The organism is Megalodesulfovibrio gigas DSM 1382 = ATCC 19364 (genome assembly GCF_000468495.1).
Classification (GTDB): domain Bacteria; phylum Desulfobacterota; class Desulfovibrionia; order Desulfovibrionales; family Desulfovibrionaceae; genus Megalodesulfovibrio; species Megalodesulfovibrio gigas.
In genome coordinates this window covers 2577562-2635232 of record NC_022444.1, presented here as the reverse complement: position 1 = coordinate 2635232, position 57671 = coordinate 2577562, and the positions used below count along the sequence as shown (strand labels likewise).

The window sequence follows — 57671 nt, the reverse complement described above, 5'->3', positions numbered from 1 at the left end:
GGCAAACTTCTCAAAGACTCCATCAAGTAGGAGCTCCATCATGATGCAGCACGGTGAATCCATCCACAGCATGCTTCCCTGGGACATTCCTTGGTGGGCCCCCGACCATGTCGTATTTTTCGGGGTCCTTTATATTGTGCTCGGCATTGTCGGCACTGGCGTGGGCATCGTGGTGCTCAAGTCCATCTGGGATACCTGGTTCTGCAAAAAGGCGCAGCATCACTAGGCCGCCTTGCACACATTTCAGAAGCGCCGGCAGCTTGATTCCGAGTTCGCCGGCGCTGCTTTTCTTGCCGGGCAGGCACGATTCTGCTTGCCAACATGTTGTTTCATTGCTATAAAGCCGCTCTTACCACATGAGGGGCGAACACATCATCGCCCTGCAAGGGAGGTGATGACCTTTGCCCGGCGTGTATCTCGACGAATCCGACCATTTTGATATTGCCCTGCGTCGCTTCAAGAAGCAGGTGGAAAAGGCTGGCGTGCTTTCCGAGCTCAAGAAGCGGCAGCATTACGAAAAGCCCAGCGTCATGCGCAAGAAGAAGAAGGCGGCTGCCCGCAAGCGGCTGCTCAAGAAGATGCGCAAGATGAACGCATCCTAAGCGGCAAACGCAGTATTGGCCGGGTGGGGCGCGTGTGCGCTTCGCCCGGCTTGTTGCCCGTCGTGTCGCCTGCTCACTGTCCAGCCCAACGCGATGCAGCACGGCCCGGTTCCACCGGCGCCGTCGGTCAAGAAGGCGATTTTTCATGAGCCTCACCCAACGCATCGAACAGGAATATCTGGCCGCCTACAAGGCCAAGCAGGAAATTGTGCTGCTGACGCTGCGCGCGGTCAAGACTGCCTGCAAGCTCAAACAGGTGGACCTCAAGCGTCCGCTTGAGGATGCAGACGTGCTGGCCGTGTTGCAGAAAGAGGCCAAGCAGCGCCAGGAATCCATCGAACTGTTCACCGCCGCCAATCGGGCCGATCTGGCCGACAAGGAAGCGGCGGAACTGGCCGTACTCAAGACGTTTCTTCCCGAGGCTATGTCCGAAGAGGCGCTCCGGGCCGTGGTGGACGAAACCATCGCGCGTCTGGGGGTTGCCTCTGTTCAGGACATGAGCAAGGTTATGCAGGCCATCATGGCCGAGCACAAGGGCAAGGTGGACGGCAAGGCGCTTTCCGCCCTGGTCAAGGCCCGTCTCCAACCCTGATCAAGGCGGATTGCTCATGAACGGCCGCGCCGCCACGCTGCTCGAGCTGCCCAAGCTGCTTGAGCGGCTCTCGCATTTTGCTGCTTCCGAAGCCGGGCGCGAGGCGTGTCTTGCCCTGGCCCCCCTGCCGGACGTGGAGGCTGTGGCCCGCGCCGCCGCCATCCACGAAGAGATGCGCGACTTCGCCGGCCAGGCCGGGGTGCGTCCTGCGGAGTTTCCGCCCCTGGACGGCCTCTTCCACTGGCTGGAGGGCGGCCGTGGCGGGGCGGATGTGCTGGATCTGGATGCGCTTTCCTCCCTGCGCGATGTGCTGCACCTGGGCCGGCTGTTTCTGGACGCCATCGCCCCGACGGGATCCCGCTGCTCCTGGCCCCTGCTGGCCGAGGAAGCCGCTGCCCTGGATTGGCCGGGCAAGACCTTCGCCGCGCTGACGCGTTGTCTCAATGCCGAAGGCCTGCTCAAGGATGAAGCCTCGCCCGAGCTTTTTTCCGTGCGGGTGGAGCTGCGCAAGCTGCATCAGCAATGCACCCTCAAGGCCAAGCAGTTCATCCTGGAGCACAAGCTTTCGCCCTGGTTGCAGGACGACTACATCACCATCTCGTCCGATCGCTATGTCCTGCCCCTGAAGACCAGCTTCAAGAACCGGCTGCCGGGCATCATCCACGATTATTCCCAGACCGGCGAGACGTGCTATTTTGAGCCCATGTTCCTGGTGGAGCGCAACAACGCCGTGCAGGAGCTCAAGCGCGAGGAGCGCGAGGCCGAGCGGCAGGTGATGCGCTTTTTGACCGGACTGGTGCGCGACGAGCTGCCCGGCTGCAAGGCGGCCGCGGCCTTTCTGGTGCAGATGGACGTCCGCCATGCCGTGCTGGAGCTGGCCTCCCGCCTGGACGCCACGCCCCTGGAGACCGGCCCGGGCCTGCCCCTGGCCCTGCGGCGGGTGCGGCATCCGTTGCTGGTGCTGGAAGATGGCGCGCGCGCCAAGACGGAATCCCGTGCTGGCAAGACGCCCCGGTCCGGCGTGGTGCCGTTGGATGTGGTGCTGGAGAAGGAGCAGCGCATCCTGGTCATCAGCGGCGGCAATGCCGGCGGCAAGACCGTGTGCCTGAAGACGCTGGGCCTGGCCGCGCTCATGGCCCGCTGCGGGCTGCCCGTGCCGGCGGATGCCGGGTCCACCGTGCCCTGGTTCGACGAAGTGTTCGTGTTTCTTGGCGACGAGCAGAGCCTGGAAGATCACGTCTCCACGTTCACGGCCCAGATTACCCGGCTGCGCGACATCTGGGACCGCATCGACGCCAACACCCTGGTGCTTTTGGACGAATTTGGCGCTGGCACAGACCCTGCCCAGGGCAGCGCCCTGGCCCAGGCTGTGCTGGAAGAGCTGGTGGCGCGGCAGGCCTGGGGGGCGGCAGCCACGCACTTTCCGGCCCTCAAGGCCTTTGCCCTGGCGGCCGAGGGCGTGCGCGCGGCCTCGGTGCTGTTCGATCCCGCCACCAAAAAGCCGTTGTACCGCCTTGGCCTGGATCAGGTGGGCGCGTCGCAGGCCCTGGATGTGGCCCGGGAGCATGGCCTGCCGGAAGTCATCCTCAAACGGGCGGAGCAGCATCTGTTGCTGGACGGCGAGGATGCCCAGTCCCTCATCGACCGGTTGAACCAGCTGGCCGTGGAGCGTGCCCGGGAGCTGGACACCCTGCGCCGGGACCGCAAGGAATTGCGGGACAAGGAACGCCAGCAGCGGGAAAAGCTCGCCCGGGAACAGGAAGCGCTGTTTGCCGAGCTGAAAAAGCAGTCCCAGGCCATCATGCGCCAGTGGCAGGAAGGCAAGGTCGCCCACAAGCAGGCCATGCGCGAACTGGCCGAGACCCGCAAGCAGATCGTCCAGCAGGGCAAGACTCCCCTGGCGGCCCAGCCAGTGGCCGAGGCCTCGCAGGCCCTTGCCGCGGCAGATCTGGAAAAGGGCCAGCGGGTCCGCTACCTGCCCTGGAACAAGGTGGGTGTGGTGGAGGATGTGGACCTCAAACGCGGGGCGGTAAAGCTGGACTTGTCCGGCGTGTCCCTGTGGGTGGCTCCGGCCGAATTGCGGCTGGCCGAAACTCCGCCCTCGCCTGCGGCAGGACGGGGTGCGGCGGCCCGGCAGGAGCCGGCATCCGCGCCTCCCAAGCAGGCCAGGCAGGACGCCATCGGCAGTTTGCGGCTGGATGTGCGCGGTCGCCGGGCTGAGGAAGCCCTGCGCGAGCTGGAAGAGGGTGTGGATCAAGCCATGCTGAGAAATTACAGCCAATTGGAGATTGTGCACGGCCGCGGCACCGGTGCCTTGCGGCGTGAGGTGCATGCCTGGTTGCGCCAGTCGCCTGCTGTGGCGGAATTCGCCGTGGCCAACGAAGAGCAGGGCGGAGACGGCGTCACCCTGGCGGTGCTCAAGTAACCTATGGGATTTTCCACTGGCAACGATGCCGTGGCCCGCGTAAAGGCCCGGTTGAACATCGTGGACGTGGTGCAACGCTACGTGCCCCTCAAGCGCATGGGCCACCGCTGGGTGGCGCCGTGCCCGTTTCACCATGAGACCAAGCCGTCCTTTTCCGTCAACGAGGAAGAAGGATTCTTCTACTGCTTCGGCTGTCAGGAAAAGGGCGATGTGATTTCCTTCTACTCCAAGATCAATGGTCTGGAGTTCAAGGAGGCCCTGACCCAGCTGGCTCGCGAGGCCGGGGTGGAGCTGGACGAATTCCGGCGCGATCCCGGCGCGGAGCAGGCGGCCAAGGAGGATCGGGATCGCGCGCGTCGCGTGGTCACCATGCATCGTCTGGCGGCTGAGCACTTTGTGGCCAACCTGCACGCAGAGGAAGGCGCCGGCTGTCGCCAGTATCTCCAGGGCCGCGGTCTGTCCGAAGAAACCGTCGCCGCCTTCGGGCTGGGCTACAGTCTGCCCGGCTGGCACGGCCTGCGTACGGCATTGGCCAAGGTCGGCATTGGCGAGGACGAGGGTGTGGAGGCCGGCCTGCTCAAACGCAGCGAGCAGGGCAGGGTGTACGACCTGTTTCGCGGCCGGTTGATGTTCCCCATCCAGGATGCCGGCGGCAAGGTGGTGGCCTTCGGTGCCCGGCTCATCGATGGCACGGACGGCCCCAAGTATATCAATTCCACGGATACGCCCATCTATAAAAAGGGGGAGCACCTGTTCGGCCTGGCCCAGGCGCGGCGGGTGATCCACCAGTTCAAAAAAGCGCTGCTCACGGAAGGCTATCTGGACGTCATCACCCTGCACCAGCACGGCTACGCCAACGCCGTGGGGGTGCTGGGCACGGCGCTCACGCCGGAGCAGGTGACGCGGCTGGCCAGCTATGCATCCCACGTGGAATTGCTGTTTGATGGCGATGCCCCCGGCCGCAAGGCGGCCCTGCGCTCGGCGCGCATGCTGCTGCTCAAGGGCCTGGGGTGCAGCGTCACCCTGCTGCCCCAGGGCGAGGATGCAGACAGCCTGCTCAAGGCCGGCGGCACGGCCGCCCTGGAAGCCGTGCGCCAGCAGGCCCATGCGGGGCTGGATTTCTGCCTGACGGCGGTGCGGGAGACCGAATCGCCCAAGGAAATCGTGGCCTGGGCCAAAGAGTTTCTGGAAGCACTGGACGACCCCGCCCAGCATGCCTATTACCTGCCCAGGATTCTTGAAGGCCTGGGCCTGGAGGAGCGTGCCTTCCGCAAGGCCCTGGGTGAGTTCTCCACACAGCAGGAGCGCGAGGACGCCCCGCAACACACAAAGCGCAAGGGCGCATGGAACAAACGCTGGGACCGCGCACGCGGAGACAGGCGTGAGGAAAGCATTTTCACGCCGCCGGACAAAACGCCATCTATCTGCACTTCCAAGGAGGAGCAGCTGATGCGTTTTGCCTTGTGTTTTCCGGACGCCGTGCCGGAATTGCAGCAGGAGGGCGCGGCGGTGTTGCTTACATCGCCATGGGCCGTGTCCCTCTGGAATACGTTGTGCGAGCTGTGCGGACAGCAGACGCCGGAATGTCCCCTGCAGGCCGATGCCCTGCTGGACAAACTGGAGCCGCAGCAGCGCGCCCGCTTTGCCGAAGCCATGGTGCAGTACGATGGGTACTGCATCAGCAGAGAAACAAATCTTGAAGAACTGAAACGGCAGATTGCCTTGCACAAGAATACCGAATCCATCGCGCAGCTCAAAATGCAGCTGGGCTGCAGCACCAGTGACGATTCCTTCGCCGCCCTGCGCAAGATCCAGGAAATCAGAGAACGGGAGCTCTCCGGGAGGAATGATGGCTAACAATCTCAAAGATATCCAGCAGATCAAGACCCTCATCGCCAAGGGCAAGGTCAATGGCTTTCTCACCTTCGAGGAAGTCAGCAAGGCCTTGCCGTCGGAGATCAACAATCCCGAACAGATTGAAGAAATCATCGGCATCTTTGACCAGCTGGACATCGCAATCGTCGATTCAGAGAAAGACGGCAAAAAGATGGACCTGGCCCCCCAGGAATCCGACGACGAAGCCGGCCAGCTTTCTTTGACCGAAGATGAAGACGGTGCGGATTACTCCTCCCGTTCCACAGACCCCGTGCGCATGTACCTGCGGGAAATGGGCGCCGTGCCCCTGCTGGACCGCGAAGGCGAAGTACACATTGCCAAGAAAATTGAGAACGGCGAGCTGGAAGTCCTCTTTGCCCTGGTTGAAGTGCCCGTGGCCATTGAGGAAATTATCACCGTGGGCGAGGACCTGAAGCTCAACCGCATGAAGCTGAAGGACGTGGTCAAGACCATCGAGGAAGACGACCCCAGCGAAGACGAGATGAACCAGCGCACGCGGGTCATCATGCTGCTGGAGGAAATCAAGACGTGCTTCAAGAAGAAGAGAAAGATTTACAGCAAGCTGGATGAATGCGCCCGCACGGATCGCCGTGTGACGGCCGTGCAGAAGGAAATCGTCTGCTACAAGGAAGAAGTGGTCACCCGGCTCAGGGACATCAAGCTGGAAAAAACCCTCATCGACCGCATCATCGAGACCGTGGGCGACTATGTGCGGCAGATGCACAACTGCCAGCGCGATCTTTCCGCATACATCCTGTCCGTGGGCAAGACGCAGGTGGAAATCCAGGAACTGTTCCGGAAGCTGGACGCGCGGGAAATCAACCCCGTGGCGGCAGCGGATGAACTGGGCATGACCGTGGAGGAGATCTTCTCCTTCAAGGAAATGATATCCGGGAAGATCGAAATCCTGCATCGCCTGCAGTCCAAGTGCTGCCACAACGTGCAGGATCTGGAAGAAGTGCTGTGGCGCATCCGCAAGGGGTCCCTCATTGCCCAACGGGCCAAGCAGGAGCTCATCCGCGCCAACCTGCGGCTGGTGGTCTCCATTGCCAAAAAATACACCAATCGCGGCCTGCAGTTCCTGGATCTCATCCAGGAAGGCAACATCGGCCTCATGAAAGCGGTGGACAAGTTCGAGTACCAGCGCGGGTACAAGTTCTCCACGTATGCCACGTGGTGGATTCGTCAGGCCATCACCCGGGCCATTGCGGACCAGGCGCGCACCATCCGCATTCCCGTGCACATGATCGAGACCATCAACAAGCTCATCCGCACCTCGCGCTATCTCGTCCAGGAGCTGGGCCGCGACCCGACCCCGGAAGAAATCGCCGAACGCATGGATTATCCGCTGGAAAAGGTGAAGAAGGTCCTCAAAATCGCCAAGGAGCCCATTTCCCTGGAAACCCCCATCGGCGACGAAGAGGATTCCAGCCTGGGCGACTTCATCGAGGACAAGAAAGCCGTGGCCCCGGCGGAAGAGGTGGTCAACACCAAGCTGGGCGAGCAGATTGCCAGTGTGCTGGCCGACCTGACCCCCCGCGAGGAGCAGGTGCTGCGCAAGCGCTTCGGCATCGGCGAAAAGAGCGACCACACCCTGGAAGAGGTGGGCAAGCTTTTCAACGTCACCCGCGAGCGCATCCGGCAGATTGAGGCCAAGGCCCTGCGCAAGCTGCGGCATCCCGTGCGCAGCCAGGTGCTGCGTTCGTATTACGAGAATTGAGGCCCCGCGCCGGCGTCCAGAAATAGGCGGCTACGGCCGCCTATTTCCATGCTGACATGTCCCCCGCGATTGGTGTACAGAACCAGCAAGGGATTCGGTTGCATGATGAACCGGGGGGGGACTGTGCCATGGGCCATGTGTTCAATATGACCTTCAGCAAACGGCTGCATTGCAATGGCTGTTGAATTGCCTGTTCGAAACCATTGCGATTTTTCCTGTACGGATCGCATGTGCCGCACGCTGGACAAGGCCGGAGTGCCGACGGACCAGAAATGGCGTACGCTCATCCTGTACATGCGCAGCCTGCGTGAATACACCACCCTGACGGATTCCCAGAAGTCCGCCATCCAGAATCTGGTACTGGAAGCCTTGCGCAAGAAGGAATTCACCGATGCGGAGTTCCAGCGCATCATCCAGCGCAAGCAGGACATCCTGGGCGAACCCTGCAACGACCGCCTCAAGATGGCCCTGGCGGAAACCATGGCCCTGGTGGAGGAATTCAGCGCCCTGGTGACCACGCGCAAGGATGATGTGCTGGAGTTGGGGCAGCGCACGGTGGAGGCCCTGGAAAGCGGGGCCGATCCTCTGGAGCTGGTGGGCAAGATCAAGGCGTCCTTCAAGGCTGTGGTGGACGCCATGGAAGGGGATGTGTGCCACCTGCGCGAGATGAGCTATACCGACGCCCTGACCGGCATCGGGAATCGCCGCGCCTTTGATGAATGCATGGAAGAGGTTGTGCGCCTGTGGCAGGAACAGACCGTCCCGAGCTGCCTGGTCATGTTCGACATCGACCACTTCAAGGATTTCAACGATACCTACGGCCACCGCATCGGCGATCATGCCCTGACCGTGGTGGGGCGCATCCTCATGACGTATGGCGAGAAGATCGCTCCCTTATTGGCTGGTCCGTGCCGCGCCTTTCGCTATGGCGGTGAGGAATTTGCCATGATCTTCCAGAACGCCAGCCAGGAGCAGGTGCTGATGCACGCAGATGCCCTGCGCAGCGCCGTCAAGAAGCATCCCCTCATCATCCGCGATCCCGCCGGGGGCGTGGTGGATTCCAGCAGGCACATCACTGTAAGCGCCGGAGTGGCCAGCTTGCAACCATACTGGAAGTCCCCCCTTGTGGCGCATCTGATCGACGCCGCAGACGGTGCCCTGTACCGGGCCAAGCAGGCCGGCCGGGACAGGGTGGTGGTCTACACCCCGCCGCCCGAGGACCCGTCCGGAACCCCGCTTTCCTGACCTCTTTCCGGCCGTTCTTTGGTTGACGCCTCCCCCGGACTTGCCGTACGGGTGTGCGTGGCAGGCGGCATTGTCAGGCGCCGCTGCTTCAGGAGGCCGTGGTTTGCATGGATGAGTTCGAACGCCCCGGTGCGCAGGCTGTGCCATCCCATGCCGGCCCGGATCCACAACAAGACACCCCCCTGTGCCGCGCCGAATGGTCCACCCCTGCCGCGGTGGATTTTCTGGCCCGCCTGAGCCACGAGCTGCGCACCCCCCTGCATGGCATCCTGGGCATGACGGATGTGGCCATCCGTACCCTGAACGAAGTCGCCCTGTCCGGCCCCTCCCTGGCCCAACCCGCTCCCTGCCGGCATGTGGAAGTGCAGCCGCTCTTGCACATGGTGCGGCAATCCGCCATCTCCATGCTTAATATCGTGAATGATTTGCTGGACATCTCCAAGGTGGAATCCGGCGAGCTGGCCCTTGAGGAACGCCCCTTCGACCTGGCTCCCATGGTGCGCGAGGCCCTGGCTCCCCTGAGGGAAGACGCCAAAAACAAGGGGCTGGCGTTTCATCTGGAGCTGGATCCGCAGGCCCCGGCCCGCGTGCTGGGGGATCCCACCCGCCTGCGCCAAGTGCTGCGAAATCTGACGGAAAATGCCATCAAATTCACCAGGAGCGGCAGCGTTGCCGTGCGGCTGCGCAGTGGACAGCCCAAGTGGCAGGCAGAAGGCCTGCCCCGGGTGCAGCTCACCTGCACCGTCTCGGATACGGGGCTGGGCATTCCCGAGGAAAAGTTGCCGCGCGTGTTCGACAGTTTCTATCAAGTGGACGGTTCCCTGAGCCGCGAATTCGAAGGCACCGGCCTGGGGCTGGCCATCTCCCGCCATCTGGTAAAGATGATGGGCGGGGACATCTGGGCCCGCAGCCAGCCGGGGCAGGGCAGCGCGTTCACCTTTTCCGTCTGGATGCATCTGCCGGAGTCCGAGGGCTCCAGGGATGTGTCAGCCGATGCCCCGCACGCCCCGGCCGGCGAGGCCCGTTCCGACGCGACAGCCAACACGGCGGGCCGCGCATGTGGCCAGGGCCGCGGCCTGGACGGCTCGCCGGATCGCATGACCTTGCCGCCCCTGCGCATTCTGCTTGCGGAAGACAATCTGGTGAATCAGGCCTTTGCCCAGCTCATCCTCAAGCGTGAAGGCCACGCCGTGACCACGGCCTCCAACGGGCATGAGGCCCTGGAGTTGCTGGCCAAGGCGCGCTACGATCTGGTGCTTATGGACGTGCGCATGCCCGAGCTCGACGGCGTGGAAACCACCCGCCGCATCCGCGCCCGGGAGCATGGCGTCCTGGATCCGGACGTGCCCATCATCGCTATGACCGCCCACAGCCAGCGCGGCGACCGCGAACGCTTTCTGGAAGCCGGCATGGATGACTACATCTCCAAGCCCATGGCCTGGGATTCCGTCATCGAGATCATCGGGGCAGTGCTGCGGAAGCGAAGGGAAGTGCCGTACGACGAGGAAAAGAGTCCTCGGCGGGAACCCTTTCTGTAACGGCGTTCCCCTGCCCCCCCAAAGACTGTTGCTATGATTGCAACGTGCTCTTCCCTTCCAACACTTTGATGGTGACCTTGAATCACAATAAAAGTCTTTGGAAAGGGGGTTCGGNCTCTAGAAAGGTTTTCCCCCGAGAACTCTTTTCAAAAGTAACATGCTTTAAGAGCACTGTGCTCTGCTACTCCTCGCCGCTGTGGCGCTGGAGTTCGTCCTTGTAGAGCTTGTATGTCACGGAATCCACCAGCGCCTGCCAGCTGGCTTCGATCACGTCGTGGGACACGCCCACGGTGACCCAGCGGGAGGAGGCGTCTGCGGATTCGATGAGCACGCGCACCCCGCAGGCCGAGCCGGCGTTGGGCTTGTCGCCTTCCACACCCAGGTCGCCCCCGGAGAGCACGCGCACCTTGAAGTCGATGAGCCGCATTTCATCCAGCCGCGGGTAGAACGGCTTGAGCGCCTTGCGCAGGGCCTTGTCCAGGGCGTTGATGGGGCCATCGCCCTCAGAGGCCGTGTGCTCGCGCACGCCTTCCACTTCCAGCAGCACCGTGGCGGTGCTCACCGGTTCCTGGCCGGGGCCGTCCTTGTGGTCCAGCACGTGGAACTTCACCAGGGTGAAGAAGTCCCGCACACCGCGCCGGGCCAGCTTTTTCAGCAGCAACAGCTCCACCGAGGCTTCCGCCGCGGCAAAGTCGTAGCCAATGGCAGACTTGGCCTTCAGCTCGTTGAGCAGGCCCTTGACCACGGGTTCGTCCTTGTCCAGGTGGAAGCCGTAGCGCCGGGCCAGATTGACGATGTTGCTGCGGCCGGCCAGCTCCGTGAGCAGAATGCGCTGGCGGTTGCCCACCTGTGCGGGGTTGATGTGTTCATAGAGCCGGGACATGCGGTTCACGGCCGAGACGTGGACGCCGCCCTTGTGCGCAAAGGCGGACTTGCCCACAAAGGGCTGGCGGGTGAACAGCGGCACGTTGACCACCTCGGCCACATAGCTGGCCAGATGCGTCAGCCGCTCCAGGGCATCCGGGGCCAGGCACTCATATTCCCCGGGATGCTTGAGGCGCAGGGAAGGGGCAATGGAGCAGAGGTTGGCGTTGCCGCAGCGCTCGCCATAGCCGTTGATGGTGCCCTGCACATGGCTGGCCCCGCGGCGCACGGCCTCCAGGCTGTTGGCCACGGCCAGTTCGCAGTCGTTGTGGCAGTGGATGCCGATGGCTGCCTCGGGCACGGCCTGGCAGACGGCCTCCACCATGGCGCCGATTTCCTGGGGCATGGTGCCGCCGTTGGTGTCGCAGAGCACCAGCACGCGGGCCCCGGCCTGATGGGCGGTTTTGAGGCAGGCGAGGGCGTATTCGGCATTCGCCTTCATGCCGTCGAAGAAGTGCTCGGCATCAAAGAGCACTTCGGGCATGTGCTGGCGCAGGTGGGCCACGGACCCGCGGATGATTTCCAGATTGCGTTCCGGCGCCACGCGCAGGGCCTCGGCCACATGCAGATCCCAGGTCTTGCCGAAGATGGTGGCTGCCTCGGCTCTGGAATCGATGAGCGCCTGCAGCTGGGCATCCTTCTCCGGGGTGGACGCCGGATGATGCGTGGAGCCGAAGGCGGCCACCCGGGCATGACGCAGCTGATAGCGCTGAATTTCCTTGAAGAAAGCCTGATCCACCGTGTTGGAGGCCGGCCAGCCGCCCTCGATGTAGTCCATGCCGAGTTCATCCAGCTTGAGGGCAATCTTGAGCTTGTCCTCGATGTTCAGTTGGATGTCTTCGGCCTGGGAGCCGTCCCGTAGGGTGGTATCGTAGAATTCAATACGTCTCATGAACACACGGCCCCGTGTTTCTCCAGGCCAAAGGCGTCGTGCAGGGTGCGCACGGCAAGTTCGGTGTATTTGTCGTCGATGAGGCAGGTAATCTTGATTTCGGACGTGGAAATCAGGTGGATATTGATGTTCTCCGCCGCCAGGGACTTGAACATGGTGGAGGCCACGCCGGAGTGGTTGCGCATGCCCACGCCGATGACGGACACCTTGCTCACCTGGGTGTTGAAGGTGACCTCGCGAGCCTGGAGGTCCTTGTTCAGCTCGGCGATGAGCTCCTGGGTGCGCTCAAGGTCGCCGCGGGAGATGGTGAAGGTCATGTCCGTGCGACCGTCTTCGCTGGTGTTCTGGACGATCATGTCCACCAGTACGCCGGCCTCGGCCAGTGGCCCGAAGATGGCGGCCGCCACGCCCGGACGATCCTGCACATCGCGCAGGGTACAGCGGGCCTGGTTTTTGTCATAGGCGATCCCTGCAACGAGCACCGCTTCCATTTCCGGAACCTCCTTGGTCACCCAGGTGCCCGGCGCATCGGAAAACGTGGAGCGCACATGCACCGGAACATTGTATTTTTTGGCAAATTCCACGGAACGAATCTGCAGCACCTTGGCGCCCATGCTGGCCATTTCCAGCATTTCGTCATAGGCGATGCGGGGCATTTTGCGTGCCTTGTCGCACATATTGGGGTCTGTGGTGAACACGCCTTCCACATCGGTGTAGATTTCGCAGCCTTCGGCATTCAGAGCGGCGGCCAGGGCCACAGCCGAAGTATCGGACCCGCCGCGTCCCAGGGTGGTGATGCGGCCGTTGGGGTCCAGGCCCTGAAAGCCGGCAGCCACCAGCACGTCGTATTCGTCAAGCATGGCGCGCAGCTTTTCGCAGTCGATGCTGCTGATGCGGGCCGAGCCGAAGTCGGAATCGGTGTGCATGGTCATCTGAAACCCGAGCAGGGAGCGGGCCTTGATGCCAGCATCCTTGAGCAGCATGGCAAACAGCGCCACGGACACCTGCTCCCCGGTGGAAAGAAGCACGTCCTGCTCGCAGGCCGGGGGCCTGGAGGAGAACTGCCGGGCCAGATCCAAGAGGCGGTTGGTTTCGCCGGACATGGCCGAAAGCACCACCACCACCTTGTGACCCTGCGCCAGGGCAGCCTGCACTTTCTGCTGCACCTGGCGCATACGGTCCAGCCCTGCCACGGAAGTGCCGCCGAATTTTTGCACGAGAATGGACATGGGGCGATCCTGGAATAGCGTCTTGCGTTGGGGGTTGTCAGGCACCAGGGTGCCAGGGGGCCAGGGCCGATGCAACGGAGAGGGGCAGCGCGCACCCCAGGGCATTCACGGTGAAGCGTCGTCCCTGGGCAACGTCAATCCACTGAAAATGCAGCGCCGGGTCCGGCCAGGCCGTGCGGGGCAGCCGTTCGATCCACTCGATCACCGCCAGGGCTCCCGGTCCGGCTTCGTCCACGAGATCGGGGATAACGGCGGCGGCCGCCTCCGGTTCCAGGCGGTAGCAGTCGATGTGCGCCACGGGCGGCCGGGTGGGGTAGCAGTTCATGAGCGTGAAGCTCGGACTGGCCACCTGCGCCAGCTCCCCGCCGGGCATGCCGTGCACCAGACCGCGCGTGAACGTGGTCTTGCCGGCGCCGAGTTCGCCGGAAAGCAGGAGCGCCGGGGGATTGGGCATGCCGGCCAGGGCGTGGCCCACCGCCCGGCCGCAGGCGAGAAGCGCTGCTTCATCTGGCAGGTGGGCGCTCATGACATAAGGATGCATGGTCATACACAGTGTTTGAGGCGCAATACCTGGCGCGTGGCTGCTCAGTACACGAATTGCCGAAAAAGTCCAGCGCGCTGAAGGTGATGGCGCAAAAAACTCAGGCCCCGCCGGCCTTGCCACCGGAGGCGATCACCCGCAGCAGGTCTTCTTTGCCAATCACCCCGGCCAGCTTGTCGCCGTCCAGTACGGGCAGGGTGTGGAATCGGCGATCCACCATCAGGTTGGCCACTTCTTCGATGGAGGTGTCCAGCGTCACGGTGGCCACGTCCTTGGTCATCAGGCCGTCCACGGTGGCAGCCGTCATCTTGGCGATTTCCCCTTCCATATCCTCCATGGAGGGCAGGGGGATGAAGCTGTCCAGGATGGTGAAGTAGGACGGCAGTTTGATGGAACCCTGCTGGCTGATGCAGTCGCTCTGGGTGACGATGCCCACCAGCACGCCGGCGTTGTTCACCACGGGCAGGCCGTTGAAGTGATTCTCCAGCATGATGCGTGCGGCGGTGGCCACGTCCGTGGAGGGGGTCACGGTGACGGGGGATTTGGACATGATGTCCTTGGCGGTCAGCATGGCGAGAGCTCCTTCATCACCCGGGGCAAGGCGTCCGCGATTTCTCGGGCCAGGTTGCCCCGGTAGGGGTAGTCGGTTTCCAGCAGCCGGCCCGCCTCGGCGTGCAGCAGCACAGCCAGGCAGGCAGCTTCCAGGGGGGGGTGGCCCAGTCCCATGAGGGCGCCCAGGCAGCCGGCCAGCACATCGCCGGAACCGCCCGTAGCCAGGCAGGGAGCCGCCACATCGCAATAGTACGCCGGTTCGTCCCCGCTGACAACAACCGTGCCGGCATCCTTGGCCACCAGCACGCCGGGCAGGCGGGCGCGCAGGGTGCGGGCATTGATGAAGCGATCCTCCCCCATCTCCAGCCCGCAGCCCTGGAGCAGGCGGGCCAGCTCGCCGGGGTGGGGCGTGAGCACGTCCGCCGGGGTGTGGCGGTTGAGCCAGTCCGGATTGCGGGCGATCCAGAAAAGGGCATCAGCATCCCAGACGGTGGGGGGGCGGTCGCCAAGCAGATGCAGCACGCGGACAAAGGCTTCGGTGTCGGGATGTCGCCCCAGGCCGGGACCGACGACGAGGGCGTCGAAGCGTGGCAGGTGTTCCCGCAGGGCATCCAGGCAGCCTTCGTCCCAGCCGCCGCTGCAGGTGGCGCCTGCTGTCAGGCCCAGGCACATGGCCTCCGGAAGCTGGGATTTGAGCTCCTGAACGATGGCCCCGGGGCAGGCGATGGTCACCAGACCGGCACCGGCGCGCAGGGCGCCCATGGCCGCCAGGGCCGGCGCACCGCTCATGCCCGGGGAGCCGCCAATGATGCACACATGCCCGGCCGTGCCCTTGTGCAGGGCCGCGGCAGGCTGCCTGAGCAGGCGAAACATGGCCCGGCCCATGCGGCGCTGGCCGGCGGGATAGCGATCCTTGATCTGGCGGGGAATGCCGATGTGCCGCACGTGCAGCCGGCCGGTGTATTCCCGGGCTGCCGGCATGGCCAGGCCGGTTTTCACGGCGGCGAAGGTGGCCGTGGCGTGGGCGCGCACGGCGTCCGGGCAGGGACGGCCGGTGTGCCCGTCCAGGCCGGAGGGGATGTCTATGGCAAAGACGAAGGCCCGGTGGCGCAGGGCATTGATGGCGCGCACCAGCAGGGGGAAGGGCGGGCGCATTTCCCCGGTCAGGCCGGTGCCGAGCAGGCCATCCACCACGATGTCCGGCTCGAAGTGCGGATCGTGCAGCAGCTCCTGACTGGGCATGTCCAGAAACTGCATGGGCACCCCGGCCTGCTGGGCCAGCTTCATGTGGAAGGCTGTTTCCCCGGTGTGGGCATGGGGCGGTTTGGTGTGATACAGGCGGACGTGGGCGCCCTGGTCGTGCAGGTGGCGGGCCATGCAGAAGGCGTCGCCGCCGTTGTTGCCGTGGCCGGCGAAGAGCAGGATGCGCTTGCCGGCGGGGTCGCCGGTTTCTTCCAGCAGCACATGCAGGGCCTCGCGGGAGGCGTTTTCCATGAGCATTTCGCCGGGAATGCCGAAGGCCATGGCCTCGCGGTCCCAGCGGGCCATTTCGGCCGGGGTGCACAGAGCGGCGGTGATATTGCGCAGGGGATTCATCGTTCCAGCACCACCACGGCGCAGGCCGCGTCCCGGCCGTGGGTGAGGGAGACGTGCGCGCCGGTGACGCCCATCTCTGCGGCAAGTTCCTGACCGCGGCCCAGCAGGATCAGCTCCGGCTTGCCCGAGGGCAGGGGGCGGATTTCCATGCTGTGAAAGGAGATGCCGTCCCGAAATCCCGTGCCCAGGGCCTTTGCTGTGGCCTCTTTGGCGGCGAACCGGGCGGCCACATAGGCGGTCTGCACGGTGTCGCAGGCCTGGGGCAGGCCTTCCAGCTCCAGGGGGGTGAGCACCTTGCGCAAAAAGCGTTCGCCATGGCGGTCCATGGCCGCGCGGATGCGGTCCAGCTCGCAGAGATCCACCCCGAGGCCCATGATCATGCTGTTCCTCAATCCGCAAAGGTCTTGAGCAATTCCAGCATCTCCCGCACGGCCGCATCCAGGCCGATGAACACGGCCCGACCGATGATGGAGAAGCCGATGGAGTATTCGTTCACCCCTGGCACCTGGGCAAAGGGCGTCATGTTGTCCAGATCCAGCCCATGGCCGAGGTTGACCGTGAGCCCCAGGGAGCGGCCCAGGGCGATGGCGTCCAGGATCTTGCGCAATTCGGCCTCGCGGGTGGCGGTGTCCGCGGCATCGGCATAGTGGCCGGTGTGCAGCTCGATGTATTGCGCGCCTACGTCCCTGGCGGCCTGAACCTGCCCGGCGGAGGCTTCGATGAACAGGCTGACGCCGATGCCGGCGGCGAAGAAGGGGGCGCAATAGTCCTGCAGCAGGGGCACCCGGCCGGCCACGGCCAGGCCGCCTTCGGTGGTCAGCTCCTCGCGCTTTTCCGGCACCAGACACACCAGATGCGGCTGCACTTCCAGGGCGATGGCGCGCATCTCCTCGGTGGCGGCCATCTCGAAATTGAAACAGCGGGCCTGCCGGGCGATGGCGCGGACATCGGCATCCTGGATATGGCGGCGATCTTCCCGCAGATGGGCGATGATGCCGGCGGCGCCGGCCTCCTGGGCAATGCGGGCGGCCAGCACCGGGTCCGGGGTGGTCCCGCGGCGTTGCTGGCGCAGGGTGGCCACGTGGTCTATGTTCACGGCCAGGGTGGGCATGCAGCGGCTCCTTGTCTGTGCTTCGGGCAGACAATAGTGAGCGGCCGGGGGGATGATGTCAAGGCCGAGATGGCAGATGCGCTCTTCCGACCTGCTGCTGACTACGTGCTGAACGGCGTCTGCAGCTCCTCCTGGTCGATGGCGTCGGCATCCGGCGCGCTGAAGCGGACCAGATTGCGCAGATGGGCGTAGCTGTCCGGATCCATGCCGGTGAAGTCCACTGCCACCAGGGTGAGGGCGTTTCTGTCGGGCTCCATGCGGGTAATCACGCCTTCCACCTCGGCCCGAAGGTCCGCGCCCAGGGGGAATTCCACCACGCAGGGCTGGTCCGGCGCAAAGGCCGGCAGCGGCGGCGAGGCCACCTCGCACAGCAGGCCCTTGAGGCTCAGGTTGCGGGTGCGCATGGCCATGCGCTGCGACCGGCAGATCAAAAATCCCGCGTGCCCGGTCTGTACACGGGTGCGGCGGCGGGTGGCATCGGTCATTGCTGTTCTCCACGTTCCAGCCAGGGGATGTCCGGCATTTCGCGGCCGGGGGTGCGCGGCCGGGTGTAGGGCATGAGTTCCATCAGCGCCCGGGGCGTGTAGCGTCCCTTTTCCGGCTCGGTGACGGCCTGGGTTTCCACGCCGAATTCCATGAGCAGATCCACCACTTCGCCTGCCGGGGTGACGGCGTGGCCGTTTTGGTCCACCTCGGCCACGGCCTTGATGTCCGTCTCGCCGCTGGAAATGGCCTTGAGCACGGCCACGCGGGTGGCGCCGGCGCCCAGGGAGGGCTCGGCGTGCTCCACGCTGCCGGCCGTGTAGACCGTGCCAGACTGCCCCATGGCCGCCGCGCCGCGGGGCTGTTGGGAATAGGGCGCATAGGCGTAGATCAGGGCAGACCGGGCGGCCTCCACCAGCCGGGAAATGTCTCCGGGGGCGAGATCCGGAATGAACCATTTTCGGTAGAGTTCCGCATACTTGCCATTTTCCAGAATGCGACGGAAGCCCTGGTCCAGCATCTCCTTGAGCGCCCGCGTTTCCTTGCTGATGGCAAAATGCATGGGCATGACGGCCAGGGGCATACCCACGGGCGAGACACCCTGCAGGGGCAGCCGGCGCATGAGGTAGCTGGCGGTCTTGTCTGCCCCGGCAAAGGCGTCCACCTCGCCACGGGCCATGGCCTGCAGCGCTTCGCGCGGAGAAGGGTAGCTGCGGACGATGAGCCCGCCGAAGTCCTCCAGCAGGCGCAGGTAGATGGTACCGCGCTCCACGCTCACGGCCTTGCCGCGCAACTGCTCCAGGGCGGCCACACGCTGGGCGTTGCGGGTATAGAGCCGCACTTCCAGGCGGGCGGTGGGCTGGTGGGAAAAGTCATACAACAGCTCACGCTTGGGAGTCTTGGCCATGCCCGCGGTAGCGTGGATGCGCCCGGCAGAGAGCTCCAGCTGAATCTGCTCCCAGCTCATTGCCTTGAAGGAAAGGCGGACGTTGCGGCCCTCCAGACAGGCCTGGAAGAGATCGATGTCGAAGCCGACCGGGGTGCCGTCGCGCTCGAAGGAAAACGGCGGGAAGTCCCGGTCGAAGCCGAAGACCACCGGCGAGGGCAGCGGCGGCAGGGCTGGCTGGCTGGCTGGCTGCCGCCCCCGGGGTTCCTGCAGACTGGGCGGCGGCGCGCCAGGGCAGGAGTGCCAGCAGCAACAGAAGCAGCGTATGCAAGGCGAGACGTGCGGTCATGCATTCACCATAAGTCTGCGGCGTTGCGGGTGGGCGTCAGCTCCATTGCAGGGTGGCCAGGGCGGCTTCGACGTCAGCCTTGCGGCGGGCGTAGAGGGCTTGGGCAAAGGCGCGAATATCTGCATGCAGGGAGGAGCGATTCGCGGCCGCCGGCAAGGCCGGCAGCACGGGCAGGTTAAGGGAATCGAAATCCAGGGGGCGCAGGGCCATGGAGTCGTCGATGCTGCAGCCGCCGTGCGCGCCGCCGCCCATGATGCGTTCCCGGTCGCCATCGCCAATGAGCTGTTTGCAAAAGCCGATGACGCAGGAGGGTGCCTGGATGGCATTGGCCTCCCGGATGCGGCAGTTGTGCTCGTCGCACCAGTCCTTCACCTGTTCATAATGCAGGCTGACCCGTTTGGGCGCGCGGGAGGACCCCTCCTGCACCACACGACCCAGACGGTATTCCTCGAAGGCATGGTGCGCCTGGGAATAGGCGGCGACGAGCAGGCCCGCGTACCGCCCGGCACGGGTAAGCGCCCGGGGCCGCGACTGCCTGAGACGGGCCGGCCGACCGCGCAGGGAGCAGTACAGGGCGGAAAGATCGGCCGGTTCCAGCGCCACCCCCAGGGTGCGAAAAAAGGCGGCAGCCTCCTGCTCGTCCAGCAGCAGCCTGCCCAGGATGGCGGCAGCGTCCAGGGCTTGTTCCGCCAGCCGGTGCAGCTCCATGGCCTTCTGGCGGAGGCGTTCCGCCTCCTGCTCCAGGGCCACACGACGGCCGAAAAAATTTTCCGCCGCCTCGGACAACGCCTCGGAGGCAAGGGAGTTGGCGAACTCATCGAAGGAGCCGGCAGCGCCGGAAGATCGTGGCGACATGGCGTCACCCTAGCCATGCGCGGGCTGTCTGGCAAGAGTCCGGCCCCATGGAAGGGCCGCCGCAGACGAGTCTGCCTCGAATAAAACACTGTTTCAACCATTGACAGTTTCCAACACTGCTTGATATGAAGCAAACAACGATTCAGTTAGCGTTTGAAGTATCTGATGTTTCAATCTCTGCTTCGGAGCCAGCCATGCCCCCATATACCAACATGCACACCAGAAGCCTGCAGCAACTCCAGCAGCCTCGCCGCGAGGTCCAGGATTCCACCCGTGACCGCATTCTCAAGGCGGGGGAGGCCATTTTTTTGGAAAAGGGATTCCAGAAGGCCACCATTCGGGACATCTGCAGCGCAGCCAAGGCCAATGTGGCGGCGGTGAACTATCATTTTCAGGACAAGGATGGGCTGTATATCGCCGTGGTGGCCGGCCTGCTGGACCGCGGCGCGCTTCGGTATCCGCTGGACCGCGGCCTGCAGGAGGATCCCAGCCCGGAAGATCGGCTGCGGATCATGATTTACAACATTCTGTGCCGGCTGTTCTGCAACGACCAGGGGGACTACAACGAGGTGCACGGCCGCTTTGTGCTGGAAGCCCTGTTCGGCGACTCCCCACACATCGGGGTGCTGGTGGACAGCTTTATCCGGCCGTCCCAGGCGTATCTGCGCACCATCATCGAAGCCGTGCTTGAAGGATGCAGCAAGGCTGCCGCGGATGACGAAGCGGTGCTTTCGCGTTGCGCCATGAGTCTGTTCGCTCAGGCCGTGTATTACGTGTACGCCCACAATTTTGAAAAACATCTGGATGACGGCCGCTGCCGGGATCTGCAGGATCTCGAACGGCTTGCCGATCATATCACCACTTTTTCCGTGGCAGGCATCCGGGCCGTGGGCCTGACTGCCCATGGCAGCAACGCTGCCGTCTAGTGTGACGTCCCCGAAATACGACGATGTTCCCATCATCCTATTTCGGGGAGGACCGTCCGCCAAAATGCGTGGATTTTGGCGGACTCACGGAGCCTGGGGCTCCGGGGACGCCTTGCAGGCGGCCCAGTGTTGCGTCTTCCATGTATGGACATATTTTGAGGACGCAACACTAGGAAACAAGGTGCGCAAGGAGCACGTCGTGTACAGGATGCTCATGTTGGCTGGCTGCTGTGTAATGGCCCTTTCGTTCCTTTCCGGCTGCGGCGAGACCCCTTCGCACGCACAGACGGCCCAGGAAAACGCCACTGCGGCCGCTGCCCCGTCCCGCACCGTGAATGTGCAGGTGGAGCCGGTGGCGCCGCGTCCCTTCAAGGATATCCTGATTCTGCCCGGCCAGACCGAGGCCCTGCAGGATGTCCGGCTGGCCATGGACGCCGAGGGCCGCGTGGACTGGGTGGGCGTGGAAAAGGGCGACCTGGTGCAAAAAGGCCAGGAGCTCCTGCGCCTGGATGCCGACCTGGTGGCCGCCCAGCTGGCCAAGGCCAAGGCGGATCTGGCCCTCAAGCAGGATTTGGCCACCCGGCGGCAGTCGCTCTTTCAGCAGGCCGTGTTGTCCAAGGAAGAGCATGATCAGGCCCTCACCGAGCTGGCTGTGGCCAAAGCCACGGTGACCGAGGCGGAAACGGCGCTGTCGCGCACCGTCATCCGTGCGCCGTTCACGGGACGCATCAACAACGTCACGGTTGATCCTGGCGAATACGTGGTCAAGGGTGAACCGGTAATCGAGATGGTCAACGTCTCCACCATCCGCGTCACCGTGAGTGTGCCGGAGATGGATGTGCGCCACCTGAACGTGGGGCAGGAGGTGGCGGTTTCCATCGACGCGCATGGGGCGGACCGCTGGGACGGCGTGGTGGATTTTGTGGCCTGGAAGGCGGACGACGCCACCAAGACCTTTGAGGTGCGCGTGGTGGTGGACAACAAAGACGGCCGCATCCGGCCGGGCATGGCCTCCCGCGTGGCCTTTGTGCGTCGTGACATCCCCGACGCGCTCACCGCACCCCTGTTCGCCGTGGTGGATCGCGGCGGCGAGCGGCTGCTGTATGTGGCGCAGGACGGGGTGGCCCGGGCGCGGCAGATCGTCATCGGGCACATTGCGCAGGATCGCGTGCAGGTGCTGGAGGGGCTGGCCGCGGGGGATTGGCTCATCGTCACCGGGCACAAGGATGTGGAAGACGGCATGCCCGTGACGGTGCAGAACATGCCCCTGGCCGCCAGGGAAAACACCGCAACGCCGCAGGTGGTGGCCCAGTGATCATCCCCAATCTTGCCCTGGCCCGTCCGTGGGCGGTGCTGGTCAGCGTGCTGGGCATCACTTTGTTCGGGATCATGAGCTATGCCACGCTGCCGCGGGAAAGCTCGCCGGACATCACCATCCCGTATGTCTTCGTCACCACCACCTACGAGGGCGTGGCTCCCGAGGACATGGAAACCCTGGTGACCATGCCCCTTGAACGCAAGCTCAAGGGCCTGAAGGATGTGGAGGAGATGAAGTCCACCTCCGAGGAGGGGTTGTCCTTCATCTCCATCAAGTTCCTGCCCTCGGTGGATATCGACGACGCCTTGCAGAAGGTGCGGGACAAAGTGGACCAGGCCAAGCAGGATTTGCCCAAGGATCTGGAAGACGATCCCGAGGTGACCGAGGCCAACTTCTCCGATGAGCCCATTCTGCAGGTGGCGCTGTCCGGTCCCTTCTCCCTCAAGCGGTTGAAGACCCTGGCCGAGGATCTGCAGGACCGCATCGAGTCCGTGCCGGGCGTGCTGGAAGCGCCCATCATCGGCGGGCTGACGCGGGAGATTCACGTGGAGCTGGATCTGGACCGTGTGGGTTTCTACCGGCTGCCCGTGTCCTCCATCATCAGCTCCGTGTCCCAGGGCAACGTGAACATGCCCGGCGGGTCCCTGGATATCGGCGAGGGCAAGTATCAGGTGCGCGTGCCCGAGGAATTCAGCTCACCGGTGGAAATCAACTCCCTGGTGGCCCTGGTGCGCGACGGCAAGCCCGTGTACCTGCGCGACGTGGCCGAGATCAAGGACGCCAACAAGGATCCCGCCACCATCAGCCGGTTCCAGGGCGAACCCAGCGTGACCATTCAGGTGAAGAAGCGCGCGGGCGAGAACATCATTTTCATCACGGACGCCGTCAAGCAGATCATCGAGGAGATGCGGCCGCAGCTGCCGCCAAACCTGCATATCGAGGCCATGGCCGACCAGTCCAAGGAGATCCGGCGCATGGTGGCGGATCTGGAAAACAACATCATCACCAGCCTCATTCTGGTGCTGGGGGTGGTGCTGGTGGGCATCGGCGGCCGCAGTGCGGTGTTCGTCTCCACCGCCATTCCGCTGTCCATGCTGGTGACGTTTGCCGTGCTGGAGCTGCTGGGCGTGACGCTGAACATGGTGGTGCTGTTCTCCCTCATCCTGGCCCTGGGCATGCTGGTGGACAACGGCATCGTCATGGTGGAAAATATTTACCGCTACCTGCAGCTGGGGCACTCGCGGTTCGAGGCGGCCAGACTGGGGGCAAGCGAGGTGGCCTGGCCGGTTATCACGTCCACCCTGACCACGGTGGCGGCGTTTTTCCCCATGGTGTTCTGGCCGGGCATCATGGGCGAGTTCATGTCCTTTTTGCCGCTGACGTGCATCATCGCCCTCATGGCCTCCCTGTTCGTGGCGCTGGTGGTGAACCCGGTGCTGTCCGCCAAGTACCAGACGGTGCCCAAAGGGGTGGCTGCGGATGGCGAGGTGCCGCCCGGCTGGCTGCAACGCCGGTATCGCGGGCTGCTGGACTGGGCGCTGAATCACCGCGGGCTGGTGATTCTGGGCTGCATCGCCTCGCTGTTCGGGTCCATCATTGCGTTCGGCATGTTCGGCAAGGGGGTGGAATTCTTCCCGGATACGGAGCCGAACCGGGCCTTTATCGAGATCAAGGCCCCGGTGGGCACCAATCTTGCCGCCTCCGACCGGCTGGTGCACCAGGCCGAGGAGGTGGCGCGGCAGTATCCGGATATTCTGTACGTCATTTCGCAAATCGGCTCCGAAGGCGGCGATCCCTTCAGCTCCGGCGGCTCGGGCGAGCATCTCTCCCAGATCACCCTGGAATTCAAGGATTTGCAGGACCGTTCCCGGCCGTCCTCGGAAATCGTGGCCGAGCTGCGCGGCATCCTCAAGGAAACCATCAAGGGCGCAGAAGTGCGGGTGGAAAAGCAGGAGGAAGGCCCGCCCACCGGCGATCCCGTGACGCTGGAGCTCATGAGCGACGACCTGGCCGCCCTGGACGCCATGTCTCAGCAGTTGCGCAAGGTGCTGGATGCCACGCCCGGTCTGGTGGATGTGAACGACAACGTGCTGCGCGGCAAGCCTGAACTGGCCGTGCGGGTGGACAAGGAAAAGGCCGCCCTGATGGGGCTGGATGCCTACACCATCGCCTACACCATCAAGACAGCCTTCAATGGCGTGAAGGTGGGCGTGTACCGCGAAAGCGACGAGGAATACGACATCGTCGCCAAGCTGCCCAAAAAAGACCGCACCAGCGTGGAATCCGTGCGGCGGCTCACCGTGGCCGGCCCGGACGGCGAGCCCATCCCCCTCACCAGCGTGGCCCGGGTGGAACTGACCAGCGGCCTGGGCGGGGTGCATCGCAAGAATCAGAAACGCGTGGTGACGCTCACGGCGGATGTCTCCGGCCGTCTGGCCAACGACGCCATCGCCGAGCTTACGCAGGCTTTTTCCTCCATGACCTGGCCCCGCGGCATGACCTGGCGTTTTGCCGGCGAGCAGGAGGAACAGCAGAAAGCGCAGGCCTTCCTGACCAAGGCCTTTGCCGGGGCCGTGTTGCTCATCCTGCTGGTGCTGCTGTGCCAGTTCAACTCCCTGGCCGCGCCGCTCATCATCCTTTCCTCTGTGGCCTTGTCCCTCATCGGCGTCTTTTTGGGACTGCTGGTGACGAACATGGCCTTCGGCGTGATCATGACCGGCGTGGGGGTGGTGAGTTTGGCCGGGGTGGTGGTGAACAACGCCATTGTGCTCATCGATTATTACTACGTGCAGCGCAGCCAGGGCCTTGCCGTGCGTGAAGCCTTGCTGCACACGGGCATGACGCGATTTCGCCCGGTGCTGCTCACGGCCGTCACCACCATGCTGGGCCTGCTGCCCATGGCCACGGGCGTGAGTTACGACTTCTTGAATCTGCGCTGGGACGTCGGCGGGGAATCCACCCAGTGGTGGGGACCCATGGCCGTGGCGGTGCTGTTCGGTTTGCTGGTGGCCACCTTCCTCACGCTGGTGCTTGTGCCGGTCTTGCTTTCCGTTGTGGAAAGTGTAGGGGCATGGAGAATGCGCCGTACTCAGAAACGACAAGGAGCGGCCGTCGTGTTGTCATGATTCTACAGTATACGCGACGGCATCTATCGTGATGAATCAGCGAGGAAGAGAATCATGTCCAGACCCGCCGCGTTTCATGCGCCGCTCGTTGTGGAGCCATACCCTGCGTCCGAAGAAGAGGTCGACTTTCATGAGCGCCGGGGCTTCCATCGCGTGGCCTTGGCGCCGGATCAAATCTATCCTCTGGTGCTGGTGCGCGAGGACGGGCAATGCCTCCAGGCTGTGCTGATGGACATCTCCATCGGCGGCGCGCGGGTCAGGCTCCGCACGCCGTCCCCCCAGCTGGAAGAAGGCGAAATGCTGCTGCTGGAGCATTGCGCCATGGACCCCTTTTGCGGCAGGATGGAGGGAATGCATGCCCAGCTGGTCTGGAGACACGGAAACCAGGCCGGCTTGTTGTTTGAAACCCTCTTGGAATGATGCGGAGTGTTTGCATGTCCACCGCCACCTGCACGGCGCAGCTGGTGATTGCCGGCCGCTTTGATCCCCACGAATTCACCAGACTTTCGGGGATGAAGCCCACGGGCGTGCGCCGACGCGGGGACTTCATCAAGGGCACCATCGAACAGCATGATCAGGATCAATGGATCGTCGCCACGCCCCCGCGGCGGGGCGGACGCTGCGAAGACGTGCTCTACGATCTGTTCTCCCTCGCCTCCCCACACGCCCAGAATCTGCACTTTCTGGCCCAGCTCCATGGCTTGCAAAGCACCATCCGTCTGGCCGTGACGGTGGAGAAGGGCGCCTCCCTGCCGGTGCTGGAGCTTTCGCCGGAAAGTCTGCGCCGCATGGAGGTGCTGGGCGCCACCCTGGCCATCCACATGCAGCCGGCTGCCGATTGATTCCCCGCCGGCGCGGCGGGACTCTCTTGCCAAGGGATGGCAAATGGCGCACTATCAGGGCAATATCCTCCATACCAAGGAGCATGCCCATGCCAGAGACTGCGCCCCTCACGCCAGCCGCCACACCGGAATCCCCCGCCGCCACACCGTTGTACGTTGGGGTGAGCACCTGCCTGCTGGGCGAACCCGTCCGTTACGACGGCGGGCACAAGCATGATCGCTACCTGACAGACGTGCTCGGCCGGTTCGTCCGGTTCGTGCCCGTGTGCCCGGAGGTGGAATGCGGCCTCGGCGTGCCACGGGAGGCCATGCGGCTGGTGGGAGACCCCGCCGCCCCGCGACTGGTGACCCAGAAGACCAACCTCGACCACACCGAACGCATGCAGGCCTGGGCGGCCGGACGAGTGGAGGAGCTGGCCGGCCTGGACCTGTGCGGCTTCGTGTTCAAAAGCAAATCCCCCAGTTCCGGCATGGAGCGGGTGAAGGTCTACGGCGAGAACGGGCATCCCGTGAACAAGGGCGTGGGGCTGTTTGCCCGGGCCTTCATGGAGCGTTTTCCCCTCCTCCCGGTGGAGGAGGAAGGCCGCCTTAACGATGTGCACCTGCGGGAAAATTTCATCGAGCGTCTGTTCCTGTACAAGCGCTGGCAGGATACGGTGCAGCGCCAGCGCACCATGGCGTCTTTGATGGAGTTCCACACCCGCCACAAGCTGCTGCTCATGTCTCACAGTCAGGAAAAGCTCCGAGCCCTGGGCAAGATCGTCTCCGACATCGGCAACGCGGATGTGGAAGCAGCCATTGCGGCCTATTTTCCCCTGATGATGGATGCCGTCGCCCAGCATGCCACGGTCAAGAAACAGCGCAATGTGTTGCTGCACGTCATGGGCTACTTCAAAAAGCACCTGGACGCCGATGAGAAGCAGGAACTACTGGAAGTGGTGGATCGCTACGCCGCCGGGCTGGCCCCCCTCATCGTTCCGGTGACGCTGCTCAACCATTATGTCCGCAAATATCGTCAGCCGTACCTGCAGGCGCAGTGGTGGCTGCAGCCGCATCCCGTGGAGCTGGCCTTGCGCAATCATGCCTGATTCCGCGCTCCGGCCGCACCGGTTGATCCCTGGCTGCTTCTCTGGCAAGAATGAAGTCGGATTTTTGCAACTGCTGTTGTGATTTTTTTCGCAAGCGGGAGTCAAAGAGACGTCATGTCCTGTGATTTCATCGATAAATGGCTGGCCTGGGCCAGGGAGATGCAGGCCATGAGCCAGACCGGCCTGGCCTACAGCCGCAGCGCCTACGATACGGAAAAGTACGCGCGGTTCATGGAAATCGCTGCGGAAATCACCGCCCTGGCCGCTGCCTTGCCCGCGCCGCAGGTGCTGGAGGGCTTCCGCATCCAGCCCGGCTATGCCACGGTCAAGGTGGATGTGCGCGGGGCCGTGGTGCACGAGGGGCGCATCCTGCTGGTGCGGGAAACCCAGGACGGCCGCTGGGCCATGCCCGGCGGCTGGGCAGACGTGGGCGAGTTGCCATCGGCCATGATCAAGCGTGAAATTCTTGAAGAAAGTGGCTACGAGGCCGAACCCCTGCGCGTGATTGGTGTGTTCGACGCCAACCGCGGCGGCCGGCCCCTGGAATTCTTCCATGCCTACAAAATCGTGTTTTTGTGCGAGCTGACCGGCGGTGCCCCCCGCGCAAGCGCCGAGACGTCCGAGGTCGGCTTCTTTGCCTTCAACGCCTTGCCGCCGCTCTCGGAGCATCGCACCAATCTGCTGCATTTGGGCGAGGTGCAGAAGCATCTGCACCGGCCAGAGAGCCCCGTGTACTTCGACTGACGGAGCCGCCGCAGTGGCTGGCGTTGATTCTGTCGCAACAAGAAGTGATGTATTGATGGACAAAAAGTCTGTTGCCGCCGCGTTGTTCGACGTGGACGGCGTGCTGGTGGACTCCAAGGCCGCCTACCTTGGGTTTTACAACGATGTGCTGGCCCATGTGGGGCTGCCGCCCATGACCGCGGCCGAGGAAGTGCAGATCTTTTCCTTCACCTTCGAGGACGGCTTCAACCACCTCATCCCCCCGCCCCTGCGTCCTCGCGGCCGGCAGTACATCGATGCCACCCGCTTCGAGGACTATCTGCCCCGCATCCGCCCCATGCCCGGCGCCCTGGACACCCTGGCCCGGCTCAGGGCCCAGGGCCTCAAGCTCGGCGTATGCACCAACGGCGCGCGGCGGGAAGTGGATGTGGTCTTCGGGACATACGGCATTGCCGAGCAGGTGCACGCCGTCGTCACCTGCAACGAAGCCCCCCGTCCCAAGCCGCATCCGGATGGGCTGTTGCTGCTGCTGGAGATGCTGGACGTGCCCCGCGAGGCGGCCGTGTATATCGGCGACAGTCCCGTGGACGAGCAGGCCGCCCGGGCCGCAGGGCTGGAGTTCTGGTCCTTCCGCAGTCCGGCCTTGCAGGCCGCGCGCCTGCTGCAGCACCACGGCGAGGTGCTGGAGGCGCTTCTGCCGTAAAATTGGGTATTGCGGAAAGGTTTTTTGCCAGGAGTGCAAAAAGACTATTGAAGTTTTGGAAGGGGAAAGCGCGAGAGGGGAGAACNAAAAGGTTTCCCCTCTCGCAGGCCCTTCTTTTTAAAAATGTGCCTCTATTGCGACGCCGGGACCAGAATATCGCCGGCGATGATCCTGCGGCGGATCTCGTCCAGCTCGGCCGGCAGCTTCGGCGGCAGGGCGGCGCGGGTGTAGGTCATGGGCGAGAGGCCCACCCCGCCGTTGCGCAAGGAAAAGGAATATTGCTTGTTCTCGAAGGTGTTGGACATGATGGCGTCCAGCACGTTTTCCAGGGCCACATCCACGCGCTTCATCACGCTGGTCAGAATGACCCCCTTGGCCAGGTGATCCTGATCCGTATCCACCCCCACAGCCCGCAGGCCGCCTTCCGTGGCAGCCCGGAACACGCCCGTGTTGGATCCTCCGGCCACGGCGAACAGCACATCCACCTTGTGCTCCCGGGCCAGGGCCTGCGCCACGGCCTGGGCCTTGGCCGGGCTGTTCCAGGGATTGGCCTCGGGATTGGCCTCGCTCAGGAAGATGCGATGCAGGGCGCAGCGAGGATTCTGGTAGATGGCTCCGGCCTCGAAGCCCTGGATGAAGTCCAGCACCGCCGGCGCTGCCGCCCCGCCCACACTGGCCAGGGCCTTGGTGGTGGAGACGGCTGCCGCCAGATACCCGGCCTGGAACGCCGCTTCCTCCACATGAAAGCGCGAGCCGGCCACGTTGGGCGCGAAAACGGCGGGGGTGGCGTCCACCACGAAGAAGCGCACCTGCGGATGCTGCGGCGCCAGACGTTCCACGGCGGCCAGCATGGACCAGCCCTGCCCGGCAATCACCACCGTGCAGTTGCGTTCCAGCAGTTGCCCCAGGGCCAGACCGGCGGGATCCGGCTGGTTGTCCTGCAGGGTGGTGATGTCCATGACAAATTCATGCCTGGCGCGGCCCGCCACCAGGGCGGCGTATTGCATGTCGTTGTAGCCGCTGTCCCCCAGTCCGTCCGAGGAGATGGCCAGACACACCTTGTGCGCTGCGCCGCCAGGGGCAGGCGGGGCGGCCGATGGCGCGGCGGCCGGCGACTTCGGCGGGCTCGGCGTTTCCGGGGTATCGGAGCAGGATGCCATCAGCAGCATCCCGGCAAGCACGACAGACACGACGAGTCGAATGTTCATGCGCCATCCTCTGCCTGCAATACGGTGCAGCTGTCGCAATCGCCTCGAAGGAGGAAACCCCTGCGGCATGATACACCACAGGATACGGGATCAGGCAAGCGCATCAATCACCAAAGTCCCTTGCGCCGGCAGCCGCGGACGGCCACCAGCTCCACCAGGCCCATCATGCCCAGGGGGACGACGAGGAACAGCAAGGTCAGTGCGGCGGCCAGGCTGCGATCCGAGGACGCCAGATACGGGAACAGGTGTGCCGTGTACGAAGGCGTCACTCCGCCGCCGATGAGCAGCACCAGGAAGTATTCGGAAAACGCCACCAGAAACACCACCGTGCCCCCGGCTGCAGCTGCGGGCAGCAGCAGGGGCAGTTCCACCCGGATAAACCGCTGCAACGGGCCTGCGCCCAGGATGGCGGCGCACAGGCCGTAGTTCGTGCCCATGGTTTCGTAGCCGGCCACCAGGGCGCGCAACATATAGGGATAGCTGAAGGTGGTCAGGATGAGCACCACGCCGGCGGTGCTGTCGTCCAGCCCGGCGTGGATGAACAAGGTCTGCGCGCCCATGGAAAAGGTCATGGCCGGGGCCAGGGCCGGAGCCAGCAGCAGGCCTTCCACCAGGGCCTTGCCCCGGAACTGCTGCCGGGCCAGCAGGGCGGCCGGAGCCAGACAGAGCAGAAAGCACAGCCCGGCCGTGGCCAGGGAGTATCCGGCTGAGGCCAGCAGCAGGCCGCCCAGTAGCAGGCGTTGGGACCAGATGAACGCAAGGCTGCGGCTGTCCAGCACGTCGGGAATCAGATCAGGATACCGCCAGCCGGGCCCCACGGCATAGCCCAGCAGCACCACGGCCGGCCCTGCGAACAGCAGCGCCACCAGCCCCAGCAGCAGCCAGGACCTCACAGGCCGCGTTCCTGCCAGCCCACGCGGTGCGCCAGCCGGGCATACAGCGCGATGCAGCCCACGGAAAACAGAAACATGGCCGCAAGCAGGGCCATGGCCTGGGGGCGGTCCGCCAGATCGTGCTGAAAATACAACGTATAGACCTCCACAGGCAGCATGCCCGGGCTGCTGCCGGCCAGCAGCCAGGGGATGTCGAAGGCGCCGAAGGCGTACAGAAACAGGATGATGAACGCCGTATGCAGGGTGGGGGCGCAATGGGGGAGGATGATGCCCCGGAACCGCTGCCATCGCCCAGCCCCGAGCATGATGGCCGTGGTCTCCAGCTGCGGATCCAGCCGGCGCAGGGCCGCCAGACACAGCAGGATGACGAAGGGCGTCTGCTTGAAGACGTATGCCAGGATCATCCCCGTGCCGAAGGGCGTGTACAGCAGGGAGGGAAACTCGGACGGCTGCGCGATGAGCCCCAGCTGATGGCACACGCTGGCCGCCAGGCCGGATTGCCCGAACAGGATGAGCACGATGAAGCCCGCGGCCACGTGTGGCAGGATGAGGGGCAGCTTGTAGATGGTGGCCAGCGGCTGCCAGCGGGACGGCAGCCGCCACAGGCCCCAGGCCAGCACCACGCCCAGGGCCACGGACCCCAGGGCCGAGGCCAGCCCCACCCACAAGGAGAGCGCCCAGGCCTTGAGCGCCCACGGCTCCAGCAGTGTTGCCCAGGCCTCGGCCGCAGACAGGCCCGCCGGCACCGGCAGCAGGGCGCCCAGGCTTTGGGCCACGGTGAGGCCCAGTCCGCCCAGAAACAGCACCGCCACCGGCAGCCCCAGGGGAGCCAGGCGCAGCAGCACCGGCCCCCAGCCGAGCGGCGTGCCGTGGCGCCCGGGATCTGTCCTCGTCATGGTTTACCGCAACACATTATTGCTCCAGCCTTTTTCCAGGGCCTCCAGCCAGGCGGCCGGGATTTCCGGCACGCCGTTGGCGGCCAGGGCATCCGGGGGCAAGGTGGCCGGGCCCAGATCCACGGCCAGGAACCGGGCGCGCGTGGCCTCATCCAGCCGGGCCAGATCGATGGCCGGCGAATCCCCCCAGTTGGCCGGGTCGAACTTGGAGAGCTGCGCTTCCGGCGAAAGCAGGAAGTTGGCCGCCACCATGGCCGCGGCCTTGTTGGGGGAATTGGCCGGAATGGCCGTGAAGTGCGTGTTGAACAGGGAGCCGTCATCCATGATGAATGTCCGCACCGTGGGGGGGTAGGTGCCGGCCAGGATCTGGCTCTGGGCATGGCTGGGATGGTAGCTCATGGAGAAGGCCACCTCGCCGCGAGCAAAGAGGGTGTCCAGCCCGGCGGAATCCTTGGGATAGGTCTTCCCGCCCTGCCAGAGACTGGGCTTCATGTCCTGCAAATAGGTCCACAAGGCAGGGGCCTTGGAGTCGAACAGCTCCCGGTCGAAGGGACGCAGATACTGCTCATGGCCGCCGGTGAGGGCATAGAACGCCTGCCGGATGAAGGCCGAGCCGGTGAAGTCTGGCGGTTGGGGGTAGGTGAACTGGCCGGGATTCTCCTGCACCCACCGGGCCAGGGCGGCGAAGGTGCGCGGTGGTTCCGGGGTGCGGGCGCTGTCGTACTCAAAGACGAACTGGGCGCGGCCGTAGGGGACTTCATACCCTTCGGTGGGGGTGCCGAAGTCCATGGCGGCAGCCTCAGGGTCCACATACTGCTGGAAATTGGGCAGCCGCTGGGCCACGGGGCCGTAGAGCAGGCCGGCTTCCTTGGCGTTCTTGAAGTTTTCGCCGTTGATCCACAGCAGGTCGATGGAGCCATCCTGCTTGCCGGCGGCGTGTTCGGCCAGCAGCTTGTTCATGAAGGCTGCGGCGTCCATGGGCACGCGCTGCAGGGCGATGCCGTATCGGGTCTTGAGTTCGGCAGCCACGTATTCATCCACCCATTTGTTGGTGTGGGCCCAGCCGCCGAACATGAAGAAGCGCACCGTGCCGCCGCGGGCGGCAGCCTCCACGGCGGGCCAGTCCATGGCCTCCAGCGCGGGTTGCTCGGCGCGGGACACCACAGGACCGCACAGGACAATCAACAGAAGGCACAGCAGACGGATCATGATGCTTGCTCCATGGGGAACTCCGACGCAGCCAGGGTGATGGACACGCGATTCCCGGGGCTGAGGCCGTTGGCCTGGCTGTACACGGACAGCTCAAGGCCAAAGGCCGTGACCTGATATTTCCAGTAATGTCCGGCGAATTCCGCCTCTGCAATCACTCCCGGCCCGTTGGGGTCCGGCGTGAGATGCAGGGATTCCGGCCGCACCAGCAGCGGTCCATCCTGCCCGGCAGTCAGGCCCAGTTGCTGCAGCAGCCGGCCGGGCACGATGTTCACCGGCCCCAGAAAGGCGGCGGCCTCGGCCGTGGCCGGGGCGTGATACAGCTCCCGGGCCGTGCCGCACTGCACCAGCTGGCCATCCAGCATGAGGCCCAGCCGGTCGGACATGGCGAAGGCTTCTTCCAGATCGTGCGTCACGCTGATGGTGGTCACGCCGAAGCGCTTTTGCGTGGTGCGGATGAATCGGGCTGTCTGCAGTTTGAGATTGCGGTCCAGGTTGGCGAAGGGCTCGTCCAGCAGCAGCAACGCCGGTTCCACCACCATGGCCCTGGCGATGGCCGTGCGCTGCTTCTGTCCGGCAGAGAGGTGGGCGGGGTAGGCGTGCTGCTTGTCCTCCAGCCCGAAGTACCCGAGCATGCCCCGGACTTTTTCGAGAATTTCCGCCCGGGGCAGCCGTCTGGCCCTGAGGCCGAAGGCCACGTTTTCAAAGACCGTCAGGTGCGGAAAAAGCAGAAAATCCTGGAACACCAGGATGACCGGATGCGCCTTGGAGGGCGGCGAGGCAAAGGCAAGGGTCCCGGCGTCGGGGTGTTCCAGACCGGCGATGCACTTGAGCAACGTGGTCTTGCCGGCGCCGGACGGGCCAATGAAGGACAGGATTTCCCCGGCCTGCACGGTAAAGGAGACGTCGTGCAGCGCCTCCAGGGATTGCTGCCCTGAGGAAACGCCGAATCGTTTGCCCAGCCCGTCAACCTGCAAAAACATGGGAGCCATGAATGGAGTGCATAGAAATGGTGGATTGATTCACGCGAGTCATGGCACGATCCGTCGTCAGGCGCAACACCTGTTTCGTCGCAATCTGCGCGCGTTACGGCGCGGCAGGCACCAGGCCTTCGCGTTGCAGATATTGCACCACTTCCCAGGCCAGCACGCCGTTGCCGGCTTCGTTGAAGTGGGCCAGGCCGTCGGGCAGGGGGAATTTGCTGTTGCGCATGGGCGCGGAAAGATCCAGGGACCGCAGGCCCACGGCCTCGGCCAGGACGTGCAATCCCGGCAATTGCGTCAGCAGCACGAAGTCGGCGTTGTGAGCCGCGCATTCGGCGTTCATGGCCATGAGGATGGCCAGGGCCGTGCCGAAGAGCCGTTGCTGATGCGCCCATTGGGCCGCGGTCATGCCGTCGGGGATGCCGATTTCCGCCGCCACGGCCGGCGTGGCCCGGGGTTTGACGGAGTGGGCCACGTGCAGCAGGAGATCCCGCAGCATGGCATAGGCCCGGCTGGCGGAAGCGATGCGATCCAGGGTCCGGGCATGCACATACCAGGCGGCGTTGTTGGAGACCGGGGAATTGGTGAGCACCAGATTGCTGTTTTCATCCAACACGAACATCGGTTTGCCCATGCCCCAGCGGCTGTCGTGCAGGTGGCGTTCATCCCCGAAGTGGGACACCAGGGCCATGACGATATCCGGCTGATACCGGAAGCCTTCCTTGCGCAGGGACAAGAGTTCCTGATCCACGCCGTAGCCGTCCACACCCAGATTGATGCATTCCACCTGATCCAGATAGCCTTCCATCAGCATGCTGTAATGCTTTTCGATGGGCACGCCGAAGCCAAAGGTGCGCGAATCCCCCAACAGCACGATGCGGGTGGTGCCGGCCGGTTTTTCATAGGGGGTTTCATCATCGCGGAGGCCTTTGGAATTGATGGCATAGCGGATGATGTCGCCCGTGCGCTTGCTGGTGGCGACAGCACCGGGGCGCAGGGACCAGCCCAGTTCGGGATCCAGCCGGGTCAGTTGCGGCGGCACGGCCAGCCCCAGGGTTTTGGGAAGCAGGACGTAGAGCAGGCGTGCTGCTCCCTCCACGGCGCATAGCACGAGCACCACGAGGATGCAGCCGTACAGGCTGGCGCGGGCCTTGGACAGGCGGGGAGGAGTGGGGGAAGGCTCGACAGTCATCCAGGGGACTCTACATATTTTCCGGTGGCGACGCAAGAACGGTCAAGGCAGGGACTGCAGCAATCGCAACAGTGCGTCCAGGTCCACTGGTTTGGCGATGCAGCCGTCCACCTCCATCTCCTGCAGTTGGACGGGCACGGCATTGGGGGAAAAGGCGGTCATGGCGTAGACAGGCGTCCGCGGCAGACCGTACATTTGTTCGGCCTGCCGCAGCAGGCGGGTGGCCTCCAGGCCGTCCATGTTCGGCATCTGCAGATCCATGAAGACCACATCCGGGCGGTGGGTGGCGTGCAGGGCCAGGGCCGTGGAGCCATCCCTGGCGGCGAGCACCTCGTGCCCGGCCAGTTGGAGCACTTCGGTCAGGGAGGCGAGCCCGGGCGGGTAGTCGTCCACCAGCAGAATGCGGCGGGGCTTCTTCGTGCGCGGCAGGGCAGGCCGGGTGGATTCAGGGCCGGGGGGCGGTGCGGTCCTGGCTGGATCTGCAACGGCAGGCAGGGGCAGCAGCAGGGTGCAGAGGCGGCCACGCTCCGCATGGTGTTGTCGCATCATGGTGCCGCCAAGAAGCCGCACCAGGGTCTGGAGCATGTCCGGCTCATGGAGGATTGGACAAGGCTCGGCCGGGGCGGTGTCGCTGATGCTGATGGCCACACGCTCCAGCGGGGCCGGCGGGCCGGGGCGGATGGCCTGGATGCGGATTTCGCCGGTGCGGGAGTGCTGGATGGAATCGTCCAGCAAGGCGAACAGCACCTGCAGCAGCAGGGTGGGATCTCCCGTCACCTGCCCCTGGGCGGCAGGGGTCACGCTCCAGCCCAGGCGCAGGCCCCGGGCGCGGGCCAGGGCGGCAAAGGCCGCCGCCGCCTGGGCCAACAGCGAGGGCAGGGTGAACGGTTCGGCAGAAGGCGGATCGACGGATTCGGGCTGGGCGCCCACCAGCCGTGCCATGGCGCGGGCGGCGGTCTCCATTTCACGCACCAGCTGCAGGCTCATGGGATCGTCCAGACGATCCTGCAACTGGCCGGCCGCAGCCAGGAGCCCCTGCATCGGCGTTTCGAGGGTCCTGAGTCGCCAGGCAAGCCAGGTGGCGTGCGTCAATTCCGACTGTGCTGCATGGGTATCCGTCATGGAAGTGTGGTACCGTTTTTTTTCGGAGGAGACAATGCGGCGCACGCGGAAAGCAGGCGGTAACATTCTGTTAAAATAAGTTAAGTATACAGCATTCCACCACCCTCGGGCCGCGGCTTCAAGGGGGCGCCTGCCGGTATACGCCTGCGGTAAAAGCAGGTACACAGGCGCAGGCCCGAACACTCGGCCATGTGCCGCAACAGGATGCCAAATAAGGAAATTGAGCATGTTCAGCACGTTGCAAGATGTCATCGCCGTCATGCCGGGTCGGGGGGACAAGCCGGCGGTGGTTCTGTTCGCCGAGACCGGCCCGCAGACCCTGACCTATCGCGAACTGCACGCTCAGGCCCAGGCCGTGGCCCAGGGGCTTTTGGCGCGCGGGGTGGCCCGGGGCGAGGCCGTGGGGTTGATGATCCATGCCTGCCCGGAGGCTTTTGTCGCGGCCCTGGGCATCCTGGAGGCCGGCGGCGTGGTGCTGCCCGTGGATGCGCAGCTGGCCGGCGAAGGGCTGGCACATGTGGTGGGAGACAGCAGCCTGCGGTTTGTGTTTACCGCTGCCGAACATGTGCCCGTGTTGCAGGACGCCGGCGTGAATCCGGAGCACTGCCTGCTGCTGGACGCTCCGGCCACGGCACCGCATTCCTGGCGGGAGCTGCTGCACCATGCCGGGGATGCCCGCTTTCTGCCCCGCATGACGGCCGACGAGTCCGCCGCCTTGTTTTACACTTCCGGCACCACGGGGCGGCCCAAGGGCGTGCCCCTGACCCACGGCAACATCATCTTTCAGCAGAATGCCCTGGTGGAGGCGAAGCTGATCCACGCCACGGACACCATGCTGCTGCCCCTGCCGCTGCATCACGTGTATCCGTTTGTCATCGGCATCTTTACGTCACTTTCGCTAGGCCTCACGGTGGTGTTGCCGCAGTCCCTCACGGGCCCGCACGTCCTGGGGGCTGTCAAGGAGGGCGGCGTCACCCTCATCGCCGGGGTGCCGCGGCTGTACACGGCCATGCTCACCGGCATTCGCGGCAAGGCGGCGGCCAAGGGAGTTGTCGCGCGCATCGCCTTTGAAAAAATGGTGGCCACCAGCGCCTGGATCAAGGACAAGACCGGCCTGCGCGTGGGCAAGGTGCTGTTGCGCTCCCTGCATGAGGCCGTGGGACCGAAGCTGCGGGTGCTGGCCTCGGGTGGATCGCCCCTGGATGCCGATGTGGCGCGCGATCTGGAAGCCCTGGGCTGGCAGGTGGCCGTGGGATACGGACTGACGGAAACCTCGCCCATCCTGGCCCTGGATGCACCAGGGGACGCCCGCCCCGGCACCGTGGGCCGGCCGTTGCCCGGCGTGTCCATCCGTCTCGCGCATGTGCCCGGGCTGGAGACCCTGCCCGAGGGCGTGGGCGAGGTGCAGGCCCGGGGGGCCGGCGTCTTTGGCGGGTATCGCAATCTGCCAGAAAAAACCGCCGAAGCCTTCACCGAGGATGGCTGGTTCCGCACCGGGGATCTGGGCCGTCTGGATCCTGACGGCCGGCTGACCCTCTTTGGCCGCGCCTCGGTGATGATCGTCACCCAGGGCGGCGAAAACGTCGATCCGGAAAAGGTGGAACAGGCCCTGGAGACGCACCCGGTCATTGCCGAGGCGGCGGTGTTGGCCTGGAAGGGCGGGCTGGCGGCGCTCATCGTGCCGGATCCGGTGGAGACGCGCAGCCGGCGGTCCAACATCGACGAGGTGGTGCGCGAGGCCGTAACCCAGGTGGCCCAGCGGCTGCCCAGCTACCAGCGGCCCGTGGACGTGGCCGTGACCCCCGTGCCCCTGCTGCGCACCCGCCTGGGCAAGCTGCGGCGGCATGTGCTCGCGGAGCAGTTCGAGCGGGCCAAGGCCGGCATGATCGTGGCGGACGCCGATACCGGTCCTCTTCCCGAGGAGCGCTGGAAGGAGGCAGACCGCACCCTGCTGGACCATGAGGCGGCCAGGGCCGTCTGGAACTGGTTGCGGGAGCGCTATGCCGACGCCCGGCTGTCTCCGGACACGCAGATGCAGCTGGACCTGGGCGTGGATTCCCTGGAGTGGCTGGTCATCGGTCTGGCCCTCAAGGATGCGGCCGGGGTGGAGATTTCCGAGGAAGCGGCAGCGCGCATCGTCACGGTGCGGGATCTGCTGCAGGAGGCGGTGGCGGCGTCGGCGGCCACCGGCGAAAACGCGCCCGCCCCAAGGGCCGGGGCCGATGTGAAGACCATCATCGAACATCCGGAAGCCGCCCTCACCCCCGAGCAGCAGCACTGGATCACCCCTCTGGCTCCCTGGATGCGCGGCGTGGCCTGGTTCGTGTGGCTGTGCTTCAGGATGTTGGCAAAAATGCTTTTTTCCATGGAAGTGCGAGGGGTTGAACGCCTCAGGGACGTGCGGCAGTTCGTGCTGGCTCCCAACCATTTGAGCTATCTGGATCCCTTTGTGGTGCTGCCGGCCGTGCCCTTCGACGTGCTGCGCCGCATGCAGGTGGCAGGCTGGACGGGGGCGGCGTTTCATAATCCCGTCAACCGCTTCTTCAGCCGCCTGGCGCAGACTGTGCCCATCGATCCGGACAAGGGCGTGGCGGCCTCCCTGGCCCTGGGGGCGGCGGTGCTCAAACTCGGCCGCAGCCTGCTCTGGTTTCCGGAAGGGGTGCGCTCCACCAGCGGGGAATTGCGGGAGTTCCGCCCCGGGCTGGGGCTGCTGCTGGAGCGCTATCCGGCCACGGTGGTGCCGGTGTGCATCCATGGCACCTGGGAGGCCATGCCGCCAGGACGGTTCAGCCTCCGCCGCGTCAAGGTGGTGGTGCAGTTCGGCGAGCCTGTTTCGCCTCGGGTGCTGCTGGAAGACATGCGGGACACTGCAGGCCAGATGCCAGCGGCCCAGCGGATGATGCAGGCCGTACGCCAGCGGGTGGCAGTGATGCAGCAGGCCTTGCGGGCGGAATTCGGAGGCCGGGCATGAACGGGCAATCCCGGCCGGCCACTGCCACCGCCTGGCAGCTGCGCGCCTGGGCGCTGTACGATCTGGCCAATCAGGCCTTCGTCACGCCCATCCAGTCCTTCATCTTTGCGGCGTACTTCACCAACGCCGTGGCGGCCAATCCCACCCAGGGCACCACGCAATGGGGAAACATGGTGGGGATTTCCGGCGTGCTCATTGCCCTGGGCGGGCCGCTGCTGGGGGCCATGGCCGACCGCACCGGCCGCCGCAAGCCCTGGCTGGGGGTGTTCACCCTGTTGTGCATCTTGTGCACGGGCCTGCTGTGGTACGTGGCGCCTTCGCCGGAATACGTCTGGCTGGCCTTGCTGCTGGTGGGTGTGGGCACCATTGCCTCGGAGTATTCCCAGATTTTTTACAATGCCATGCTGCCGGAGCTGGCGCCGCCCGACCGGCAGGGGCGGTGGTCCGGCTGGGGCTGGGCCACGGGATACTTCGGCGGCATCGTCTGTCTGACGGCGGGACTGTTTCTGTTCATCGGCGAAAATCCCCTCATCCCCCTGTCACGCGACGGCGCGTACCACATCCGGGCCACCAATCTGCTGGCTGCGGGCTGGTACTTCGTGTTTGCCATCCCCCTGTTCCTGTTCACGCCGGATGCGCCAGCCACGGGTGCGGCCCGGCTGGGGCCGGTGCAGGCGGCCCGGGAGGGGGTGCGCCAGCTGGTGGATTCCCTGCGCCATGCCCGGCGGCACCGGCACATTCTCAAGTTCCTGGTGGCGCGGACCATCTACAACGAGGCCTTGTCCACCACCTTCGTCTTTGGCGGCATCTACGCCGCCGGCTCCTTCGGCATGACCACGGCCGAGGTGCTGACCTTCGGCATCGCCATGAACGTGAGCGCCGGCCTGGGAGCCTTCTGCTTCGCCTGGGTGGATGACGCCATCGGCCCGCGCAAGACCATTCTGTTTTCCTTGCTGGGGCTGGTGGTTCCCGGCGCGGCCATTCTGCTGGTGCACGACAAGCTGTGGTTCTGGGTGTTCGGCCTGCTGATGAGCGTGTTTTTTGGCCCGGTGCAGGCGGCCAGCCGCACCTGGCTGGCCCGCAGCGCGCCGGAAGGGCTGCGCACGCAGTTCTTCGGGCTGTTTGCCTTGTCTGGCAAGGTCACATCGTTCATGGGACCGCTGGCCGTGGCCTGGCTGACGGCACTGTTCGACAGCCAGCGCATCGGCATGAGCTGCGTCGTGGTCTTCCTGGTGATTGGCGGAGTCTTGATGCTCGGCGTGCCCCAGGCCGGACCGCAGGAGAGCGGTGATCAGCGGTGATCTGCGTTATGGACAGGCATTGAGGATGGCCACCAGATCCTCCACCTGCACCGGCTTGGGCAGGTAATGGGCAAAGCCGGAATTGAGGAACCGCTCCCGATCTCCGGCCATGGCGTAGGCCGTCAGCGCGATGAAGGTGGTGCGTTCGGCAAAGGCCGGGTACAGCTCCCGGATGCGTTCCATGGTCTCCACACCGTCCAGGCCCGGCATCTGGATGTCCATGAGGATGGCCTGAAATGGCACCTCGTGCCCGGAGGAATCGCCTGAGGCCATGCGCCCGTTCAAGCCGCGCAGGGCGTCCAGGGCCGCCTCGCCGGAGGCCACGGCCTGCACGGTGTGGCCCAGGGCTTCCACCAGGCGGGAAATGGTCAGGCGGTTGATGGCGTCGTCCTCCACCAGCAGCACGCGTTTGGACTGCGCGCCGATGGAGCCGCACGTCTGGTCGTCCATGATGGCCACATCTTCGCTGCATTGCAGCGGGATGATGCAATACACGAACGTGCCGCGATCCACCTCGCTCTCAATGCACAAATGGCCATGCAGCAACTGCACGATGCGCTTGACGATGGCCAGACCCAGGCCGGCGCCGCCAAAGCGTCGTCTGAGGCTGCCGTCGCCCTGGGTGAAGGGGGCGAAGATGGCGTCCAGCATCTCCGGCGCAATGCCCGGGCCGGTATCCTCCACGGTGAGCAGCAGGCCCACGGTCTCGCCCGGGGCCACCCTGCCCACCACCTCGGCCGAGAGGTGAATCAGCCCGCGCTGCGAAAACTTGACGGCATTGCCGAGCACGTTGAACAGAATTTGGCGGATGCGCATTTCGTCCCCCACGCAGACATCCGGCAGCCGGGGAGAAATGGCGTACTGCAGCAGCAGGCCTTTGGCTCGCGCCTCGTGGCTGAAAATCTCCACCAGGGAATTGAACATGATCCGCGGGGAAAACGGTTCCTGGCGAAATTCCAGGCGACCGGCCTCGATGCGCGAAAGATCCAGCAGATCGTTGAGAATCTGCAACAGCCGCACGCCGGAATCCGACGCCACGCTGGCCAGCTGGTGCAGGTCCGAGGGCAGATCCGAAAGCTGCAGCACCTGGAGCATGCCCAGGATGCCGTTCAGGGGCGTGCGGATTTCATGACTCATGTTGGCCAGAAATTCGCTTTTGGCCCGGTTGGCAGCCTCGGCCAGCTCCTTGCCCTGACGCAGGGTCTGGGCGGCCTGGCGGCGTTCGGTCACGTCCTCGAACACGCCCACCAGTTCGCCTGAGGGCAGCGGGTATACCGAACCGGAAATCCAGACGGCCAGCCGGGCATCATTGTATGGCGAATCAGGCACGCTCTGTGCCTGTCCGGTGCGGTGGGCTGTGCGGAAGGCCTCCAGCAAGGGCGAGCTCTTGAGCGCGGGAAAGAGATCCGTCAGCCGCCGGCCCAGGGTCATCTGGTCCGAAAAGCCCGTGAGGCGCTCCGCAGCGGGATTCCAGCCCGTGCACAGGAAATCCTGGCCGTCCTCCATGGCCTGACACACCACCACGCTGGCAGTCATGCGGCCCACCAGCTCGCGGTAGCGTGTTTCGCTGATCTCCAGCTTGCGCAGGTTTTCGATTTCCTCGGTGACGTCGGCGAAGATGGAGACGACCTCCATGTTCGGCAGGCGATAGATGGAGTCCGAGGTCCAACGTGCCTGGCCATCGGGCATGTGGAGACAGACGGTGTCCTGTCGCAGCGTTCCCGTACGGGCCACCTCCCGCAGCCTGTCGAAGACCCCGGCCGGCTTGAGGTAGGGCGCCGCCTCCGAGAGCCGTCGCCCGACCACCTGGTCCCTGGACTGACGCGTGAATCCCAGCGCTGCGGAGTTTATTTCAGTGACCAGAAAGTCTGAACACTGCGCATCCGTGGGCACACAGGCAGCCACGCCGGCGTGCATGTGCTCCACGATGGCTTGGTAGCGGGCTTCGCTTGCCTGCAGACTGCGCTGGGCCTCCAGGCGCTCGCTGATGTCCCGGCACAGGGCGAAGCAGAAGGGCGGCGAATGCTCCCGGGCATACAGGGAGGTGATTTCCACGGGGAAGGAGGAGCCGTCCTTGCGCAGGTGCCGGGTCTCGAATTTCCGGACCAGGGGATTCGATGGGTCATCCCAGAAATGGGAAACAATTTCAGGGGGAAATTCTGGATCGATGTCCTCGACGCGCAGGGTCAGCAGTTCTTCGCGGGTGTAGCCCAGGCTGGTGGCGGCGGCGGCGTTGACGTCCAGAAAATTGCCGTTGTTGGGATCAAGCCAGAAGGCGGCGTCCTGGGTGTGGTCTATGGCGTATCGGGTGGCTTCCAGCTGCTTGAGGGCCTGATTGCGGATGGTGGTTTCCATCCCCATGAGAAACAGCGCCGGCGCATTGTTCCAGCGCACGGGCTCGCAATAGAGCAGCATTTCCCGGGTACGGCCGTATTTGTCGGTGACGGTGATTTCCTCGTCCTGCACCCGTCCGGATTCGCCAAACAGGCCGAGCAGCAGCTCCCACTGCGCCGGGGGCACCAGGCCGAGTTCCAGCGGCGTTTTGCCGACAACCTGCGCCGCATCCAGGCCAAAGGTGGTTTCGAAGGCGGTGTTCACCGTCAGGTAGCGTAGCGTGCCGGGGGCCATGACGGCCATGACCACCGGAGCGTTGGCGAACACGGTATCAAAGAGGCAGGTGGCGCCATGGTGTTTCAGTTCATCAATGCGAGCCTGGGCCGCCTGCAACTGCAGGCGCAACTGCTCCACCTCGGCCAACGCCGAAGACAGTGCCTGCGCATCGCGCGCGTCGTGAGTCATGTCTCCCCCCCGGGAGGCGTTGCATCGTCCGCCGGAAAAATATGTTGCGTCTGATTTGTTACGGTGAATCACTCCAGGTTACGTGAAACAACAGCACCGGGCAGAGGCGAAGGGCATTCATCCATCACTGTGTTCCACACGGTTCCTGCCGGAGTTTTTGGCGGCGTAGAGGGCGCGGTCTGCCAGTTTGAGCAGGCTGTCCACGTCCTGCAGCTGTTCGTTGGTGCAGGCCAGCCCGATGGACACGGTAAACCGCAGGCCTTGGCCCGGTTGCGCCACATGCCCTGGGGAGTCCACTCTCAGGCAAGAGTGTTCCACACTGGCGCGGATGCGTTCCGCCACCACCATGGCCTCCTCCGGCCCGGTCTCCGGCAACAGGATGGCGAATTCCTCGCCGCCGATGCGGGCGAAGAGATCCACTTCCCGCAGCTGCCGGCGGCCAATGTCCGCCAGGGAGGCCAGGGCCAGATCGCCCACGGAGTGACCGTAGGTGTCGTTGATGGTCTTGAAGTGGTCGGCATCCATCATCAGCATGGAGAGGGGGCTGCCGTAGCGTTTATGGCGCAGGAATTCGGCCCGGGCGTGTTCCATGAAGTGCCGGCGGTTGTGCAGGCCGGTCAGCTCGTCCCGGATGGCCATTTCTTTGAGGCGCTTGTTCACCTCGGCCAGGCGGCCGGCAAGGTCCATGAGTTCGCGTTCGCGGATCTTGCGCTGGTCGATTTCTTCCTTGAGCTTGAGCACGGAATGCACGCGCACCCGCAGTTCAATGCGGTTCACGGGTTTGGTGATGTAGTCGATGGCGCCGGCCTGAAAGGCCTGCTCCAGACTCCGATGATCCGCATTTACCGTGACCATGACGATGGGGATGTCTCGCAGCCGGCCCACGGCCTTGATGCGTCGTGTGGCTTCGATGCCGTCCATGTCGGGCATCATCAGGTCCATGAGGATGGCATCCACGGGAGATTCGCCCGCGCCGGTATTGTCGAGTTCCAGCAAGTGAAACGCCTCCTGGGCCGAGGCGGCGAGGACGATGTCGGCGTGGCCGGCGTGCCGCAGGATGGATTCCAGCAGCAGGCGGGAGGTGTCCGAATCGTCTACGATGAGTATCTTCACTAAACTGTTCCGGTATTGGGCGTCGATGCGTGTTCCGAACAGGCGGTACGTACTCCCGGGACCGTTCCGGGCTGCGTGTTCAGTCGATGGCTAGCATGCGGTAGTCGTCCCCGGTCAGGCACCGGCCGCCCGTGGCCGTCACCGCGAAGGTATTTTCCACGCCGACCATCCCCAGGTTGCGGATGCCCAGCTTGGGTTCCAAAGCAATAACCATGCCTTCCTGCAGAGGCTCGTCGAATCCCTTGGCCAGGACAGGATGTTCGTCGATGGCCAGGCCGATGCCGTGCCCCAGGAAGACCACGCGGTTGTTGTCCAGGGCCATGAAGCCATCCTCAATGCCATGGCTGGCGGCACGCTTGAGGGCTGCGGCGTACAATGCCGAGGGGATGGCGCCGGGGATCATCGCTTCTGCCGTGCGGAGCATGATGTCTACACAGGCCTCGTGGCCGCGGCGCACCTGATCGGGGATGCTGGACGCGGGGCCGGCCCAGTACACCTGGGTCTTGTCCGTGTGGTAGCCTTCCAGGCAGAATCCCACGTCGCACACCAGGGGCTCGCAGGGCTGCCATACGGCTCCGGCGTAGCCCATGAAGGGGACGGCCGGGTGCTCGCCCCGGATGCCCACTGGTCCATTGAAATGGCTGGGGTAGTTTGCGCTTTCGCCAGCGGAGACGTGCCCCAGGAAAATTTCTTCCCGTCCGCTCATGCGCATGTTGCCGCAGTGGCCGCGGGCGAAGAAGCAGTCCCAGGCCCGATGGCAGATCTCGCGCTCGGTCATGCCCGGGGCAATGCGGGTGGGCAGGTCCTGGAACAGGGCCTGGTGATGCCGCTCCCCGGCCAGCCGCAATTTGCGCAGCTCCCAGGGCGTTTTGACAGCCCGGGTTTTGACGATCACGGCATCGCCAGACAAAAATTCGACACCGGTGACGCGCGAGGTCAGCAGCTCGGCGATGCTCCAGGGCAGGCCGGATTTTTCCACAGCCACCGCAGATGGCAGGGGGCAGCCGGCATCGCTGCACAGCCCGGGCAATTGGCTGTATGATTTGAACAGGTGCACCTGTTCCGGCGTCAGGGGCGTTTCCAGCAGGGCGCGTTCCCTGGCGCGGCGCACCAGCAGCAGCGGGGCGCCTTCCAGGGGCAGCCAGAACACGCCTTCGCCCAGGGTGCCGGTGAAATAATAGATGCTGACGCGGGAAAAGACCAGCAGCCCTCCTGCATTGGGAACGAGGGTCGCCAGCAGGCTGCGGGCACGGGCCCAGCGGCGCTGGCATTCGTCCAGGGGAAGCTGCTCAATGGCGGTCCAGCAGGAGGCCTTTTCGACGGCGGGTGCGGATGAATGTGTCATGGCTCGTGGTGCTGCAGGGTTCGCGGGCGCCTTTTCGCATGGAACACAGTCCGGACATTGAATGGCGCGTTGCATTCCGGGGAGGAGGCCCGTGTTCGCTTGTCCTCGCCTTGTGGCAAGTGTGGGGATACCTTGATGCCGTGTTCTCTTAGGGTACTCTGGCTGTGGCGAATAGCATACATGCATGCACTATACAAGAGCCCGGCTTTTCGGGCAGTGCGCTGCACGGCGCACAGGGGCGTGGTGTGTCGGCATGTGTTGTGTCACGTTCAAGAACGACGCGGACTTCAACGGACTCAGTGCCATATCCCCGGATACCTGCACCAGGAATGCACACCACCTCGACGGATGCGACCCACCCCAACCACCTGACGACACGTTGAATTTTGATTGACGGGTTTCTCCCGATTCAATAGACGCAGGAAACCGGCACCCGAGAGCAGGGGCGGGGAGGCGTATATTGCGAAGTCCGCTGTGAAGAATGCTCGCCGGCATCAGGGGGTTGGCATGGAATGCGATATCGAGACACTGCGTGCTTTTTTGGAAACCGTCGGCTGCCCGTCGGATGTTGCCGCAGCCCTGGACACAGCGGCCCCGCTGGCGGCGCAAGCCATCGGTCCGGATGTCCGCGCCGGTCTGGCCCGGCTGCTGCCCCTGGCCCTCGGCCTGCCTGCCGCGCCCGCAGCGCTGGTGGACACGGGGTCGCTGGAGCAATGGCGCGACTTTGCCGCGAGACACCTTGATGACGACACGGTTCGCACCGCGGCCGTGGCCCGCATTCGAGCCACCCCGACCGGGGAGCCGCCCAAGGATTCCAGTCTGGTCAGCACCATCGCCCTCATGCGTCCAGAGGATGCCCCTGGCGCGGCTCGGTTGCTATATTTGATCTATGATACAAACTATCCAGTCGTGGATTATTACGTGCCGGAAAAGCTCATCGCCATGAGCCGGACCAAGGCGTTACTGACGCTGGTGGCCCGGCTCGAACACGGCGCAATCGCCGGGCAGATTGCCATGTATCGCAGTTCGCCGCCCAACCCGGCCCTGTACGAGCAAGGGCAGCTCCTGGTCGATCCGGCCTATCGGCATACCTCCATCGCCTACATGCTGCTCAAGGCGCAGGAGGAACTCACGCAAACCATGGCCTGGGCCGAGGTGTTCTGGGGCGAGCCCGTCTGCAACCATCTGGTCACGCAGAAGGGCGCGAAGCGCCAGGGGTATCTGCCCTGCGGCCTGGAACTTTCGCTCATGCCCGACGAGGCATACGCCAAGGAAGGCGCGCCTGGCCGGGTCAGTTGTCTGATGGCCTTCCGCGTGGTTCGAGACCGGCCGTTGCCGCTGTATGTGCCCGACTGCTGCCGCCCGGTGGTGGAGCCGATTCTGGCGAGCTTGCCGTTGCAGCGCGAGATGTGCCAGGCAGGCCCGCCGGCGCAGGCTGGCAATGTCGCATCCCTGGGGCCGGTTACGGTCCAGACCCTGCGCGTGTTCGATCAGGCACAGGTGGCGCGGATGCAGGTGTTTGCCGTGGGGCAGGATATCCGCGCCCAGGTTGCGGCCTTGATGGATCTGGCGGCCCGGCAGAAGCTGGCCGTGGTGCAGGTGTACCTCAATGCCGCAGACCCTGGTGTGGTCGCCGCGGTGGCGGCGTTGCGGGAGCGGGGCTTCCTCTTTGGAGCCTTTGCGCCGCTGTGGTTTGTCGAGGGGGACGCCCTCATGCTGCAATGGCTGGCTGCACGGCCGGATTTCGAGGCCATCCGCCTGCTGACCGATCAGGCCAAGACCATCCTGGCGCATATTCGCCGGGAATGGGACGCCCTTGCCCATGATCCAGCCCATGATCAGGACTGACGCCGGCTCCGGTGTCCGTCAGGACGCCCTGACCAAGGCTGCGGGCCGTGAGCGTTACAGCATCGACGAAACGCCGCCGGGCTGCCTCTGGGCCGGCGCACTGCGGGCCGGCGTGCCCCATGCGCGAATTGTCCGGGTGGATACGGACGCCGCCCGGCGCGTGCCGGGCGTGGTGGCCGTGCTGACCAGGGCCGACGTGCCGGGGACCAATCGCCAAGGCATCGTGCACAAGGATCAGCCTGTGCTCTGCGGGGAGCGGGTGCGCCACTGCGGGGATCCCGTGGCCCTGGTGGTGGCCGAGAGTCGGGAGGCCCTGGCCGCGGGGCTTGGGCGCATCCACACCGAATTCTCGCCCCTGCCCGGGGTGTTCGATCCCGCCGCGGCGCTCCTGCCCGAGGCGCCCCTTGTCCATTCCGACCATGCAGGCGGCAACCTCCTGGCCCAGGGGCTGATGGAAAAAGGTGACGCTTCGGCAGCCTTTGCGGACTGCGCCGCAATCGTCTCGGGCCGCTTCGAAACGCCCATGCAGGACCACGTCTTTCTGGAACCGCCCAACGGCCTGGCGCGACTGCGGCCTTCGGGTGTGCTGGAGATGATCGTCTCCACCCAGGCTCCTTTCCGCGATCGCTTTGAAATCGCCCATGCCCTGGGGCTGGATCCCATGCGCATGCGCATCCGCGCGCCGTTTCTGGGCGGCGGCTTTGGCGGCAAGGACGGGGCCACGGTGCAGTGTCTGTTGGCCCTGGCCGCCCTGCATCTGCCGGGACGCTGGGTCAAGATGGTCTGGAGCCGCGAGGAAACGTTTCTGGCCGGCTACAAGCGCCACGCCGCGGTGGTGGACATCCGCCTGGGAGCCGATGCCGACGGCGCGTTGCGCGCCCTGGCCTGTTCCATGCTTTTCGATGCCGGCCCCTATGCCCACCTGAGCGCGGAAATCATGGCCCTCGGCATGGAGCATGCCGCCGGGCCGTATCGCATCCCGCATACCCGTATCGAGGGCCGCTGCGCTCACACCAATAACCCCGTGGGCGGTGCCTTCCGGGGGTTCGGCGTGGTGCAGGCGACATTCGCCATCGAACGGGCCCTGGACGCCCTGGCCCGGCGACTGGACCGCGACCCCGCCGAGCTGCGGCGGCAAAACGCCCTGCACCCGGGGGAGCTGAACGGCGTCGGCGTGCCCGTGGAATCCGGGACCTTGGGAACCGACGTGGCTGCCTGCCTCGACGCAGCCATGGCGCATCCGTTCTGGACCGAGCGGGAGGCCTGGCAGCGCGCCGCCCCGCCCCTGACCCGCCGCGGCGTGGGGCTTGTCGCCACGCACAATGCCATGGGCTACGGCCGTGGCCTGCCCGATCATGCCGCGGCCAAGCTGGAACTGACCCGTCATGGCGGCTTCCGCATCTACAATTCCGTGCCGGACATGGGCCAAGGCAACGCCGCGGCCTTTGTCACCCTGGCCGCCCAGGCCTTGCAGCAGCCCGAAACGGCCTTTGAGTGTCTGCAGCCGGATACGGCCCGCTGCCTGCCTGCCGGCTCGTCCTCGGCCAGCCGGACCACGTACACCTTCGGCAACGCGCTGCTGCGGGCCTGTCGTAGCATGGCCGAAAAATTGCGAGCCCGCGCGGCCCTGGTTCTGCTGTGCGACGACCCCGAACGGCTTCGGCTCATCCCCGGCGCAGTGCATGATCCGGTCAGCGACCGCAGCGTTCCCCTCCCGTTCTTGGCCAGCCTGCTCCCCCGCGACGACCGCCTGTGCATTGATCAATTCACCATGCCTGTGGTGCAGAATCCGCCGGACACCGGCCGGGAATTCCGCCTGGGCTTTCCGCACCGCTTTTATGCGTACGGGGCCTGTGTATGCGGAGTGGAAGTGGATGTATTGACAGGACAAATCCGCCTGGCGCGTTGCCTGGAAACCGTGGCCTGCGGCCGGGTGCTCTCCCTGGTCGGCGTGGAGCAGCAACTGCACGGCGCGGCGGCCCAGGGCGCAGGCCTGGCCCTGTTTGAAAACATGGCGCTGAACGCCGGGCGGATTGGCGGTGCAACCCTGAGTGCCTATCTCATCCCCACGGCCCTGGATCTGCCCGATCTGCCGGACTTCGCCTGCCTGACCCTGGATGATGATGAACCCACGGGACCCATGGGCCTCAAGGGCATGGGCGAAATTGGCATCCATGGCCCGGGTCCGGCCCTGGCCCAGGCCTTGGAACACGCCCTGGGCATGCCGCTGGAGGCAATGCCCGGCGGGTCGCGCCTGCCCCTCTCGCCCGAGGCAGTGCTTGCAGCGCTGGAAGGAATCTCTTCATGACGGCAATCATGCCCATTTCTTTTCTGCTCAATGGCCGTCCGGTGCGGCTGGACGTTGCGCCCGGCCGACGGGCCCTGGATGTTCTGCGCGAGGATCTGGGGCTGATCGCGACCAGGGAAGGCTGCGGCTCCGGCGAATGCGGCGCCTGCACTGTGCTGGTGGACGGCGAGACACGGCTTTCCTGCCTCATGCTGGCAGTGCAGCTCGACGGCCGCAAGGTGACGACCGCCGAGGGGCTCGGTTCCCCCGCCTCGCCGCATCCCCTCCAGACTGCCTTTGCCGAACATGGGGCCGTGCAGTGCGGCTACTGTTCGCCGGGCATGACCCTGGCTGCCGCGGCCCTGCTGGCCCGGAATCCCAGCCCCTGCCGGGCCGAGGTGCGCGAGGCCCTGGCCGGCAACCTCTGCCGCTGCACAGGCTACGTCAAAATCGTGGACGCCGTCATGGCTGCGGCGGAGACAATGCGGGACGAGGACGACCGGCCATGAGCGTTGCCATCCGCGCCGTGCATCGCCCAGCCACCCTGGCAGCCCTCTGGCCGCTCCTGGCCGACGGTGTTTGCCTGATGGCCGGGGGCACGGATCTGCTGGCCCGGGCTTCGGGTGCGCCTCTTGGGGATGTGGCCCTGCTTGAAGGCGTTTGCGGACTGGCGGAAATCAGCCAGGAAGCCGGCTGGCTCCGCCTGGGAGCCATGGCCACGCACGCCAGGCTGTTGGGGCATCCGCTGATTGCAGCGCGGCTGCCCGTGCTGGCGCAGGCCCTGGCCGTTCTCGGCGCGCCGGCCATCCGCACCATGGGCACCCTCGGCGGCAATCTGGTCACGGCCTCGCCGGCCGGAGACAGCCTGCCGCCCCTGCTGGCTCTGAATGCCCTGGTGGAACTGGCCTCGCGGAGCGGCGTCCGGCAACTCCCCCTGGCGGCTTTTCTTCTCGGACCAGGGCGCACGGCCCTTGCGCCCGGCGAGATTGTCACCGCGGTACTGGTCCCGCCGCAGCCGGAGGCCGCGGTGCATCACTTCGAAAAGGTCGGCCGGCGTGCGGCCCTCGCCATTGCCGTGGCCAGTCTGGCGGCGGTTGTTGTTCGCGATACGACGGGCGTGGTGATCGATGCCCGTCTGGCCGTGGGCAGCCTGGGGCCGACGGCCCTGCGCTGTACGGAGGCGGAAGCCTGCCTGTGTGGACGCCGACTGGATCGGGACTCGCTCCAGGCCGCAGGCGAGGCGATCCGCGCCGCCATCTCGCCCATTGACGACATCCGCGCCACGGCCGACCACCGTCGTCGCCTGGCCGGAAACCTGCCCCTGCGCCTGACCGTGTGCGGCATGGCGGGGTGATTAGAGCAAGTTATCTTTGAAAGGAGTTCTCGGGGGACAACCTTTCTGAAGAAAGGTTCTTCCGCCCTTCAANAGGGGAGAACCTTTTGCAAAATGGTTTCCCCTCTCGCAAGGTCCTTTTTCAAGGGTAAAAGGCTCTAGCCCTGCGCCTTCTGAGGGTGTCGCCATTGTTGCCAGCCGTCGCCCACCAGGGGCCACACGCACCACCCAGCCGCCAGGGCCATCACGCAGCAGAGCATGAACAGGCTGGCATACCCGACCCCGGAGGCCAGGATTGCCCCGCCGGCCACCGGGCCGACGACGTAGGCCGTATCCATCATGAACAACATCAAATTCAGTGTGGTGCCGCGCATGGCCGGCGACGAATGCCCGAACATGACCGCATTGAGCAGCGGCATGGCCACGCCCAGGCTCAACCCGTAGGCTGCGGCCAGCCCCAGCAGCTGCCCCGACCCCGTTGCACCCGCAAAGCCGAACAGGCAGACCGCCAGAGCGGCCAGGGCAGCCAGCAACAAGGCCTCCCTGGGCAGCCGATCATAATACGGCCCGGCCAGCACCCGTATGACGATGGACGCCCCCGTGGACACGGTGAAGAACAGCCCCGGATCGGCCAGCCCCTGTGCGAGGGCAAAGGGTTTGATGTAGAAAAACACCAGGGTGGTGCTCAGGAACAGGCACAGGTTGGCCAGCAGCAGCCGCCGCACCGGCCGTTGGGCCAGGGTCTGGCGCACCTCGGCCCAGGAGGGGCGGCCCGAGTTCAGTGGCTCTGGCGTCATGGCCTGTCCCCTGCGGCTCCAGCCCAGGGGGGCGAGCAGGGCCAGCCCCGGCAGCACCAGCAGCGAACATAGGGCATAGACCCGGTCCTCCCGGCCAAGCTGCGGCAGCAGCCATTCCACCAGCGGCGGCATGATGGCATACGGCACCAGCGACGCCAGGGAGAACAGCCCGAATCCTCGCCCCGCCAGTTGCCTCGGGATGTTCTGGACCAGCAACACCGTGACGGCGCTGACCAGGCAGACGAAGCAAAGGCCGTGAAACAGCCGCACCGCCAACAGTGCCCCGATCCCATGCGCGAACTGATAGCCGCACAGGGCCAGCCCCATGCCCAGCAGGGAGATGCCGGTCAGACGCAGGGCATTGCGCGGGGTGACGAACACGCTCAGCCAGGGCCGCAGGCACCATGCCGCCAGGGGCTCTGCGGCAAGCAGCCAGCCCCGCCAGCCCTCTGGCACGCCCAGGCGCTCCAGGTACGAGGAAAAGCCGTAAAAAATTGCGATGTTGCAAAATCCAAACGTCGCCACCAGGGTCAGGACCACAAAGCGATAGGTGCACAACGTCGGAGGAGCGGATTCGGTTGCTGCTGCGGTCATGGAGTGTTCAGCCTTTCCTTGCAATGCCGTCCAGCACCGTGTGCAGGGCTGCGGCTGCGGCCTCCATGGCCTGCTCGCCAGCCAGGGAGATGCGGATCCAGTTGGGAAAACGAAAGCCGGTCATGGTGCGGACCATCACGCCCTGCTGCATCAGCCGTCGGTACAACAGCGTGTCGGACAGTGGGGTGCGGACCATGATGTAGTTGCCCGCGCTGCCGAAGTGCTCCAGTCCCAGGCCATCGAAGACTCCCTGCAGATACGCCCTGGCCTCGGCCACCATGCGGCGGGTGGCGCGGAGGTGCGCGGCGTCGTCGAGCAGGGCGGCCGCAGCCGCGACTTGCCCAAGAGAGTTGACGGAATAGGCGATGTGCGTGCGGTGCACATACTCCACCGCCTCCAGGGCCCCGCACAGATAGCCCACACGAAAGCCGGCCAGGCCGTACATCTTGGAAAATGTGCGGAACACAAGGAGATTGTCGTACCGTTCCAGATATTCCATGCCGTCGGGATAGTCTGGACAGTCGGCTGCGTCCAGGTATTCGCAATAGGCCTCATCCAGGACCACCAGCGGCCGGGCCTCCAGGGAGGCGAGGGTGTCCAGAAAGCGTGTCAGGGTGGCCTTGTTCCACCACGATCCCGTGGGGTTGTTGGGGTTGCACAGAAAGACGAGCCGCGTGCGCGGCGTCACCGCGGCCAGCATGGCGGCCGGATCCAGTGCGTTGCCCCGCAGCGGGACCAAATGGGCATCGATTCCGGAAAACTTCGCCACCCACTCATAGACGGCAAAGGTCTTGTCTGCGGTGACGATGGCGTCCCCCGGCCCGCAGAAGGCCCGGATAACCGAGCTGATCACCTCGCAGGACCCATTGCCCACCAGAAACTGTTCCGGAGATTTGCGGAACCGGGTTGCCAGGGCCTGGCGCAGATTGTAGGCGTCGCCGCTGGGGTAGATGGCGGCCCGTTCGGGGGCAAACGCGGCGATGGCCTCCCTGGCCATCGGCGGCGGGCCCAGGGCATTTTCGTTGTTGTTGAGCCGAAACAAGTGCGAAACGCCGAACTGACGCATCAGCACCGCGTCCGGTCGGCTGGGCACATACCGTTCAAAGGTCCGGACATAGTCCGGGATGCGGTCATGCAGGCTGTTCATGCTGCCAGATGACCTTGTCGGCTTGTCCTCCCTGGGGCAGGAGGACCTTTGGGACGAATCCGGCCCGGCGCAATTCCCCGGCTTGGGCTGCTTCCCAGGGGACAGCCAGATCCATGGAATACAGTATGGTACGGATGCCCTTGGCCTGCAGCGCCGTGACATGGGCCGCCAGGTTGGTGGCCAGATCGTCACCGTCAAGGAACGGTTCCAGCTCGCCCAGGCTGCGGACCTGGTCCACCGAAGCCCCCAGCAGCGAGGCGCGCCGAGGGCGGGTGCAGGGTTCGGTCACAGGCAGGATGTCTCGCGGCAGGGCCAGCAGGTCGTAGGTCTGGCGCAAAAAGTCCTCCATGCACGGGCTGCACCAGACGGCCAGGCCGTTGTCTTCGCGCAGGTGTCGGAAGACCACGGGTTGCTGGATCAAGTTGTCCGCGGCGCAGATCTGCAGCTCGCCCAGGGGCTCGAAGGCGGACCGGGGCAGTTCGGCCGTGGGTCGGAAGCTGAGCACGATATCGTAGGACTCGCGGGCCACGGCCGCCAGGAAGTCTTCCAGCAGCTGCCGGGCCACTGCTTCGGCCATGCCCGGCGCTGCATCAGGCGGCACAAAGAGAAAGGGCCCGGAAAAATACAAGGCCCTCGCGCTGCAGGGCCGCCAAGTCATGAGGCCCGCCGTCTGCCCGCCCGCATCGCAGATCAGAACACAGGCCACGTCGCCATCGGCTGTCATGTCTGCGAACTGTTCCGGCGTTCTGAAGCTCTGGGGGCACTGCCAGGGAGGATAGGCCGCTGCGGCCAGGGCTGCGGCCTGAGTCAGCCGGGCCCGATCCGGCGCGATGCAGGGCCGAAGCGGCAGCCGCAGTGCATTGGGTGCATGGACCGGCACGGCCGGCGGATAGATCTTGTCCACCTCGGCTTCCAGCTCAAAACAGTCTCCGCCCAGGTGTCGCAGCCGGAACCTGTCTGCCGCCTTGCCGGCCAGCAGCAGGCCCAGGGCATCCGCATTTTCTTCCAGGGTCATAACCTGTTGGCCGGCGGTGATGTTGAGGGCTCCCAGGGACAGGTGCGCGGCGACAAAGGAAAATGCGGCGCGCAACTGGTGGCGTTTGCCCGTGAGGACAAGGCGCAGCGGCTCCAGGCCCTCGGTGAGTCCGGCCAGGCAGATGCAAAATTCTTCCACCGTCAACTGAAACCGCATGCACTCCCGTTGTCCCACCCCGGCCCGTGCCGCCAGGGCCCCGGCGAGGTTGGCCGCAGGGCAGGCAAAGGCCGGATCCGGTGGGATTTCCAGGGTGGCGCGCACATTGTCGGGCATGCTGGCCAGCTGGGCCAGCGCGTGCTCGCCGGACAGTGCCCCCAACGCGCCCCGGGCCTCGGACTCATCCGTGAACGGTCTTCTCTTCTTGGACATGCAAGCCCTCCTCGGGCGAGTCTATGTCCACCTTGGCAAATGGTCCAGTTTTCCGAGGCCGCTTCTGAACTCCAACGGCATTCGATGCCAAAAGACGAGAACTCGAGGAAAAAAGAGCGCGCGGATTCTCCATTTGGACGCTGCGGATGTTTCTCCACTCACAACTCCGCTCATTCAATGAGTTTCTCCAGTTCCAATCTCAAATTCCACAGCCGCGAGCAGTAGGTCATCCTGACCGGGCATGGTTGCATAGTGGACGTTGCGCACCGTGCCTTCGAAATAATACGGTCGCAAGTTGGGCGGCAATTGTTTGTCTTGCTGCAATGCGAAGTGCAGTGTGAGGGGCCCACGGCGAAGCGCCTGTCCAGCAATGGCCATGACCAGTGCATGTTCGAAGGAATGGTAGGCGTTTTTCCAGTGGTGCGCCTTTTTGAGCTGCGGGGCCAAGGTGATCGGATCAATGGCGTGCCAGACCTCCTTGCCGACGCGGTCCACAAAATGATCTACGAAAAAGGGGCCTGTCAGCGCTAGCGCGGCGGCGAGATCCCCACCGCCACCATTGGCCATGGCGCTGGTGGCCGCGGCCTGATCCATCTCGCAATGAATCCACCAATGCTGTCCTGGAACTACGGTCATGTTCCCGCAGTCTTTCTTCTTGGATGGCAGGCAGACCTTTTCGGCCCAGGTGGCTTCATTGACCAAGCCTGACAACGGCGTCTTGTTTTTGGCGACTGCCCAGTCCATGAGTCGTGGTCCGGGGAGATAGCCCTTGGCCAGCAGGGCTCGCATGCCTTCCAAGCCCTGTGCCGCCAGGGTGCTGTCGCCAGTGAGACGGCCGGCGAGGTGAATCATCCACCAAGCCTTGACCGAATGCCCGAAGTCCAGATGTCGTGAACGCCTGACTGTAACATCGTCCGAAAGCAGGCCCCAGAAACTGTTCGCCAGCAAGGGGTCCCATCCTGGATCGCCTTGCTGGATTTGGAAATGCTTCAGCATGAAGCGGCAGAAGGCCAGCATGTCCTGTTTCCAGGAAGCGACCATGGGTTCCGGAAGAATGGGCGCAAGGAGCATCATGTAGGCATTGAGCTGGTCCAATACGGCCACGAGCTCGGTCGGCCTCGTCTCACCGGGGCGAAAGGCCACACCTTCCAATTCTCCGGAGGCGTTGCGGATGCCATAGGCCTGCATAATGTAGGCGTACTGCGTTTTCAGGCGTTCCAGCACGACCTCATCCCGCGTGAGATAATAGTAGAAGGCCAGTCCGTTGACGCTGTAGGCCTGATCCTGGCTATTGCGTTCCACATCGCCGGCGACGATGGTTTTGGCACCGCGGTCGTCGAAAGCATGGGCCATGGACCAGCGCACCCCCTGTTGCATCAAGGCCAAGTAGCGCGGATTGCCAGTCAGATGGTAGGCCACGCCATACGCGAAGGTTTGGCGGGCATGGGTGCGGATATAGTTGTCGTCGAGCTTGCCCTCGTCGATGATCCATTGCCCACCGCGTTGTTTGGCTGAGGCTTTGTACTCAGCGACGGTACCATTCGTCATGGCACGACCGTCATCCATCCGGTAGGTGGGGAATGGTCCGGATTCAGGCGTGGCAGCGGGCGTAAGCCAGTAGGGCAGCAGGTCCCGCTCCAGGTGAGCAATCCAATAGGCTGCATCCGGCGGCAAGGTGCTGTTGGACACCGCCGCGGCGACAGGCACAAGGCAGAGGTGTAGAATCCACGCCAGACATGCGTACGGCAGGACCCGGCGTAAGGAATGTTGCGTTCTCATGGTACTACCTACCGTTGCTCTTCGATGAGGATGGAAAAATGGCCCTGGTTGTTGTGATACCAGAAGTCTCGGGAGCCGAGGGCTCCGGGGAATGCAACCGTGGTATTCTGCTCCACTAACCTCGGAAGGGCGAAAGGTTCTTTGAACAAGTCACGGGCCGCTTCTCTGATTTTATGATCGGTGCAGGCGGACATCAACGCATCGCTTTTCCTGGTCTTTAGTTCATTGAATCGTATCACCATATCCTGCAAGAACTTCTCTGGCTGTGAACCGTACTTTTGTGTGAATATGTCGGGGATGACGCTATCATTCACGATGAAGAACATTTTATATCCATTGCCAGGGACATTCACTTTTGTGCAACAGGTATCGCCTCCGATGCTCACCTTGCTGCCCTTGTAACGCACTTCCAGCTTCAACGCTGCGTTGCACGCTACGATACTGTGCGCATGTCTCCATGGGTTTCGCCGTACATTCTCAATCTCATCATCGGTAAAAAATCCAACTAGCAGCGTGCCATACTCATAGTGCGGTGCAACACGCAGCAGGTCAGAAGCTATTTGGTGGCAGGCGTTATTGTTGTTGACTATTTCTATATACTCAGGGTGGGTTAATGATCCGTTGGGATGCCGCTGAGCAATGTTATGTTCAATTCTTGAAATCAAATATACGGTTTCATTGTTGCAAGTATCTCCAGGGATTCTGCCTCGCTGGAACAAGGAGCCGGTGTTTACAAGTCCAGACGCCTTGATCACATACGTAGAGTCTTTGGTAAGATCGATATTCGGATCGAGCCAATATTGATTGGCAGGAAGGGAAAAGTAACGGAACGTTGCGCTGGCGGTTGTAAACTCCAAGGTAGTGCCGGCAAGAGTCAGCTTCTGGATGCCTGACCCCTTGAGGCTGCCGAGAATATCATTCCGGTAAATAATTAGAACGATAAGCAGCGCCACCACCAAGGTCTTCTTGAATATATCTGAAATGATCTCATATATTGACATATCTTTTGGAAAATAAGCTTTTTTGCTATCCAGCCATTGCAGGATATGACCAATGACCGAAAAAAGGCTTCGGAGTGCGCGTGACAGTTTGTTGAGCAAGTCTTTGATCATGCCATGCCTCCCCTGATTATTTACATGGTCATTATGGTTATTTTGTATCATGGTTGGGGAAACAGGATCAAGAGACTGTATAGGGACTTTTACTTGGCCTCCAGCGCCAAGAAATGGTCCCGTTGTGGCCCAACGCCTTGAATGGGCACCTTGCGTTAGGGCCTGTTTCCAAAAAA

At 64.4% G+C, this 57671-nt stretch carries 48 protein-coding genes (1 of these 48 running past the window's edge); 23 read left to right on the top strand and 25 right to left on the bottom strand.

What is annotated here, in order from left to right; genetic code table 11:
* The 9 genes from DGI_RS11560 to DGI_RS11520 all read left to right on the top strand — a co-directional run.
* On the top strand, positions 1-30 hold the final stretch of the coding sequence (locus tag DGI_RS11560) for an HU family DNA-binding protein (protein WP_021761251.1). 243 nt of this gene lie to the left of the window's left edge; only the last 30 of its 273 coding nucleotides appear in the window; the start codon falls outside the window, past its left edge; the stop codon is at positions 28-30.
* A 13-nt stretch (positions 31-43) separates the two neighbouring features.
* A complete protein-coding gene (locus tag DGI_RS11555; protein WP_021761250.1) occupies positions 44-226 on the top strand; it encodes a hypothetical protein in 183 nt (60 codons plus the stop codon).
* Between the two features lie 175 nt (positions 227-401).
* Positions 402-602 (top strand): 30S ribosomal protein S21, encoded by a 201-nt coding sequence (gene rpsU / locus DGI_RS11550; RefSeq protein ID WP_021761249.1) that lies wholly within the window; start codon positions 402-404, stop codon positions 600-602.
* Between the two features lie 145 nt (positions 603-747).
* The gene (locus DGI_RS11545) at positions 748-1194 is read left to right on the top strand and encodes a GatB/YqeY domain-containing protein (protein ID WP_021761248.1); all 447 of its coding nucleotides are present in this window, start codon (positions 748-750) and stop codon (positions 1192-1194) included.
* A 16-nt stretch (positions 1195-1210) separates the two neighbouring features.
* Positions 1211-3619 carry an endonuclease MutS2 gene (locus tag DGI_RS11540; protein ID WP_027193109.1) on the top strand — a complete coding sequence of 803 codons (2409 nt, stop codon included), beginning with the start codon at positions 1211-1213 and terminating at the stop codon, positions 3617-3619.
* Positions 3620-3622: 3 nt separating this feature from the next.
* On the top strand, positions 3623-5476 hold the full coding sequence (dnaG, locus tag DGI_RS11535; RefSeq protein ID WP_021761246.1) for a DNA primase: 1854 nt from the start codon (positions 3623-3625) through the stop codon (positions 5474-5476).
* A complete protein-coding gene (gene rpoD / locus DGI_RS11530; RefSeq protein WP_021761245.1) occupies positions 5469-7235 on the top strand; it encodes an RNA polymerase sigma factor RpoD in 1767 nt (588 codons plus the stop codon). The genes dnaG and rpoD overlap by 8 nt, the downstream gene beginning before the upstream one ends.
* Before the next feature lie 228 nt (positions 7236-7463).
* On the top strand, positions 7464-8480 hold the full coding sequence (locus DGI_RS11525; protein WP_051286520.1) for a GGDEF domain-containing protein: 1017 nt from the start codon (positions 7464-7466) through the stop codon (positions 8478-8480).
* 107 nt (positions 8481-8587) lie between these two features.
* Positions 8588-10018, top strand: coding sequence for an ATP-binding protein (locus DGI_RS11520; protein ID WP_051286522.1), 1431 nt, complete (start codon positions 8588-8590; stop codon positions 10016-10018).
* Between the two features lie 181 nt (positions 10019-10199).
* Here DGI_RS11520 and cimA read toward each other — a convergent pair whose 3' ends face one another.
* The 10 genes from cimA to DGI_RS11470 all read right to left on the bottom strand — a co-directional run bounded on the left by cimA (position 10200) and on the right by DGI_RS11470 (position 19436).
* The gene (cimA, locus tag DGI_RS11515) at positions 10200-11834 is read right to left on the bottom strand and encodes a citramalate synthase (protein ID WP_021761241.1); all 1635 of its coding nucleotides are present in this window, start codon (positions 11832-11834) and stop codon (positions 10200-10202) included.
* Positions 11831-13063 (bottom strand): aspartate kinase, encoded by a 1233-nt coding sequence (locus DGI_RS11510; protein ID WP_021761240.1) that lies wholly within the window; start codon positions 13061-13063, stop codon positions 11831-11833. Before DGI_RS11510 ends, cimA begins: the two co-directional genes overlap by 4 nt.
* A gap of 37 nt (positions 13064-13100) precedes the next feature.
* Positions 13101-13589, bottom strand: a complete 489-nt coding sequence (gene tsaE, locus DGI_RS11505; RefSeq protein ID WP_021761239.1) for a tRNA (adenosine(37)-N6)-threonylcarbamoyltransferase complex ATPase subunit type 1 TsaE — start codon at positions 13587-13589, stop codon at positions 13101-13103.
* Positions 13590-13704: 115 nt separating this feature from the next.
* Positions 13705-14175, bottom strand: coding sequence for a CBS domain-containing protein (locus DGI_RS11500; RefSeq protein ID WP_021761238.1), 471 nt, complete (start codon positions 14173-14175; stop codon positions 13705-13707).
* On the bottom strand, positions 14169-15752 hold the full coding sequence (locus tag DGI_RS11495) for a bifunctional ADP-dependent NAD(P)H-hydrate dehydratase/NAD(P)H-hydrate epimerase (RefSeq protein WP_021761237.1): 1584 nt from the start codon (positions 15750-15752) through the stop codon (positions 14169-14171). The genes DGI_RS11500 and DGI_RS11495 overlap by 7 nt, the downstream gene beginning before the upstream one ends.
* A complete protein-coding gene (locus tag DGI_RS11490; RefSeq protein WP_021761236.1) occupies positions 15749-16132 on the bottom strand; it encodes a holo-[acyl-carrier-protein] synthase in 384 nt (127 codons plus the stop codon). Before DGI_RS11490 ends, DGI_RS11495 begins: the two co-directional genes overlap by 4 nt.
* A gap of 8 nt (positions 16133-16140) precedes the next feature.
* Positions 16141-16863: a pyridoxine 5'-phosphate synthase gene (locus DGI_RS11485; RefSeq protein WP_021761235.1), complete on the bottom strand. Its 723-nt coding sequence runs from the start codon at positions 16861-16863 to the stop codon at positions 16141-16143.
* Between the two features lie 101 nt (positions 16864-16964).
* Positions 16965-17348: a PilZ domain-containing protein gene (locus DGI_RS17335; RefSeq protein WP_021761233.1), complete on the bottom strand. Its 384-nt coding sequence runs from the start codon at positions 17346-17348 to the stop codon at positions 16965-16967.
* Entirely contained in the window at positions 17345-18442 is a 1098-nt protein-coding gene (locus tag DGI_RS11475; protein ID WP_021761231.1) for a transporter substrate-binding domain-containing protein, read from the bottom strand. Before DGI_RS11475 ends, DGI_RS17335 begins: the two co-directional genes overlap by 4 nt.
* Before the next feature lie 175 nt (positions 18443-18617).
* The gene (locus DGI_RS11470) at positions 18618-19436 is read right to left on the bottom strand and encodes a hypothetical protein (protein ID WP_021761229.1); all 819 of its coding nucleotides are present in this window, start codon (positions 19434-19436) and stop codon (positions 18618-18620) included.
* Between the two features lie 194 nt (positions 19437-19630).
* Between DGI_RS11470 and DGI_RS11465 the strand changes: the two genes are divergently transcribed.
* From DGI_RS11465 to DGI_RS11430, 8 genes are all read left to right on the top strand, one after another.
* Entirely contained in the window at positions 19631-20362 is a 732-nt protein-coding gene (locus tag DGI_RS11465; RefSeq protein WP_027193112.1) for a TetR/AcrR family transcriptional regulator, read from the top strand.
* Between the two features lie 208 nt (positions 20363-20570).
* Positions 20571-21677: an efflux RND transporter periplasmic adaptor subunit gene (locus DGI_RS11460; protein ID WP_051286525.1), complete on the top strand. Its 1107-nt coding sequence runs from the start codon at positions 20571-20573 to the stop codon at positions 21675-21677.
* The gene (locus DGI_RS11455) at positions 21674-24805 is read left to right on the top strand and encodes an efflux RND transporter permease subunit (protein WP_021761223.1); all 3132 of its coding nucleotides are present in this window, start codon (positions 21674-21676) and stop codon (positions 24803-24805) included. The genes DGI_RS11460 and DGI_RS11455 overlap by 4 nt, the downstream gene beginning before the upstream one ends.
* A gap of 54 nt (positions 24806-24859) precedes the next feature.
* Positions 24860-25225, top strand: coding sequence for a PilZ domain-containing protein (locus tag DGI_RS11450; RefSeq protein WP_027193113.1), 366 nt, complete (start codon positions 24860-24862; stop codon positions 25223-25225).
* A gap of 14 nt (positions 25226-25239) precedes the next feature.
* On the top strand, positions 25240-25647 hold the full coding sequence (locus DGI_RS11445) for a DUF4279 domain-containing protein (RefSeq protein ID WP_027193114.1): 408 nt from the start codon (positions 25240-25242) through the stop codon (positions 25645-25647).
* An 89-nt stretch (positions 25648-25736) separates the two neighbouring features.
* Positions 25737-26735, top strand: a complete 999-nt coding sequence (locus tag DGI_RS11440; protein WP_021761218.1) for a YbgA family protein — start codon at positions 25737-25739, stop codon at positions 26733-26735.
* Positions 26736-26849: 114 nt separating this feature from the next.
* Positions 26850-27479, top strand: a complete 630-nt coding sequence (locus DGI_RS11435; protein WP_021761217.1) for an NUDIX hydrolase — start codon at positions 26850-26852, stop codon at positions 27477-27479.
* Between the two features lie 55 nt (positions 27480-27534).
* Positions 27535-28161, top strand: a complete 627-nt coding sequence (locus DGI_RS11430; RefSeq protein WP_027193116.1) for an HAD family hydrolase — start codon at positions 27535-27537, stop codon at positions 28159-28161.
* A gap of 131 nt (positions 28162-28292) precedes the next feature.
* On the opposite strand, the gene DGI_RS11425 is transcribed toward DGI_RS11430, so the two are convergent.
* The 7 genes from DGI_RS11425 to DGI_RS11395 form a co-directional block, all read right to left on the bottom strand.
* Positions 28293-29369 (bottom strand): BMP family ABC transporter substrate-binding protein, encoded by a 1077-nt coding sequence (locus DGI_RS11425; protein ID WP_021761215.1) that lies wholly within the window; start codon positions 29367-29369, stop codon positions 28293-28295.
* Between the two features lie 107 nt (positions 29370-29476).
* Positions 29477-30262, bottom strand: a complete 786-nt coding sequence (locus DGI_RS11420; RefSeq protein ID WP_021761214.1) for an ABC transporter permease subunit — start codon at positions 30260-30262, stop codon at positions 29477-29479.
* Positions 30259-31158: an ABC transporter permease gene (locus DGI_RS18460; RefSeq protein ID WP_021761213.1), complete on the bottom strand. Its 900-nt coding sequence runs from the start codon at positions 31156-31158 to the stop codon at positions 30259-30261. The genes DGI_RS11420 and DGI_RS18460 overlap by 4 nt, the downstream gene beginning before the upstream one ends.
* 3 nt (positions 31159-31161) lie before the next feature.
* Positions 31162-32367: an ABC transporter substrate-binding protein gene (locus tag DGI_RS11410; RefSeq protein ID WP_021761212.1), complete on the bottom strand. Its 1206-nt coding sequence runs from the start codon at positions 32365-32367 to the stop codon at positions 31162-31164.
* Positions 32364-33359 carry an ABC transporter ATP-binding protein gene (locus tag DGI_RS11405; protein WP_327023350.1) on the bottom strand — a complete coding sequence of 332 codons (996 nt, stop codon included), beginning with the start codon at positions 33357-33359 and terminating at the stop codon, positions 32364-32366. Before DGI_RS11405 ends, DGI_RS11410 begins: the two co-directional genes overlap by 4 nt.
* A 94-nt stretch (positions 33360-33453) precedes the next feature.
* Positions 33454-34542, bottom strand: a complete 1089-nt coding sequence (locus DGI_RS11400; protein ID WP_021761210.1) for an SGNH/GDSL hydrolase family protein — start codon at positions 34540-34542, stop codon at positions 33454-33456.
* 42 nt (positions 34543-34584) lie between these two features.
* Positions 34585-35664: a response regulator gene (locus DGI_RS11395; protein WP_158407328.1), complete on the bottom strand. Its 1080-nt coding sequence runs from the start codon at positions 35662-35664 to the stop codon at positions 34585-34587.
* A gap of 226 nt (positions 35665-35890) precedes the next feature.
* On the opposite strand from DGI_RS11395, the gene DGI_RS11390 reads away from it, so the two are divergent.
* Entirely contained in the window at positions 35891-38635 is a 2745-nt protein-coding gene (locus DGI_RS11390; RefSeq protein WP_021761208.1) for an AMP-binding protein, read from the top strand.
* Positions 38632-39936 (top strand): MFS transporter, encoded by a 1305-nt coding sequence (locus tag DGI_RS11385; protein ID WP_021761207.1) that lies wholly within the window; start codon positions 38632-38634, stop codon positions 39934-39936. Before DGI_RS11390 ends, DGI_RS11385 begins: the two co-directional genes overlap by 4 nt.
* A 6-nt stretch (positions 39937-39942) precedes the next feature.
* Here DGI_RS11385 and DGI_RS17330 read toward each other — a convergent pair whose 3' ends face one another.
* The 3 genes from DGI_RS17330 to DGI_RS11370 all read right to left on the bottom strand — a co-directional run bounded on the left by DGI_RS17330 (position 39943) and on the right by DGI_RS11370 (position 45193).
* The gene (locus DGI_RS17330; RefSeq protein WP_051286527.1) at positions 39943-42735 is read right to left on the bottom strand and encodes a PAS domain-containing hybrid sensor histidine kinase/response regulator; all 2793 of its coding nucleotides are present in this window, start codon (positions 42733-42735) and stop codon (positions 39943-39945) included.
* A gap of 117 nt (positions 42736-42852) precedes the next feature.
* Positions 42853-43848, bottom strand: a complete 996-nt coding sequence (locus tag DGI_RS11375; RefSeq protein WP_021761205.1) for a GGDEF domain-containing response regulator — start codon at positions 43846-43848, stop codon at positions 42853-42855.
* A 79-nt stretch (positions 43849-43927) separates the two neighbouring features.
* Entirely contained in the window at positions 43928-45193 is a 1266-nt protein-coding gene (locus DGI_RS11370) for a M24 family metallopeptidase (RefSeq protein ID WP_021761204.1), read from the bottom strand.
* Between the two features lie 507 nt (positions 45194-45700).
* Here DGI_RS11370 and DGI_RS11365 point away from each other — a divergent pair.
* From DGI_RS11365 to DGI_RS11350, 4 genes are read left to right on the top strand one after another with little or no spacing between them, the layout of a single operon-like run.
* Complete coding sequence (locus DGI_RS11365; protein WP_021761203.1) at positions 45701-47041, top strand: hypothetical protein; 1341 nt, start codon at positions 45701-45703, stop codon at positions 47039-47041.
* A complete protein-coding gene (locus tag DGI_RS11360) occupies positions 47028-49349 on the top strand; it encodes a xanthine dehydrogenase family protein molybdopterin-binding subunit (RefSeq protein ID WP_021761202.1) in 2322 nt (773 codons plus the stop codon). The genes DGI_RS11365 and DGI_RS11360 overlap by 14 nt, the downstream gene beginning before the upstream one ends.
* Complete coding sequence (locus DGI_RS11355; protein ID WP_021761201.1) at positions 49346-49837, top strand: (2Fe-2S)-binding protein; 492 nt, start codon at positions 49346-49348, stop codon at positions 49835-49837. Before DGI_RS11360 ends, DGI_RS11355 begins: the two co-directional genes overlap by 4 nt.
* The gene (locus tag DGI_RS11350; RefSeq protein WP_021761200.1) at positions 49834-50682 is read left to right on the top strand and encodes an FAD binding domain-containing protein; all 849 of its coding nucleotides are present in this window, start codon (positions 49834-49836) and stop codon (positions 50680-50682) included. The genes DGI_RS11355 and DGI_RS11350 overlap by 4 nt, the downstream gene beginning before the upstream one ends.
* A gap of 137 nt (positions 50683-50819) precedes the next feature.
* Here the strand turns inward: DGI_RS11350 and DGI_RS11345 are convergent, their stop codons facing one another.
* The 5 genes from DGI_RS11345 to DGI_RS11325 all read right to left on the bottom strand — a co-directional run.
* Positions 50820-52052, bottom strand: coding sequence for an MFS transporter (locus DGI_RS11345; protein WP_021761199.1), 1233 nt, complete (start codon positions 52050-52052; stop codon positions 50820-50822).
* Between the two features lie 7 nt (positions 52053-52059).
* Positions 52060-53199 carry a pyridoxal phosphate-dependent aminotransferase gene (locus DGI_RS11340; protein WP_021761198.1) on the bottom strand — a complete coding sequence of 380 codons (1140 nt, stop codon included), beginning with the start codon at positions 53197-53199 and terminating at the stop codon, positions 52060-52062.
* The gene (locus DGI_RS11335) at positions 53183-54604 is read right to left on the bottom strand and encodes a hypothetical protein (RefSeq protein ID WP_235619941.1); all 1422 of its coding nucleotides are present in this window, start codon (positions 54602-54604) and stop codon (positions 53183-53185) included. Before DGI_RS11335 ends, DGI_RS11340 begins: the two co-directional genes overlap by 17 nt.
* 174 nt (positions 54605-54778) lie before the next feature.
* Positions 54779-56383, bottom strand: coding sequence for an AGE family epimerase/isomerase (locus DGI_RS11330; protein ID WP_144284178.1), 1605 nt, complete (start codon positions 56381-56383; stop codon positions 54779-54781).
* 8 nt (positions 56384-56391) lie between these two features.
* The coding region (locus tag DGI_RS11325; protein WP_235621133.1) for a hypothetical protein at positions 56392-57671 on the bottom strand (1280 nt) is incomplete at its 5' end.

What these genes read in the sequence shown, in the direction of transcription:
- DGI_RS11555 (WP_021761250.1), top strand. Translation starts at nt 44, where the DNA reads ATGCAGCACGGTGAATCCATCCACAGCATGCTTCCCTGGGACATTCCT.
- DGI_RS11545 (WP_021761248.1), top strand. Translation starts at nt 748, where the DNA reads ATGAGCCTCACCCAACGCATCGAACAGGAATATCTGGCCGCCTACAAG.
- DGI_RS11540 (WP_027193109.1), top strand. Translation starts at nt 1,211, where the DNA reads ATGAACGGCCGCGCCGCCACGCTGCTCGAGCTGCCCAAGCTGCTTGAG.
- dnaG (WP_021761246.1), top strand. Translation starts at nt 3,623, where the DNA reads ATGGGATTTTCCACTGGCAACGATGCCGTGGCCCGCGTAAAGGCCCGG.
- rpoD (WP_021761245.1), top strand. Translation starts at nt 5,469, where the DNA reads ATGGCTAACAATCTCAAAGATATCCAGCAGATCAAGACCCTCATCGCC.
- DGI_RS11525 (WP_051286520.1), top strand. Translation starts at nt 7,464, where the DNA reads ATGTGCCGCACGCTGGACAAGGCCGGAGTGCCGACGGACCAGAAATGG.
- DGI_RS11520 (WP_051286522.1), top strand. Translation starts at nt 8,588, where the DNA reads ATGGATGAGTTCGAACGCCCCGGTGCGCAGGCTGTGCCATCCCATGCC.
- cimA (WP_021761241.1), bottom strand. Translation starts at nt 11,834, where the DNA reads ATGAGACGTATTGAATTCTACGATACCACCCTACGGGACGGCTCCCAG.
- DGI_RS11510 (WP_021761240.1), bottom strand. Translation starts at nt 13,063, where the DNA reads ATGTCCATTCTCGTGCAAAAATTCGGCGGCACTTCCGTGGCAGGGCTG.
- tsaE (WP_021761239.1), bottom strand. Translation starts at nt 13,589, where the DNA reads ATGAGCGCCCACCTGCCAGATGAAGCAGCGCTTCTCGCCTGCGGCCGG.
- DGI_RS11500 (WP_021761238.1), bottom strand. Translation starts at nt 14,175, where the DNA reads ATGCTGACCGCCAAGGACATCATGTCCAAATCCCCCGTCACCGTGACC.
- DGI_RS11495 (WP_021761237.1), bottom strand. Translation starts at nt 15,752, where the DNA reads ATGAATCCCCTGCGCAATATCACCGCCGCTCTGTGCACCCCGGCCGAA.
- DGI_RS11490 (WP_021761236.1), bottom strand. Translation starts at nt 16,132, where the DNA reads ATGATCATGGGCCTCGGGGTGGATCTCTGCGAGCTGGACCGCATCCGC.
- DGI_RS11485 (WP_021761235.1), bottom strand. Translation starts at nt 16,863, where the DNA reads ATGCCCACCCTGGCCGTGAACATAGACCACGTGGCCACCCTGCGCCAG.
- DGI_RS17335 (WP_021761233.1), bottom strand. Translation starts at nt 17,348, where the DNA reads ATGACCGATGCCACCCGCCGCCGCACCCGTGTACAGACCGGGCACGCG.
- DGI_RS11470 (WP_021761229.1), bottom strand. Translation starts at nt 19,436, where the DNA reads ATGTCGCCACGATCTTCCGGCGCTGCCGGCTCCTTCGATGAGTTCGCC.
- DGI_RS11465 (WP_027193112.1), top strand. Translation starts at nt 19,631, where the DNA reads ATGCCCCCATATACCAACATGCACACCAGAAGCCTGCAGCAACTCCAG.
- DGI_RS11460 (WP_051286525.1), top strand. Translation starts at nt 20,571, where the DNA reads ATGCTCATGTTGGCTGGCTGCTGTGTAATGGCCCTTTCGTTCCTTTCC.
- DGI_RS11450 (WP_027193113.1), top strand. Translation starts at nt 24,860, where the DNA reads ATGTCCAGACCCGCCGCGTTTCATGCGCCGCTCGTTGTGGAGCCATAC.
- DGI_RS11445 (WP_027193114.1), top strand. Translation starts at nt 25,240, where the DNA reads ATGTCCACCGCCACCTGCACGGCGCAGCTGGTGATTGCCGGCCGCTTT.
- DGI_RS11440 (WP_021761218.1), top strand. Translation starts at nt 25,737, where the DNA reads ATGCCAGAGACTGCGCCCCTCACGCCAGCCGCCACACCGGAATCCCCC.
- DGI_RS11435 (WP_021761217.1), top strand. Translation starts at nt 26,850, where the DNA reads ATGTCCTGTGATTTCATCGATAAATGGCTGGCCTGGGCCAGGGAGATG.
- DGI_RS11430 (WP_027193116.1), top strand. Translation starts at nt 27,535, where the DNA reads ATGGACAAAAAGTCTGTTGCCGCCGCGTTGTTCGACGTGGACGGCGTG.
- DGI_RS11425 (WP_021761215.1), bottom strand. Translation starts at nt 29,369, where the DNA reads ATGAACATTCGACTCGTCGTGTCTGTCGTGCTTGCCGGGATGCTGCTG.
- DGI_RS18460 (WP_021761213.1), bottom strand. Translation starts at nt 31,158, where the DNA reads ATGACGAGGACAGATCCCGGGCGCCACGGCACGCCGCTCGGCTGGGGG.
- DGI_RS11410 (WP_021761212.1), bottom strand. Translation starts at nt 32,367, where the DNA reads ATGATCCGTCTGCTGTGCCTTCTGTTGATTGTCCTGTGCGGTCCTGTG.
- DGI_RS11405 (WP_327023350.1), bottom strand. Translation starts at nt 33,359, where the DNA reads ATGGCTCCCATGTTTTTGCAGGTTGACGGGCTGGGCAAACGATTCGGC.
- DGI_RS11400 (WP_021761210.1), bottom strand. Translation starts at nt 34,542, where the DNA reads ATGACTGTCGAGCCTTCCCCCACTCCTCCCCGCCTGTCCAAGGCCCGC.
- DGI_RS11395 (WP_158407328.1), bottom strand. Translation starts at nt 35,664, where the DNA reads ATGACGGATACCCATGCAGCACAGTCGGAATTGACGCACGCCACCTGG.
- DGI_RS11390 (WP_021761208.1), top strand. Translation starts at nt 35,891, where the DNA reads ATGTTCAGCACGTTGCAAGATGTCATCGCCGTCATGCCGGGTCGGGGG.
- DGI_RS11385 (WP_021761207.1), top strand. Translation starts at nt 38,632, where the DNA reads ATGAACGGGCAATCCCGGCCGGCCACTGCCACCGCCTGGCAGCTGCGC.
- DGI_RS17330 (WP_051286527.1), bottom strand. Translation starts at nt 42,735, where the DNA reads ATGACTCACGACGCGCGCGATGCGCAGGCACTGTCTTCGGCGTTGGCC.
- DGI_RS11370 (WP_021761204.1), bottom strand. Translation starts at nt 45,193, where the DNA reads ATGACACATTCATCCGCACCCGCCGTCGAAAAGGCCTCCTGCTGGACC.
- DGI_RS11365 (WP_021761203.1), top strand. Translation starts at nt 45,701, where the DNA reads ATGGAATGCGATATCGAGACACTGCGTGCTTTTTTGGAAACCGTCGGC.
- DGI_RS11360 (WP_021761202.1), top strand. Translation starts at nt 47,028, where the DNA reads ATGATCAGGACTGACGCCGGCTCCGGTGTCCGTCAGGACGCCCTGACC.
- DGI_RS11355 (WP_021761201.1), top strand. Translation starts at nt 49,346, where the DNA reads ATGACGGCAATCATGCCCATTTCTTTTCTGCTCAATGGCCGTCCGGTG.
- DGI_RS11350 (WP_021761200.1), top strand. Translation starts at nt 49,834, where the DNA reads ATGAGCGTTGCCATCCGCGCCGTGCATCGCCCAGCCACCCTGGCAGCC.
- DGI_RS11345 (WP_021761199.1), bottom strand. Translation starts at nt 52,052, where the DNA reads ATGACCGCAGCAGCAACCGAATCCGCTCCTCCGACGTTGTGCACCTAT.
- DGI_RS11340 (WP_021761198.1), bottom strand. Translation starts at nt 53,199, where the DNA reads ATGAACAGCCTGCATGACCGCATCCCGGACTATGTCCGGACCTTTGAA.
- DGI_RS11335 (WP_235619941.1), bottom strand. Translation starts at nt 54,604, where the DNA reads ATGTCCAAGAAGAGAAGACCGTTCACGGATGAGTCCGAGGCCCGGGGC.
- DGI_RS11330 (WP_144284178.1), bottom strand. Translation starts at nt 56,383, where the DNA reads ATGAGAACGCAACATTCCTTACGCCGGGTCCTGCCGTACGCATGTCTG.